The organism is Shumkonia mesophila (assembly GCF_026163695.1).
Lineage (GTDB): Bacteria > Pseudomonadota > Alphaproteobacteria > Rhodospirillales > Shumkoniaceae > Shumkonia > Shumkonia mesophila.
The window spans coordinates 1-55,699 of sequence record NZ_JAOTID010000017.1 but is presented as its reverse complement, the minus strand read 5'-3'; the positions used below and the strand labels follow the sequence as shown (position 1 = coordinate 55,699).

The 55,699-nt window shown below is 68.2% G+C and carries 53 protein-coding genes (1 of these 53 cut by a window edge); 26 read left to right on the top strand and 27 right to left on the bottom strand.

What is annotated here, in order from left to right; all coding sequences use genetic code 11:
• Positions 1-1,035, bottom strand: the 5' portion of a protein-coding gene (purB, locus tag ODR01_RS21595) for an adenylosuccinate lyase (protein WP_316979783.1). It extends 360 nt beyond the left edge of the window; 1,035 of the gene's 1,395 nt are visible here — the first part of the coding sequence; its start codon is at positions 1,033-1,035; the stop codon falls past the left edge of the window.
• A gap of 89 nt (positions 1,036-1,124) precedes the next feature.
• On the opposite strand from purB, the gene ODR01_RS21590 reads away from it, so the two are divergent.
• Positions 1,125-2,132, top strand: coding sequence for a C45 family autoproteolytic acyltransferase/hydolase (locus tag ODR01_RS21590; RefSeq protein ID WP_316979782.1), 1,008 nt, complete (start codon positions 1,125-1,127; stop codon positions 2,130-2,132).
• A gap of 154 nt (positions 2,133-2,286) precedes the next feature.
• On the opposite strand, the gene ODR01_RS21585 is transcribed toward ODR01_RS21590, so the two are convergent.
• Both ODR01_RS21585 and ODR01_RS21580 read right to left on the bottom strand, forming a co-directional pair.
• A complete protein-coding gene (locus ODR01_RS21585; RefSeq protein ID WP_316979781.1) occupies positions 2,287-3,510 on the bottom strand; it encodes an MFS transporter in 1,224 nt (407 codons plus the stop codon).
• 742 nt (positions 3,511-4,252) lie between these two features.
• Positions 4,253-5,104 carry a hypothetical protein gene (locus tag ODR01_RS21580; protein ID WP_316979780.1) on the bottom strand — a complete coding sequence of 284 codons (852 nt, stop codon included), beginning with the start codon at positions 5,102-5,104 and terminating at the stop codon, positions 4,253-4,255.
• 252 nt (positions 5,105-5,356) lie between these two features.
• On the opposite strand from ODR01_RS21580, the gene ODR01_RS21575 reads away from it, so the two are divergent.
• The 3 genes from ODR01_RS21575 (at position 5,357) to ODR01_RS21565 (ending at position 8,526) form a co-directional block, all read left to right on the top strand.
• On the top strand, positions 5,357-6,409 hold the full coding sequence (locus tag ODR01_RS21575) for a S1C family serine protease (RefSeq protein ID WP_316979779.1): 1,053 nt from the start codon (positions 5,357-5,359) through the stop codon (positions 6,407-6,409).
• Positions 6,410-7,145: 736 nt separating this feature from the next.
• Positions 7,146-7,793 (top strand): thermonuclease family protein, encoded by a 648-nt coding sequence (locus ODR01_RS21570; RefSeq protein ID WP_316979778.1) that lies wholly within the window; start codon positions 7,146-7,148, stop codon positions 7,791-7,793.
• Positions 7,794-8,052: 259 nt separating this feature from the next.
• Positions 8,053-8,526 (top strand): VOC family protein, encoded by a 474-nt coding sequence (locus ODR01_RS21565; RefSeq protein WP_316979777.1) that lies wholly within the window; start codon positions 8,053-8,055, stop codon positions 8,524-8,526.
• Positions 8,527-8,736: 210 nt separating this feature from the next.
• Here ODR01_RS21565 and ODR01_RS21560 read toward each other — a convergent pair whose 3' ends face one another.
• Positions 8,737-9,009 carry a hypothetical protein gene (locus tag ODR01_RS21560; RefSeq protein ID WP_316979776.1) on the bottom strand — a complete coding sequence of 91 codons (273 nt, stop codon included), beginning with the start codon at positions 9,007-9,009 and terminating at the stop codon, positions 8,737-8,739.
• 315 nt (positions 9,010-9,324) lie between these two features.
• On the opposite strand from ODR01_RS21560, the gene ODR01_RS21555 reads away from it, so the two are divergent.
• The 4 genes from ODR01_RS21555 to ODR01_RS21540 all read left to right on the top strand — a co-directional run bounded on the left by ODR01_RS21555 (position 9,325) and on the right by ODR01_RS21540 (position 11,415).
• Positions 9,325-9,531: a hypothetical protein gene (locus ODR01_RS21555; RefSeq protein ID WP_316979775.1), complete on the top strand. Its 207-nt coding sequence runs from the start codon at positions 9,325-9,327 to the stop codon at positions 9,529-9,531.
• 66 nt (positions 9,532-9,597) lie between these two features.
• A complete protein-coding gene (locus ODR01_RS21550; RefSeq protein WP_316979774.1) occupies positions 9,598-9,894 on the top strand; it encodes a hypothetical protein in 297 nt (98 codons plus the stop codon).
• Positions 9,895-10,060: 166 nt separating this feature from the next.
• Positions 10,061-11,095, top strand: a complete 1,035-nt coding sequence (mgrA, locus tag ODR01_RS21545) for an L-glyceraldehyde 3-phosphate reductase (RefSeq protein ID WP_316979773.1) — start codon at positions 10,061-10,063, stop codon at positions 11,093-11,095.
• 104 nt (positions 11,096-11,199) lie between these two features.
• A complete protein-coding gene (locus tag ODR01_RS21540; protein WP_316979772.1) occupies positions 11,200-11,415 on the top strand; it encodes a hypothetical protein in 216 nt (71 codons plus the stop codon).
• Positions 11,416-11,437: 22 nt separating this feature from the next.
• Here ODR01_RS21540 and radC read toward each other — a convergent pair whose 3' ends face one another.
• The 4 genes from radC to ODR01_RS21520 form a co-directional block, all read right to left on the bottom strand.
• Positions 11,438-12,118: a RadC family protein gene (gene radC, locus ODR01_RS21535; RefSeq protein ID WP_316979771.1), complete on the bottom strand. Its 681-nt coding sequence runs from the start codon at positions 12,116-12,118 to the stop codon at positions 11,438-11,440.
• A gap of 7 nt (positions 12,119-12,125) precedes the next feature.
• Positions 12,126-12,923 (bottom strand): type I methionyl aminopeptidase, encoded by a 798-nt coding sequence (gene map / locus ODR01_RS21530; protein WP_449441460.1) that lies wholly within the window; start codon positions 12,921-12,923, stop codon positions 12,126-12,128.
• Positions 12,924-12,989: 66 nt separating this feature from the next.
• A complete protein-coding gene (gene sfsA / locus ODR01_RS21525; protein ID WP_316979769.1) occupies positions 12,990-13,700 on the bottom strand; it encodes a DNA/RNA nuclease SfsA in 711 nt (236 codons plus the stop codon).
• A gap of 40 nt (positions 13,701-13,740) precedes the next feature.
• Positions 13,741-14,649, bottom strand: coding sequence for a methyltransferase domain-containing protein (locus ODR01_RS21520; protein WP_316979768.1), 909 nt, complete (start codon positions 14,647-14,649; stop codon positions 13,741-13,743).
• A 91-nt stretch (positions 14,650-14,740) separates the two neighbouring features.
• Here ODR01_RS21520 and ODR01_RS21515 point away from each other — a divergent pair, with 91 nt between their 5' ends.
• Together ODR01_RS21515 and grxC are read left to right on the top strand one after the other, a co-directional pair.
• Positions 14,741-15,523: a ComF family protein gene (locus ODR01_RS21515; protein ID WP_316979767.1), complete on the top strand. Its 783-nt coding sequence runs from the start codon at positions 14,741-14,743 to the stop codon at positions 15,521-15,523.
• A gap of 90 nt (positions 15,524-15,613) precedes the next feature.
• Positions 15,614-15,883: a glutaredoxin 3 gene (grxC, locus tag ODR01_RS21510; RefSeq protein ID WP_316979766.1), complete on the top strand. Its 270-nt coding sequence runs from the start codon at positions 15,614-15,616 to the stop codon at positions 15,881-15,883.
• 369 nt (positions 15,884-16,252) lie between these two features.
• On the opposite strand, the gene ODR01_RS21505 is transcribed toward grxC, so the two are convergent.
• Positions 16,253-16,873 carry a class I SAM-dependent methyltransferase gene (locus tag ODR01_RS21505; RefSeq protein WP_316979765.1) on the bottom strand — a complete coding sequence of 207 codons (621 nt, stop codon included), beginning with the start codon at positions 16,871-16,873 and terminating at the stop codon, positions 16,253-16,255.
• Between the two features lie 58 nt (positions 16,874-16,931).
• On the opposite strand from ODR01_RS21505, the gene ODR01_RS21500 reads away from it, so the two are divergent.
• Positions 16,932-17,357, top strand: coding sequence for a DUF1178 family protein (locus ODR01_RS21500; protein ID WP_316979764.1), 426 nt, complete (start codon positions 16,932-16,934; stop codon positions 17,355-17,357).
• A 398-nt stretch (positions 17,358-17,755) separates the two neighbouring features.
• Here the strand turns inward: ODR01_RS21500 and ubiG are convergent, their stop codons facing one another.
• Entirely contained in the window at positions 17,756-18,514 is a 759-nt protein-coding gene (ubiG, locus tag ODR01_RS21495; protein ID WP_316979763.1) for a bifunctional 2-polyprenyl-6-hydroxyphenol methylase/3-demethylubiquinol 3-O-methyltransferase UbiG, read from the bottom strand.
• A 158-nt stretch (positions 18,515-18,672) separates the two neighbouring features.
• On the opposite strand from ubiG, the gene ODR01_RS21490 reads away from it, so the two are divergent.
• The 10 genes from ODR01_RS21490 (at position 18,673) to ODR01_RS21445 (ending at position 32,008) form a co-directional block, all read left to right on the top strand.
• Complete coding sequence (locus tag ODR01_RS21490) at positions 18,673-19,893, top strand: aspartate kinase (protein WP_316979762.1); 1,221 nt, start codon at positions 18,673-18,675, stop codon at positions 19,891-19,893.
• Between the two features lie 10 nt (positions 19,894-19,903).
• Positions 19,904-20,938 carry an NAD(P)H-dependent flavin oxidoreductase gene (locus tag ODR01_RS21485; protein WP_316979761.1) on the top strand — a complete coding sequence of 345 codons (1,035 nt, stop codon included), beginning with the start codon at positions 19,904-19,906 and terminating at the stop codon, positions 20,936-20,938.
• 1 nt (position 20,939) lies between these two features.
• Complete coding sequence (gene ptsP / locus ODR01_RS21480; RefSeq protein WP_316979760.1) at positions 20,940-23,207, top strand: phosphoenolpyruvate--protein phosphotransferase; 2,268 nt, start codon at positions 20,940-20,942, stop codon at positions 23,205-23,207.
• Positions 23,208-23,402: 195 nt separating this feature from the next.
• Complete coding sequence (locus ODR01_RS21475) at positions 23,403-24,764, top strand: helix-turn-helix domain-containing protein (RefSeq protein ID WP_316979759.1); 1,362 nt, start codon at positions 23,403-23,405, stop codon at positions 24,762-24,764.
• Between the two features lie 147 nt (positions 24,765-24,911).
• Entirely contained in the window at positions 24,912-26,186 is a 1,275-nt protein-coding gene (gene ispG, locus ODR01_RS21470; RefSeq protein WP_316979758.1) for a flavodoxin-dependent (E)-4-hydroxy-3-methylbut-2-enyl-diphosphate synthase, read from the top strand.
• A 17-nt stretch (positions 26,187-26,203) separates the two neighbouring features.
• Positions 26,204-27,448 (top strand): histidine--tRNA ligase, encoded by a 1,245-nt coding sequence (hisS, locus tag ODR01_RS21465; RefSeq protein ID WP_316979757.1) that lies wholly within the window; start codon positions 26,204-26,206, stop codon positions 27,446-27,448.
• Between the two features lie 7 nt (positions 27,449-27,455).
• Positions 27,456-28,802: a glutamyl-tRNA reductase gene (gene hemA / locus ODR01_RS21460; protein WP_316979756.1), complete on the top strand. Its 1,347-nt coding sequence runs from the start codon at positions 27,456-27,458 to the stop codon at positions 28,800-28,802.
• 6 nt (positions 28,803-28,808) lie between these two features.
• Positions 28,809-29,882, top strand: a complete 1,074-nt coding sequence (gene prfA / locus ODR01_RS21455; RefSeq protein WP_316979755.1) for a peptide chain release factor 1 — start codon at positions 28,809-28,811, stop codon at positions 29,880-29,882.
• A complete protein-coding gene (prmC, locus tag ODR01_RS21450; protein ID WP_316979754.1) occupies positions 29,879-30,781 on the top strand; it encodes a peptide chain release factor N(5)-glutamine methyltransferase in 903 nt (300 codons plus the stop codon). Before prfA ends, prmC begins: the two co-directional genes overlap by 4 nt.
• Positions 30,782-30,991: 210 nt before the next feature.
• Positions 30,992-32,008: a DUF4167 domain-containing protein gene (locus ODR01_RS21445; RefSeq protein ID WP_316979753.1), complete on the top strand. Its 1,017-nt coding sequence runs from the start codon at positions 30,992-30,994 to the stop codon at positions 32,006-32,008.
• A gap of 35 nt (positions 32,009-32,043) precedes the next feature.
• Here ODR01_RS21445 and ODR01_RS21440 read toward each other — a convergent pair whose 3' ends face one another.
• Positions 32,044-32,817 carry an MOSC domain-containing protein gene (locus ODR01_RS21440; protein WP_316979752.1) on the bottom strand — a complete coding sequence of 258 codons (774 nt, stop codon included), beginning with the start codon at positions 32,815-32,817 and terminating at the stop codon, positions 32,044-32,046.
• Positions 32,818-32,920: 103 nt separating this feature from the next.
• Between ODR01_RS21440 and ODR01_RS21435 the strand changes: the two genes are divergently transcribed.
• Positions 32,921-33,703 (top strand): DUF1194 domain-containing protein, encoded by a 783-nt coding sequence (locus tag ODR01_RS21435; protein ID WP_316979751.1) that lies wholly within the window; start codon positions 32,921-32,923, stop codon positions 33,701-33,703.
• On the opposite strand, the gene ODR01_RS21430 is transcribed toward ODR01_RS21435, so the two are convergent.
• Positions 33,684-34,307, bottom strand: coding sequence for a DNA-3-methyladenine glycosylase family protein (locus ODR01_RS21430; RefSeq protein WP_316979750.1), 624 nt, complete (start codon positions 34,305-34,307; stop codon positions 33,684-33,686). The genes ODR01_RS21435 and ODR01_RS21430 overlap by 20 nt on opposite strands.
• 603 nt (positions 34,308-34,910) lie before the next feature.
• On the opposite strand from ODR01_RS21430, the gene ODR01_RS21425 reads away from it, so the two are divergent.
• Positions 34,911-35,342, top strand: coding sequence for a YqaA family protein (locus ODR01_RS21425; protein ID WP_316979749.1), 432 nt, complete (start codon positions 34,911-34,913; stop codon positions 35,340-35,342).
• Positions 35,343-35,464: 122 nt separating this feature from the next.
• Positions 35,465-38,068 carry an ATP-dependent chaperone ClpB gene (gene clpB / locus ODR01_RS21420; protein ID WP_316979748.1) on the top strand — a complete coding sequence of 868 codons (2,604 nt, stop codon included), beginning with the start codon at positions 35,465-35,467 and terminating at the stop codon, positions 38,066-38,068.
• A gap of 12 nt (positions 38,069-38,080) precedes the next feature.
• On the opposite strand, the gene ODR01_RS21415 is transcribed toward clpB, so the two are convergent.
• From ODR01_RS21415 to ODR01_RS21355, 13 genes are all read right to left on the bottom strand, one after another.
• Positions 38,081-38,791, bottom strand: coding sequence for a FadR/GntR family transcriptional regulator (locus ODR01_RS21415; RefSeq protein ID WP_316979747.1), 711 nt, complete (start codon positions 38,789-38,791; stop codon positions 38,081-38,083).
• A gap of 20 nt (positions 38,792-38,811) precedes the next feature.
• Positions 38,812-39,792 carry an asparaginase gene (locus tag ODR01_RS21410; protein ID WP_316979746.1) on the bottom strand — a complete coding sequence of 327 codons (981 nt, stop codon included), beginning with the start codon at positions 39,790-39,792 and terminating at the stop codon, positions 38,812-38,814.
• A 36-nt stretch (positions 39,793-39,828) separates the two neighbouring features.
• Positions 39,829-41,118, bottom strand: coding sequence for a TRAP transporter large permease (locus ODR01_RS21405; RefSeq protein WP_316979745.1), 1,290 nt, complete (start codon positions 41,116-41,118; stop codon positions 39,829-39,831).
• Positions 41,093-41,578: a TRAP transporter small permease gene (locus tag ODR01_RS21400; protein ID WP_316979744.1), complete on the bottom strand. Its 486-nt coding sequence runs from the start codon at positions 41,576-41,578 to the stop codon at positions 41,093-41,095. The genes ODR01_RS21405 and ODR01_RS21400 overlap by 26 nt, the downstream gene beginning before the upstream one ends.
• Positions 41,579-41,706: 128 nt before the next feature.
• On the bottom strand, positions 41,707-42,693 hold the full coding sequence (locus ODR01_RS21395) for a TRAP transporter substrate-binding protein (protein WP_316979743.1): 987 nt from the start codon (positions 42,691-42,693) through the stop codon (positions 41,707-41,709).
• 242 nt (positions 42,694-42,935) lie between these two features.
• Complete coding sequence (locus tag ODR01_RS21390; RefSeq protein ID WP_316979742.1) at positions 42,936-43,697, bottom strand: sulfite exporter TauE/SafE family protein; 762 nt, start codon at positions 43,695-43,697, stop codon at positions 42,936-42,938.
• A complete protein-coding gene (locus ODR01_RS21385) occupies positions 43,694-44,458 on the bottom strand; it encodes a rhomboid family intramembrane serine protease (protein ID WP_316979741.1) in 765 nt (254 codons plus the stop codon). Before ODR01_RS21385 ends, ODR01_RS21390 begins: the two co-directional genes overlap by 4 nt.
• Positions 44,459-44,612: 154 nt before the next feature.
• Complete coding sequence (rpiB, locus tag ODR01_RS21380) at positions 44,613-45,086, bottom strand: ribose 5-phosphate isomerase B (RefSeq protein WP_316979740.1); 474 nt, start codon at positions 45,084-45,086, stop codon at positions 44,613-44,615.
• Positions 45,087-45,134: 48 nt separating this feature from the next.
• A complete protein-coding gene (locus tag ODR01_RS21375) occupies positions 45,135-46,412 on the bottom strand; it encodes a TRAP transporter large permease (protein WP_316979739.1) in 1,278 nt (425 codons plus the stop codon).
• A gap of 19 nt (positions 46,413-46,431) precedes the next feature.
• Positions 46,432-46,890, bottom strand: a complete 459-nt coding sequence (locus ODR01_RS21370) for a TRAP transporter small permease (protein ID WP_316979738.1) — start codon at positions 46,888-46,890, stop codon at positions 46,432-46,434.
• 59 nt (positions 46,891-46,949) lie between these two features.
• Positions 46,950-47,948 carry a TRAP transporter substrate-binding protein gene (locus tag ODR01_RS21365; protein ID WP_316979737.1) on the bottom strand — a complete coding sequence of 333 codons (999 nt, stop codon included), beginning with the start codon at positions 47,946-47,948 and terminating at the stop codon, positions 46,950-46,952.
• A gap of 116 nt (positions 47,949-48,064) precedes the next feature.
• The gene (locus ODR01_RS21360) at positions 48,065-48,832 is read right to left on the bottom strand and encodes a FadR/GntR family transcriptional regulator (RefSeq protein WP_316979736.1); all 768 of its coding nucleotides are present in this window, start codon (positions 48,830-48,832) and stop codon (positions 48,065-48,067) included.
• 208 nt (positions 48,833-49,040) lie between these two features.
• A complete protein-coding gene (locus tag ODR01_RS21355; RefSeq protein WP_316979735.1) occupies positions 49,041-50,396 on the bottom strand; it encodes a peptidoglycan DD-metalloendopeptidase family protein in 1,356 nt (451 codons plus the stop codon).
• 273 nt (positions 50,397-50,669) lie between these two features.
• Between ODR01_RS21355 and ODR01_RS21350 the strand changes: the two genes are divergently transcribed.
• Together ODR01_RS21350 and ODR01_RS21345 are read left to right on the top strand one after the other, a co-directional pair.
• Complete coding sequence (locus ODR01_RS21350; RefSeq protein WP_316979734.1) at positions 50,670-51,260, top strand: acyloxyacyl hydrolase; 591 nt, start codon at positions 50,670-50,672, stop codon at positions 51,258-51,260.
• Positions 51,261-51,410: 150 nt separating this feature from the next.
• Positions 51,411-52,676 carry a putative sulfate/molybdate transporter gene (locus ODR01_RS21345; RefSeq protein WP_316979733.1) on the top strand — a complete coding sequence of 422 codons (1,266 nt, stop codon included), beginning with the start codon at positions 51,411-51,413 and terminating at the stop codon, positions 52,674-52,676.
• A 21-nt stretch (positions 52,677-52,697) separates the two neighbouring features.
• Here ODR01_RS21345 and ODR01_RS21340 read toward each other — a convergent pair whose 3' ends face one another.
• Both ODR01_RS21340 and ODR01_RS21335 read right to left on the bottom strand, forming a co-directional pair.
• Positions 52,698-54,158 carry a RimK family protein gene (locus tag ODR01_RS21340; RefSeq protein WP_316979732.1) on the bottom strand — a complete coding sequence of 487 codons (1,461 nt, stop codon included), beginning with the start codon at positions 54,156-54,158 and terminating at the stop codon, positions 52,698-52,700.
• Positions 54,155-55,321 carry a peptidase C39 family protein gene (locus ODR01_RS21335; RefSeq protein WP_316979731.1) on the bottom strand — a complete coding sequence of 389 codons (1,167 nt, stop codon included), beginning with the start codon at positions 55,319-55,321 and terminating at the stop codon, positions 54,155-54,157. The genes ODR01_RS21340 and ODR01_RS21335 overlap by 4 nt, the downstream gene beginning before the upstream one ends.
• Between the last annotated feature and the right edge of the window lie 378 nt (positions 55,322-55,699).

The following is a 55,699-nucleotide window of genomic DNA, read 5'->3' as shown; positions in this document are numbered from 1 at the left end:
GGCGTTGGGATAGACCACCAGCCTGTCGATGACGTTGGCCAGGCGGGCCAGGGCGAAATCCAGCGTGACGGTGGCGTCGGGGCCGATCATGCGTTCGACCGAGGAGTGCGAGATGTCGCGCTCGTGCCACAGGGCCACGTTCTCCAGCGCCGGCACCACCGCCGAGCGGACCACGCGGGCCAGCCCGACCAGGTTCTCCGAAAGAATCGGGTTGCGCTTGTGCGGCATCGCGGACGACCCCTTCTGGCCGGGGGCGAAGTATTCCTGGGCCTCGCGCATCTCGGTGCGCTGCAGATGCCGGATCTCGATGGCGATGCGCTCGACCGAACTGGCGATGACGCCCAAGGTCGCGAAGAAGGCGGCATGCCTGTCGCGCGGGATGACCTGGGTGGCGTGGGTCTCGGGCACCAGGCCCAGCTTGCCGGCGACGTGGGCCTCGACCGAGGGGTCGACGTGGGCATAGGTGCCGACGACGCCGGAGATGGCGCAGGTGGCGATTTCCTTGCGCGCCGTCACCAGCCGTTCGCGGTTGCGCGCGAACTCGGCGTAGAAGCCGGCCAGCTTGAAGCCGAAGGTGACGGGCTCGGCGTGGATGCCGTGGCTGCGGCCCATGCACGGGGTGAGCTTGTATTCGAACGCCCGCTTCTTCAACGCCGCCAGCAGCTTGTCGAGGTCGGCCAGCAGGATGTCGGCGGCCTGGGCCAGCTGCACGGCGAAGCAGGTGTCGAGGACGTCGGACGACGTCATGCCCTGGTGCACGAAACGGGCCTCCTCGCCCACATGCTCGGCCAATTCGGTCAGGAACGCGATGACGTCGTGGCGGGTTTCCGCCTCGATGGCGTCGATGCGCTCGATGCGCTCGGGCGTATAGGGCTTGTCGCCGCGGGCCCACACGGCGGCGGCCGCCGCCTTGGGGATGACGCCCAGCTCGGCCTGCCGGTCGCAGGCGTGGGCCTCGATCAAATACCAGATGCGGAAACGGTTGGCGGCTTCCCAGATGGCAACCATATCGGGACGGGAATAGCGGGGGATCATCGGACGTCTCCGCGGTGTTGTTGGCGATTTGGCGAGGCGCGATTGTACTCAACGGCGGGCGTTTGCCTAGACGTGTTATGATGGGAACGATGGACACGCGATCCCCCGAGAACCCGGCACGGACGCGCGCCATCCCGCTGATCGAGGCGGGCGGGCTGGGCGCGCTGGCCGCCCTCGACGCGGCGCCCGAGCGGCTGGCCGAGCTGGTGGATTCGGCCCGCCGGCATTACGGCCCCATAGCGCTGCGCGCCGCCGACCTGGCCTCGCGCCGCTGGCTGGAGAAGACGGCCAATCCCTATCTCGGCGAGATCGCCGGCATGGCGAGCCGCATCGGCGCGCCCGGCGTCTATATGCTCAACCTCTCCTACGAGTGGTCGTGCACGGCCGGCGTCGGCCCCGATCCCGACCCGGCGGCCGGCGGCAACCGCCTGCTGCGCACGCTCGACTGGCCGCTGGACGGCCTGGGCCGCACGGTGGTGGTCAGCCGCCACGAAACCGCCGCCGGGGGCTACCTCAACGTCACCTGGCCGGGCTTCGCCGGCGTCACCACCGCCATGGCGCCGGGGCGATTCGCCGCCGCCATCAACCAGCCGCCGATGCGCTGGACCTCGCCGCTGATGGCGCTCGACTGGCTGGCCAACCGCCTGGGCATCTGGCGCCAGGGCGGGCTGCCGCCGGTCCACCTGCTGCGCAAGGCGTTCGACGAGTGCCGCACCTATGCCGAGGCCAAGGCGATGCTGGCCGAGACGCCGGTCTGCCTGCCCGCCTTCTTTTCCCTGAGCGGGTTGGCGCCCGGGGAGTGCTGCGCCATCGAGCGGCTGGAGACGCGGGCCGCCGTGCGCGACGGACCGGCCAGCACCGCCAACCACTGGATCTGTTTCCAGGTGCCGGGCCGGGCGCGCGGCAGCGACAGCGTCGGGCGCTACCATCGGATGGAAGGCATTCGGTCGCACGTCTCCTCCGATTTCTCGTGGGTGGCGCCGCCCATCCTCAATGCCGCGACGCGGGTCGCCGTCATCGCCAACGCCGGGGCCGGGCGCCTGGCCGTGCAGGGCTTCGAGGGCGAAAGCCCGGCGACGGCAGTGTTCAGGCTTTAGGCGGCCTCCCCACCTCACCCTGTCCCTCTCCCCCCCGGTGGGGCGGAGAGGGAACGCGCGGCGCCTTCGGACCCTCGCCGCCAGCGGGGCGGAGAGGGTGGCGCGTTAGCGCCGGGTGAGGTGGGGAGGCCGCGGCCGGGCCGCGAGCCGCCGTTCACCCCTTGAGCGGCAGCGGCGCCTTGCGGAAGAGGACCAGCCACAGCATGGCCGCGACCTGCACCGCCAGCACGGCGCCGAAGCCGGCCCGATAGGCCGCCGGGTCGTAGCCGCCGCCGGCCGTCGCCGGCCACAGGCCGATGACGACGCCGACCCCCCACTGGAACAGGAAGCTGGCGACGAAGACCAGCAGGTTGATGCTGGTGTTGACGCGCCCGGCCAGGTGCTTGGGGAAGGTCTGCGACAGCCCGGCATAGACCAGGATGCCGCTGGTGCCGAACAGCGCGAAGGCCGACCAGATGAGCAGCGGCGGCACCGGCAGCCCGAAGACGAGGCCGGCCTGGAGCGCGATCGAGGTGTTCATGGCCACCATGGCGACGGCCACCGGCTTGATGCCCAGCCGCCCCAGGCGCTCGGCGATGCCGCCGGCGAAGATGAAGCCGGCCATCATGGCCAGGGCGATGACCAGCAGGCCGTTGGCCACGCCGGCGCGGTCGTACCCGGCGACGTCGCGCAGCCACGGGCCGGCCCACAGGCTTTGCACGGCCAGGAACGAGGCCTGGGTGGTGAAGGTGGCCGGGGCCACGCGCCAGAAGACCGGGCTGGTCATGACCTGAACGACGCCGCCCACCAGCTGGCGGAACGTGCCGTGCGGGGCGGGGCCGTCGTCCTTCTCGGGGACCATCAGGTAGACCAGGACGGCGGCGGCGACGGTGAGCGCGCCCAGCCCCCAGAAGACACCGCGCCAGTCGGTGACGGTGAGCGCCGCCTCGACCGGCACGGTGGCGGCCAGGGCGCCGATGCCGCCGACCGCCATCTCGAGGCCGTTGATGAGGGGCAGGCGGCCGGCCGGGAACCACTGCACGAAGGCCTTGAAGGCGGCCATCAGGCAGGCCGAGACGCCGACGCCGATGAGGCCGCGCCCGACGACCAGGGTGCCGGCGTTGGGGGCCGCGGCGAACACGAAGGCGCCGGCGGCGGCCACCAGCAGCAGCGCCGCTTCCGTGCGCCGGGGCCCGAAGCGGTCCAAGAGAATGCCGAGCGGCAGCTGGAACGCCGCGAAGGTGAGGAAGTAGGTGCTGGTCAAAAGCCCGAGCGCGCCGGCATCGAGCGCCAGGTCCGCCACCAGGTCGGGGGCGATGACGGCGTTCACCACGCGGAACACGTAGGACAGGAAATAGCCCAGCGCGAAGGGAACGAAGACGCGAAGCGCGACGATCAAGGCGGAAACTCCGGGGCCGGGTGCCATCGGCGGGACGGGGATCATAGCGGGTTTTCGCCGGCGCGGAAGCCGCCAAGAGGGGGGTGGCGGGGCCGGAAATGACGATTATGCGGTTTTGCTAATGTCGGTTAATGAATTGAAAATAAAAAGGAAAGTGCAGAATCACAAAAAATTTTATCGTCATTTATCGTCATTTATCGTCATTTCGGAGTTTTTTTGGTTTGTTTTCAAAGGGTTGGGTGGAGTCGCCAGGAGCCCCCTTGTCGTCATGCTGGCCGCGGCCCGGCGGAGAGCCGGAATCTGGAACCGGCGGTTTTCCGGGTGTCCGGCGTCGCGAAGGTGGCCGCCCTTTTCCAGCGACGGCACATATGCCTATTTACCTTTAAGAGATCTAAAAAAGGAATAATAGCACATTATAGATGGAATGTCAATTCGGTTGGGCGAATACGAGCCCAAGGCGGTGGGCGGCATCTGGGACCGGCAAACCCTGCACGACAGAGGCACAAAGGGAAAGGGGCCGGCCCGCCCACTCTCCCCCGTCATTCCGGGGCGTCCGCAGGACGAACCCGGAATCCAGTCGTTCAGGCGGCACCATCCCGGAACGACGGCAAAGAACTTCCCTCTCCGCCCCAACGGGGCGGAGAGGGAAGGGGAGAGGTGGGGGACATGCCGGTGTCGCCCACCTCACCTCACTTCGATCCGGCTCTGCTGGATGGCCCGGCTTCGCCGCGCCAGCGACAATTCAAACCCAAGGCGCAATGGTCACACTTGGCCACTTTCTGTTTTGCACTTCGCGGATTCGGTTCACGAACGCTTTCAAGGCCCCATTTGGGTCACTCATGGCATTGAGCAGATTGTCTGGGAGTGTGTGAAACGAGGCCAAGAAGAGAAAGCCTTCTGCGTCGTCCTCGGAGAGTTTGACGACTTTGACAAGGTGCTTGATGCATTCAAGCCCGCCAAGGGCAGTGCTAGCGCATATGCCAGCAAACGGAATGTCGGGCTTAGACAGCTTGTCTTGCCCAAAAGCGAGCCTCTCTGCTTCGCAATTCTCAAAGTAGCTAAAGAAGGCAACGAGATTCGTTACGAGTTCGGGCTTCAACAATCCGAGCCGCGAACTGTACTCCGGCAAGAGCAGCGGCTTGATCGCTGGATACTGCCCGAACGGCTTGTGCTTGGCGGGTGCAGCCGCAGCCTTGGCAAGCGAAGTCAGGCGTTGATTCAACCGAATGATTTCAGCCAGTAAGGCGCCACCGAGAGCGCGGCGATCAGCCTCCCAGCGTGCCTCTTCATGCTCAAACTTCAAGCGCTGTTGCTGGGTGCTGTGTTCGAGGGTCTCCCGGTGCCGTTCTGCCTCGCGAGCCCTGGTTTCACTCGCCTGCACTGCGCCGGCGATCAAGCCGGCGAAGCCGAAGATGCCAGCCAGGAAGGTCTGCCAGTCGCGCAGGGCAGCGGCCGGGCCATAGACGCTCGGAGCGAAGAGAACGATGAGCACGGCGGCAACAATAAAGGCGCCAACAGCCACGCCCGCTGCCTTGAACAGCACCCCCCACGGCAGCGTGGCTTGTTCGACTGTCTTCCCGCTCTCTTCCGCCATTCCCATCCTCCCCATGCGCCAAGTCTCCTCCATTCAACCCCCACGGGCAAGAGGTGACCACCATGCCCAAACTGTGGACCCTGGTGTTCTGCGATCCCGAGCCGCTCGCCCCCGGCGCCGCGCGGCGCGACCGGTCGATGGGACGAAGCGGATACGCTGGCTTTATGGGGGGAGGGGGGGGATGGTCTGCTCCGGGATACGCGCGTATGCTGCCAGTCACCTACATCGCCTCAAGAACCGGGAAGAGCACAAATGAGACAGGTGTTAGGGGTATTAGCCGTGGCCCTCGGTCTGGCGGCATGCAGCGTCACGGAGCCGGTGATCGGCCTCGTCGGGAACGCGGGTGAGCGTTACGACGGGACTGCGACCGGGTACATGGATCGCACCGGGACGATCACCATGGCAAACACGACCGGCGGCTTGTGCACCGGCGGATTCCACTACACCGGAGCGAAGATCGGGGTTGGCACCCTTACCTGCAACGACGGGCGGCGCGCCACGATCCAGTTCCAGGCCATCACGAGCTTGTCAGGTTTCGGCTATGGCGTTACCGATGATGGCGAGCCCATTCGCTTCACCTATGGTCTTTCGGAAGAACAAAGCCGGCCGCATCTTGTCGCTCCCGCGAGTGGGCCGCGCGCGCCCGTTGCGGTTTCGCAGGAAGGCGATAGGCCAAGGGCCAGCAGTGGGACCGGCTTCGTGGTTTCCGAAGACGGCAAGGTTTTGACCAATCACCATGTTGCAGGAAACTGCAAACGGGTCACTGTGCGCAGGGTCGGCAGCGAGGAATTTCCGGGTACCGTTGTGGCCTCGGACGCGGCCAACGATCTCGCGCTGTTGATGGTTCGTGGCTTGCCGGGCCCGGCCGCGAAATTCCGCTCGGGCCGGGCGGTGAGAGCGGGAGAGGAGATCGTCGTTTTTGGGTTCCCCTACAGCGGCGCGCTTTCGTCCGGGGGCAGTCTGACCAACGGCAGTATCAGCGCATTGACGGGTCTGCGAGATGACAGCCGCATGTTCCAGATTTCAGCGCCGGTGCAAGCCGGTAATAGCGGGGGGCCCTTGCTCGACAACACCGGCCTGGTTGTGGGTATTATCCGCTCCAAGCTGGACGCCCTGCATGTCGCCGGCATCACCGGCGACATACCGCAGAACGTCAACTTCGCCATCAAGACCTCCACCGTTCAATCGTTCCTTGACGCTAACGGGATCGTCTATGGATTGGCTGCCCCCGGCAAAGCGATGTCGGTCGCCGATGTGGGCGACCAGGCCCGACAGTTCACCGTCTTCATTCGATGCGTTGAATAGGCATCGGCCCCGCGCCTGAGACGGGATTACAGTGACAGCAATCGAAGTCGTGCACTGTTACTGCAATCGATTGACAAGATGCATTGATCGCTTGGAATAACCTCATCCACGCCCGCTGCGAGAAAGGACTTTCCGCAGGACCGGCAAATCGCACAGTCAAGCAAATTTTTTTCGACGTTCTCGTTTCAGTCTTATTGTAGACGACGGTGTCGGGTGAAACACTACATATGCGAACGGCGACTGCCGGGCTTCCAAAACCCTCAATACAGCCGCCGTCCGTTGATCCAACAGAGCCCCCGGAGTCCATATCCGGGGGCTCATCATTTAAGCGCGAACCGGACAGATCTGTCGAGAGCGATCTACATCATTTTACGCTTCAGCTTTCAATATATCCGGTTCCCTCTTGGCACTTAGTGAGGACAATATTCGCAGTGGACCCGACCGCCTTCGCGGTTGAACGGGGTATCGACCGGCAGAGCCACGCGCCCATTGCCCATCACCGTAATTCCCGCCGCCGCCATGCCGCAAGGGCGGTTGCTGTAAGGGTGAGCGGGCGTCGCTCGCGGTGGGGGGCCAGGGCAAGCGACGGAGCGGTGGTCCTGGACTCCCGCTTTCGCGGGAGTGACAAAGAAATCAAGGCGTCATCCCCACGCATATTTCCCCCCCCTGTGACGGCCGTCGCAGCCAGCCTTCCCGAACCGGCCTACAATCCCCCCGTCAACCCAAGGGGGCGATCATGGCGGACACTCGCGAAACCATCGTTCCGCTGTTCGAATCCGGGCGCCGCCGGCGGCGGCCGGGGTGCAGGCGGCCGCGGGGTTGGGAGTGGGGGGGCCTTCTGTTCGTCGGTCTGCTGGCGGGGCTTGCCGTCGTCGGGCTGCGCGACGTCGAGCCGGCCTTCCCCCTGCTGGGCGGCCACGCCTGGACCGTGGCGCGGCCCGAAAGCCTGGCCATCGTCACGCGCTTCGACGGGCCGCCGGCCCAGGTGACCGGCGGCGACACGCTGAAGGTGGAGGGCGAGCGCATCCGCCTGTTCGGCGTCGACGCGCCCGAGAGCGGGCAGGCCTGCACGCGGGCCGATGGCCGAAGCTGGCCCTGCGGGGCGGAGGCCAGCGCGGCCCTCAAGCGCCTGGTGGCCGAGGCCGGCGGCCAGGTCTCCTGCATCATCGAGGTCCGCGATGCCGGCGGCTGGGCGGTCAGCACGTGCGAGGCCGGCGGGCTCGATCTGGGCGCGGCGATGGTGCGCTCCGGCCTGGCGCTCGCCGGCCGGCAGTATTCCGCCCGCTACGCCGCCCTGGAGGCCGAGGCGAAGCACCGCGGCGCCGGCCTGTGGGCCGGCTCCTTCGAGGCGCCGTGGGACTGGCGGCGGGCCAATCCGGAGTAGGGGGGCAAAAGGCTCCGCGCGGCCGTCACCCCCGCACTCTCATTCCCGTCACCCCCGCGCAGGCGGGGGTCCAGGGCCCAGCGCCGCAGCGCGCGGAGAGGCCGGCCTGGATTGACGCTGCGCGTCACCTTCGGACACCCGCCTTCGCGGGAATGACGAGGGGAGAAGGCGCCACTCGGCCGCCTCCCGCCTTGACATCCGCCCGCCCGCGATCACCTCAAGGGGTTTCCCCTGGGCTTCACCGGCGAAAGGAGATGTCATGGCCAAGAACACCGTTTGCCTGTGGTACGACAGGGAGGCCGAGGCGGCCGCCCGCTTCTACGCCTCGGTCTTTCCCAACAGCGCGGTGGGCGCCGTGCACAAGGCGCCCGGCGACTATCCGTCGGGCCATGAAGGCGACGTGCTGATGGTCGAATTCACGGTGGCCGGCATCCCCTGCCTCGGCCTCAATGGCGGCACCGCGTTCACCCAGACCGAGGCGTTCTCGTTTCAGATCTCGACCGAGGACCAGGCCGAGACCGACCGCTACTGGAACGCCATCGTCGGCAACGGCGGGGCGGAAAGCGCCTGCGGCTGGTGCAAGGACAGGTGGGGCGTTTCCTGGCAGATCACGCCGCGCGTCCTGATGGAGGCGATGGCGGCCGGCGGGGCGGAAGCCAAGCGGGCCTTCGCGGCGATGCTGGAGATGAAAAAGATCGACGTCGCCGCCATCGAGAGGGCGCGGCGCGGGTAGGGGGGGCGGGGGTGACGTTTTTTCCTTCGTCATTCCCGCGGAAGCGGGTGTCCGAAGGTGACGCGCAGCGTCAATCCAGGGCCGCCGCTCCCGTCGCTTGCCCTGGACCCCCGCCTGCGCGGGGGTGACGGGAAGGGGAGCAGGCAGGGCCGCGCATCGCAGAGGAGGGGGCTTCCCCCCTCGCTCCCCCGTTTCGCTTGCCCGCGGCCGTCAGCGGGCCGGGGCCCGCTCCGGCGCCATGACCGGGCAGAACGAGATGGAGTAGCCGCCGACGGTCAGCCCGTCGTCGACGTGGCACAACCCACGCATGGTCGGCAAAAGGGCCTGCAGCCCGTCGTCGCCGCAGTAAAGAACGGAGCGCGAGAGGCCGAAGGCGGCCAATCCCTCGTCTTGCCCCGATGCTTCGCGCATGGCGTCGCCGGCGCCGCCGGTGGCCCGCCAGGCGGCCATCAGGCCCGCCTCGTGACGGCTTGTGCTTTCCATGGCCCCTCCCTTTCCTGGTTGTTCGAACCCATCCCCTCCGACGTCGCGGGTCATTTTACGCCGGTTTCCGGCCCGCCCCCGTGACGGCCGTCACAGGGGGCGGCCCGCCTTGCCGCCGTCGCCGGCGGGCTGGAGGCTTCCGCGCGACCGGGGTAATCCGTTCGGGGGCCGGGCGGCGGTCCTTCTGCGCCGCCGTGGCGTCAGCTTGGTCACACGCCGGGCGAGGGCGAGGTCGGTTAGTCTCGCCTTGCTCTTGGCGAGCCGGCGACGTTCCGCGCCTTCGCAGGAGATGCCTTTCGACCGGGGAGACTTCGCGTGACCGACCTCAACCGTCCCCGCCCCGATGTCCGGCCGCTCTCCTCGCGGCCCGCCGCCGTCGCCTCGCCGAAGTTCGACGAACTCTCCCTCGACGACATGTTCGCCGATCCGATCTTCCACCTGCTGCTGCGGCGCGACCGCCTGACCCCGCTCGACGTCCTGGGTGTCATCGCCGATGCCCGCCAACGCCTGCGCTTGGGCTAGGCCGGCCGCTCCGCCTCGTCAACGCCGCTTTGGGTGCGGGCCACAAGGCCCGCTGCGGAGGATGACATGCGCCTTTTCCTTGCCGCCCTGGGAGTGACGATCCTCGCCTGCCCGCCCGGTTTCGGGGCGGCGGCGGAGCCCGCGCGCCCGGCCCCCTTCGAAGCCACCGACGAGGCCGTCCGGCGCGATTCGGCCGGCCGCCTCGATTTCCCCCAGGAGTGGGACCGGCCGCCGCAGGGCGTCTTCCGCGACCGCCCGGGCAATCCGCCACCCTACGGGTTCGGGCCCGCCGACGACGCCTCGCCCAAGCCGCCGGCCCCGGCCATGCCCCTGCGGCGGGAAGCGCCGACCCTCGGGACCTAGAACGGGGGCTTCTCCGCCCCTTCGGGGATTGCCATTCGCCGCCCCAGGCCCCAAATTGCGGCGGGGACGGCCGGTTGCCGGCCGCGCCCTTCCCGCCGCGATCCTTCCCGGCCGCCCCGGCCCGTCGGATCGCACCGTCGCCGTTCCCGCTTCCGATGAGGCCCCCATGCCCTACGTTGCCGCCGCCAACCGCTACGACTCGATGACCTACAACCGCTGCGGGGCCAGCGGGCTCAAGCTGCCGGCGCTTTCGCTGGGCTTATGGAACAGCTTCGGCGGCGCCGATTCCTTCGAGAGGGCGCGCGCCATCCTGCGCGCCGCCTTCGATTGCGGCGTCACCCATTTCGACCTCGCCAACAACTACGGGCCGCCGGCCGGCTCGGCCGAGGAGACCCTGCGCGAAATCCTGCGCAAGGATTTCGCCGGCCATCGCGACGAACTGATCGTCTCGACCAAGGCCGGCTATCCGATGTGGGAGGGGCCCTACGGTCAGTGGGAATCGAAGAAGCACCTGGTGGCCAGCCTCGACCAGAGCCTGGCCCGCCTGGGGCTCGATTACGTCGACATCTTCTATTCGCACCGCTTCGACCCCGAGACGCCGCTGGAGGAGACCATGGCGGCGCTCGACCTCATCGTGCGCCAGGGCAAGGCGCTGTACGTCGGGATTTCCTCCTACTCGGCGGCCAAGACGCGGGAAGCCGCCGACATCCTGCGCGGGCTGGGCACGCCCTGCATCATCCACCAGCCGTCGTATTCGATGTTCAACCGCTGGATCGAGGAGGACGGGTTGCTCGACGTGCTGGAGGGGGAAGGCATGGGCTGCATCGCCTTCTCGCCGCTGGCCCAGGGCATGCTGACCGACAAGTACCTGAAGGGCATCCCCGCCGACTCGCGGGCCGCCAGCGGCAAGCCCTTCATGCCCAAGGACTATATCTCGGACGAGGCCCTGGCCAGGATCCGCGCGCTCAACGACATCGCCAGGCGGCGCGGCCAGACCCTGGCCCAGATGGCGCTGGCCTGGGCGCTGCGCGACAAGCGCGTCACCACGGTGCTGATCGGCGCCAGCCGGCCCGAGCAGATCGTCGAGAACGCGAAGGCGCTCGAAAATCCCGCTTTCGCCGCCGCCGAACTGGCCGAGATCGACCAGTTCGCGGTCAACCTCGGCATCAACCGCTGGGCGGCCTCGAGCAGCCACAAGTAGGAACGACGGGATAGAAAGAAGCCGAGGGGGGCGCCCCGCCCCCATCCTGGCACGGCCCTTGCGCTGTCTTGATCCATACCCCCTTCGCCAGCGAGACAGCGACCATGGATCACGCCATCCTCAAATACATGCATCTGGCCGGAGACGTGTGGATCTACCTGGACAACCACGCCATCCGCAAGGCGACGGGGGCCGAGATCGCGCGCATCATCGATCACGACCCCGAATTCGCTTTGCATTTTGCATCGCAAAACACGCTGGAGCCGCCGATGTTTAGGGCCCGCGTCATTCCGCTGCAGGGCCTCGAACAGCCCAACTGACGGCCCCGCCAAAGGGAAGCCGTTAGAGCAGCCCCAGCGTCTTGAACGAGTTGTGGCCGCGCCGCCCGATGATGACGTGATCGTGCAGCTGGATGCCGAGCTTTTCCCCGGCCTCCTTGACTTCGCGCGTCATGGCGATGTCGGCGGCCGACGGCGTGGGGTCGCCGCTGGGGTGGTTGTGGACCATGATGACGGCGGTGGCGCCCAACTCGAGGGCCCGTTTCACCACTTCGCGCGGGTAGACCGGGGTGTGGTCGACGGTGCCCCTCTGCTGCACCTCGTCGGCGATCAGCTCGTTGCGGCGATTGAGGAAGAGCACGCGGAAATGCTCGTTGGCCTCGTGCGCCATGCTGGCCCGGCAATAGGCCAGGAGCTTGGTCCACGAGCCGATGACCGGGCGCGCCATCACCTCGTCCCGGGCCAGGCGCAGCGCGGCGGCCTGCACCACCTTGAAGGTGGCGATGACGCCGTCTCCGACCCCTTCCACCTCGGCCAGCAGGGCCGGCGGCGCCGCGATCACCCCGGCGAACGAGCCGAAGCGGGCCAGCAGCGTTTTCGCCAGCGGCTTCATGTCGCGCCGCGGCTGGGCGGAAAACAGCACCAGTTCCAGAAGCTCGTAGTCGGGCATGGCGTCGGGCCCCGCCGCCATCAGGCGCTGGCGAAGGCGCCCCCGATGCCCGACGTGGTGCGGCGTCTCGGCCATGGCGTTTCTAAGCGTCGTAGGGCGGCTTGTGCAGGCCGGCCGGGGAGAGCGTGAAGATCTCGCAGCCGGTGGGGGTGACGCCGATGGAATGCTCGAACTGGGCCGACAGCGAGCGGTCCTTGGTGACCGCCGTCCAGCCGTCCTTGAGGATCTTCACGTCGTAGCGCCCGGCGTTGATCATCGGCTCGATGGTGAACAGCATGCCGGCCTCCAGGATCTCGCCCTCGCCGGGGCGGCCGAAGTGCATGACGTTGGGGGCGTCGTGAAACACCCGACCCAGGCCGTGGCCGCAGAAATCGCGCACCACCGAGCAGCGCTCGCCCTCGGCATAGCTTTGGATGGCGTGGCCGATGTCGCCCAGGGTGGCGCCGGGGCGCACCGCGTGGATGCCGCGCCACATCGATTCGAAGGTGACGTCGATCAGGCGGGCCGCCTTGAGGGCCGGCTTGCCGGCCGTGAACATGCGGCTGGTGTCGCCGTACCAGCCATCGAGGATGACGGTGATGTCGATGTTGACGATGTCGCCGTCGCGCAGCCGCTTCTCGCCGGGGATGCCGTGGCAGACCACGTGGTTGATCGAGGTGCAGGTCGACTTGGGGAAGCCGCGGTAGTTGAGGGGGGCGGGAATGGCGCCGTGGGCCACGATGAACTGGTGGCACAGGCGGTCGATTTCCTCGGTGGTCACGCCCGGCCTGACGTGGGGCGCGATCATGTCGAGAGTCTCGGCGGCCAGCCGTCCGGCCCGGCGCATGCCGGCGAAGGCTTCGGGCCCATGGATCTTGATGCTGCGGCGGGCGTTATGCATGGTGTTCGACCGGTAGCGTTCCTGCAGGGGCGGGATCATTCTAGCGCACCCTACCCCGTCGTTGGCCTAGAATTCCAGAGGGATCGGCCGGTCGATGGTGATTTCGAAGGGCGACAGCCGGCAACCGTAACAGAGCGTCTCGACGCCGGCGGCCCGGGCCTTGGCCAGTCCGGCGGCATAGAGCGGGTCGATGTCCCCGGCCACCGCGAAGCGCCGGCAGTCGTCGCGCTGGGCCAGGAACAGCATGACCGCGCGATACCCTTGGGCCTTCATGGCCGCCAGCTCGTCGAGGTGCTTGGCGCCGCGGACGGTGACGGCGTCGGGGAACTCGGCGGCGCCGGCGGCGGTGAGGTCGCGGCGCATGGTCACGTTCTTGACCTCGACGTAGCAGGGCGGGCGGCCGTCCGCTTCCAGCAGCAGGTCGATGCGCGAATTGCGGCCGTACTTCACCTCGCGGCGCACCACGGTATAGCCGGCCAGTTCCGGCAGCAGGTTGGCGGCCACCGCCTCGGCGGCCAGCAGGTTGGGATGCTGGGTGTTGATGCCGACCAGCCCGTCGCCGATGCGGATCATCTCCCAGGTATAGCGCAGCTTGCGCTCGGGGTTGCGGGCGGGGGACACCCACACCTCGGCGCCGGGGGTGTTGACGCTCAGCATCGAGCCGGAATTGGCGCAATGGGCGACGATGGCCTCTCCCGAGTCGAGCAGGACGTCGGCGAGAAACCGCTTGTAACGCCTGACCAGGGTGCCTTTCAGCAGGGGATCTGTGAACTTCATGGCGCAAACATGGGGGGCCGGGGGCGTTTCGGCAACTGCCTCAGCGCGGACGGGCCTTGTCGCCGGCCGGGATCTCGGGGACGCCCAGGGCGTCGGCCAGGCGGGCCTTGGCGCTGCCCGGCCGGGCCGGCTTCTGCTGCGAAGGATGGGGCGCCCAGGCGGTGAGATAGATGACCTCGAAGGTCGCCGGCACGCGGCCGTCGGCGGCGGCGAACAAGGACTGGTAGCGCTTTGCGGCGGCGGCCAGCGTGGCCCGCCGGGTGGGGGTCCGGCGCCGGGCCAGCGCGGCGTTGGCCTCGCCCATGCCGCGCAGGTCGGCCATCAGCTTCAAGGGGTCGGCGTAGGAGACGGTCAGCGTGTCGGAATCCGCCACCGGCAGGGCGAAGCCGGCCCGCTGGAGCAGGTTGCCGGCGTCGCGCACCTCGGCCAGCGGCGACACCCGGGGGCTGAGGCCGCCTTCCTGGGCGATCTCGGCCTCGGCCAGCGCCTGGCGCAGCTCGCGGCAGGTGGCGCCGCCGAACAGCGCGCCGAGGAACAGGCCGTCGGGCCTGAGCGCGCGGCGGATCTGCACCAGGGCGCCCGGCAGGTCGTTGACCCAATGGAGCGAAAGGTTGCTGAGCACGAGGTCGAAGACGCCCTCGGCGAAGGGCAGCCGCTCCTCGTCGGCGGCCAGCGCCAGCGGGCCGGCCCGGCGGGCCATCGCTTCCGACAGGTCGCAGGCCACCAGCGTCTCGATGCCGCCGCGCCCGGCCAGCCGCCCGGCCAGGATGCCGGTATGGCAGCCGAGATCGAGCGCCATGGGGAACCGCCGGGTGACGTCGTCCAGGCGGTCGGCCAGGCGCTCGCCCACCTCGGCGAACAGGAAGTCGAAGCTCTCCAGCCCCTTGGCCGCGCGCTCGCGATGCAGGCGCACGGTCCGGCGGTCGAAGACGGTCATCGGGTCGGCCATGAAGGGGCGTCGCTCCGGGGTCGCTGCGGTTTGCCTAGATATAGTATCATCGGCGCGGGCGCACGCCCGCAATGACGCAAAGGGGCCGGCGGTGGACGCGATTCCTTCGGGGGAGCAGGCGAGGGGCGGGAGGCGGGGCGGCCTGGCCGGCCGCTGGCTGGGATCGCTCGTCGACGTCCTGTTGCCGCATCGCTGCCTGGGCTGCGGGGCCCTGGTCGACGCCGCTGGCGTGCTGTGCGCCGCCTGTTGGGGCGACGTCACCTTCGCCGGCCCGCCCTGCTGCGAGGCCTGCGGCCTGCCCTTCGACTACGACGCCGGCCCCGGCCTGCTGTGCGGGGCATGCACCGCCCATCCGCCGCCGTTCCGCCGGGCGCGGGCGGCCATGATCTACGGGCCGGCCAGCCGGCGCCTGATCCTCGGCTTCAAGCATGGCGACCGCACCGAGGCGGCGCCCGCCTTCGCCCGCTGGATGGTGCGCGCGGGGGCCGATCTGATCGCCGAGGCCGACGTCATCGTGCCGGTGCCGCTGCACTGGACGCGGCTGTTCGCGCGGCGCTTCAACCAGGCCGCCCTGCTGGCCCACGCCATCGGCCGCGAGACCGGCCTGCCGGTGGCCCCCGACGCGCTGGTGCGCCGCCGTCGCACCCCCTCGCAAGGCCATCTCGGGCGCCAGTCGCGGCGACGCAACGTCGCCGGCGCCTTCGCGGTACCGCCCCGCCGGGCCGGCCGCATCGCCGGGCGCCGGGTGCTGCTGGTCGACGACGTGATGACGACGGGCGCCACGCTGGCCGCCTGCGCGCGCGGCCTGATGCGGGCCGGCGCCCAATCGGTCGACGCGCTGACCCTGGCCCGCGTCGGCGCGCCGGGCCTTTAGAAAGACGGAGAGGCGGCCTATATTAGCAAGATCGCAAGCACGCTCGGCCCGGCGATCTTGCCGGCACGGGTGCGTTCAGGAGAAAAAGACGTGGCCGATATCGAGATCTACACCAGCCCCTTCTGCCCGTTCTGTCACCGGGCGAAGGCGCTGCTCAAGACCAAGGGCGTGACCTTCAAGGAAATCGACGTGATGATGAGCCCCGGCAAGCGGGCCGAGATGACCGAGCGCTCGCACGGCCGCGAAACCGTGCCGCAGGTTTTCGTCGACGGCCGGCACATCGGCGACTGCACCGAGATCCACCAAATGGATGCCGCGGGCAAGCTCGACGCCGCGCTGAAGCTGGCCGGCCCGGTCTAGGCGGCGACTGCCTCACCAACACTTCCGCCGTCGTTCCCGCGTTCGCGAGGCGCGTCGGAACGGCCAATGCGGGAATCCAGGGCGACCGCTTCGTCGCTTGTCCTGGACCCGTTTGCGCGGGATGAACGAGGGAAAGGCAGGATGCTCTCCCTTTCGTCATTCCCGCGACCGCGGGAATCCAGGCGGAGCCGGGCCCTGGACTCCCGCCTTCGCGGGAGTGACGGGGAAGAATCGGGAGTGACGGGGAAGAATCGGGAGTGACGGGGAAGAATCGGGAGTGACGGGAAAGAACCGGGGGTGACGAGTAAGGGGCGGAGATTACGGCCGTAAAGGAGGGGGTTGCCGGCTAATCCGGTCCAGGATGTCCGCTCAGTCCGGTCCGGCCTCGACACGGTGGGGGGCGGGTTCGCCGTCGGCGCGGGCGCTGCGCCCGCGGTCGTTGACGGCGCAGATCCGCTGGATGACGCCGGGCAGCGGGCCGCTTTCGATCCGCCCGTGCTCGTAGGCGACGATCTGCAGCCGGCCGCCGACGGCGTCGATCAGTTCGCCGCTCCGCAGCAGGTGGTCGGGATTGCGCGGCCGCGAGAAGGCCTCGTTGCCCCTGGCGAAGGTTTCGTAGATCAGCACGCCGCCCTCGGCCAGGCCGTCCAGCAGGTGGGGGAACAACGGCCGGTAGAGGTAGTTGACGACGACGATGCCGTCGAAGCGCTGGCCGGCCAGGGGCCAGGCGCCGCCGTCCTCGAGATCGGCTTCGATCACCTGGGCCCGCGGCGAGGGGGCGAGGTCGGCGACGGCGGAGACGTCGCGATCCAGCGCCACCGCGAAACAGCCGCGTTCGATCAGGTAGCGGGCATGCCGGCCGTTGCCGCAGGCGAGGTCGAGCACCCGGCCCCCGGCCGGGATCAGCGGCGCGAACCGCTTGACCCATGGCGAGGGCGCGGTGATCTTCAAATGACGATGGCCGATGGGGGTGTCGGGGGAATTAACCATTTTTTCGGCGGAAGGCGCTACACTCGGCGTGGTCATGAAACGGATCTAGCAAACGAAGATGATTCTTTACCAGCTAAAGTGTGGCGCTGGCCACCAGTTCGAAGCGTGGTTCCGCGACGCCGCCGCCTACGACTCGCAAAGCGCCGATGGCGAGATCGGTTGCCCGCTGTGCGGCGACACCGCCATTTCGAAGGCGCCGATGGCGCCCTACGTGGCCAAGGGCGCGGCCAGGACCGGCTCGATGGAAGAGAAGGCCAACGAGGTGGCCCAGCAGATCTTCCAGGCCGCCGAAAGGCTGCGCCGTCATGTCGAGGAGAATTGCGACGACGTCGGCGAGCGCTTCGCCGAGGAGGCCCGGCGCATCCACTATGGCGAGACCGACGAGCGCGGCATTTACGGCACCGCCACCGACGACGAGGCGACGGACCTGACCGACGAAGGCATCGAGTTCCACCGCGTCCGCTGGCCGAAGCGCAACGACTGATCCGTTTTCCCGCTTCCCCCTAATCCGTCCTGCCCCGGCATCAGTTCCTACGGGATTCACGCATCTCGGTTGGTAGCGAAAGCCGCATAAATTCGCCCTCTCCGCCGCACGGCGGGGGAGAGGGAGGGGACCCATCGCGCCAGCGATGGGGAGGGTGAGGTGGAGGTGCCACCGTCGTGTTCGCGGGGGAATGCCCGAAATCCCCACCTCACCTCCCTTGATCCGGCTCCGCTGGACCGACCCTCTCCGCCCCCAGGGGGCGGAGAGGGAGATGAGCACGGTGTCCGAGATGTGTGCATCCCGTAGGGCGTCAGCCCGGGCATCCAGCCTGCCTGCGCCCTATTGGATTGCCCGGGCTTCGCCGGGCAATAACGACGAGGAGGAACGCGAATTTGTGCCTAGGCGCGGACCCCGAAGGCCAGGTAGTTGACGGCGAGGTCCGGGCCGTAGGACCAGCGGTCGGCGAGCGGGTTGTAGATCATTCCCTTCAGATCGGCGATGGCGACGCCGGCGGCGCCGAGGCCGTCGGCCAGTTGCGAGGGCCGCACGAACTTGCGCCAGTCGTGGGTGCCCACCGGCAGCCAGCGCAGCACGTATTCGGCCGCCACCTTGGCCAGCGCCAGCGACTTGAGCGTGCGGTTGACGGTCGAGATGACCATGGCGCCGCCCGGGCGCAACAGCCCGGCGGCCGCCGCCAGGAAGGCATCGAGGTCGGCCACGTGCTCCACCACGTCCATGGCCAGCACCACGTCGTAGCGGGATGGGGCGGTGGCGGCGAAGTCTTCGGGCACGGCGTGGCGATAGTCGATGGCCAACCCCGACTGCTCGGCGTGAACCCTGGCCACGGCGATCGACTTTTCGCCGGCGTCGATGCCGGTGACCCGGGCCCCCAGGCGGGCCATCGGTTCGCTCAAAAGACCGCCGCCGCAGCCGATGTCGAGAAGGGTCAGGCCGTCCAGCGGCCGGTCGGCCAGCGGGTCGCGCCCGAAATGGCCGGCCACCGAATCGCGGATGTAGCCGAGCCGGGTCGGATTGAGGTGGTGCAGCGGCTTGAAGTCGCCGTCGGGGTCCCACCAGGCGTCGGCCAATCCGGAAAACCGAGCGATTTCCTCGGGGGAGGCCGTCGACGCGGCGGAAGGTCGGTATTCGTGAGCCACAGAAAACTCCCGGTCCAGGGCAAGAGGCGCCCTTGCCTCTTCTAGCCATTATGAATATAAAATCGCGCGCTGCGCTACACACGGCTCTGTTGAAATCTTTTGGCCGAAGGGCTGCCGGGCGCGCAAGAACCACTGGTATGCGGCAGGGAGCGTCGTTCATGGCCCGTATCGTCAAGAAATTCGGCGGCACATCGGTCGCCGACGTCGAAAAAATCCAAAATGTGGCCCGGCGCATCAAGAAAGAGGTCGATGCCGGCAACCAGGTTGCCGTGGTCGTGTCGGCCATGGCCGGGGTGACCAACCAGCTGGTCAAATACGTCGACGACATCAACCGCCTGCACGACGCCCGCGAGTACGACGTGGTGGTGGCTTCTGGCGAGCAGGTCACCTCCGGGCTGACCGCGCTGGCGCTCCAGAAACTGGGCGTGCCGGCCCGCTCGTGGCTGGGCTGGCAGCTGCCGGTGCATACCGATGGCGTGCACGGCAAGGCGCGGATCGCCGACATCGACTCGGAGGAAATCATCCGCCGCATGGAGCAGGGCGAAGTGGCGGTGGTCGCCGGCTTCCAGGGGATCGGCCCGGACGGGCGCGTCACCACGCTGGGACGCGGCGGCTCGGACACCAGCGCGGTGGCGCTGGCGGCGGCGATCAAGGCCGACCGCTGCGACATCCACACCGACGTCGACGGCGTCTACACCACCGATCCCCGGATCGTTCCCAAGGCGCGCAAGCTCAACAAGATCACCTACGAGGAAATGCTCGAACTGGCCTCGCTCGGGGCCAAGGTGCTGCAGACCCGCTCGGTCGAGCTGGCCATGAAGTACAACGTCCGCACGCAGGTCGTTTCGAGTTTTACCGATGAACCAGGCACGCTGGTCGTGAATGAGGACGAAATCGTGGAAAAAGAAATCATCAGCGGGATCGCTTACAGCCGGGACGAGGCCAAGATCACCCTGACGGGGGTGGCCGACAGGCCCGGGGTCGCCGCCGGCATTTTCGGCCCGCTCGCCGATGCCAGCATCAACGTCGACATGATCGTCCAGAACGTGTCGCTCGACGGCAAGACGACCGACATGACCTTCACCGTCGGCAAGACCGACCTGGAGCGGGCGCTGCTGACCGTCGAGGCCAAGAAGAAGGACCTCGGCTATTCGCAGGTGACCTCGGACCCCAAGGTGGTCAAGGTGTCGGTGATCGGCGTCGGCATGCGCAGCCACGCCGGCATCGCCCAGACGATGTTTACGGCGCTGGCCGAGAAGGGCATCAACATCCAGGTCATCTCGACCTCGGAGATCAAGGTCAGCGTGCTGATCGCCGAGGAATACCTGGAACTGGCCGTCCGGGCGTTGCACGACGCCTATGGCCTGAGCGGCGAGTGACCGCAAGCGAATGATGTTGCGCCCCCCCCGATCGAGACTGAATACGCTCTGGCGGCGGGGGTGCGACTTTCTGGGTTGCGACGTCGCCATCCTGGGCGGCGCCATGTCGTGGGTGTCGGAACGCCACCTGGTCGCCGCGCTTTCCAACGCCGGGGCGTTCGGCGTCATCGCCTGCGGGGCGATGAACCCCGACCTGCTCAGAACCGAAATCGCCGCCACCCAGGCGCTGACGGCGAAGCCCTTCGGCGTCAACCTGATCACGCTGCATCCCGAGCTGGATGCCCTGATCGAGGTGTGCGTCGAGCGGGGCGTGGGCCACGTGGTGCTGGCCGGCGGCCTGCCGCCGGGGACCGCCATCCGCCGGCTCAAGGAAGCCGGCATCAAGGTCGTTTGTTTCGCGCCGGCGCTGTCGCTGGCCAAGCGGCTGATCCGCAACGGCGTCGACGCCCTGGTCATCGAGGGGTCGGAGGCCGGTGGCCACATCGGCCCGGTGGTGACCAGCGTGCTGGCCCAGGAGATCCTGCCCCATGTGACCGAGGTGCCGGTCTTCGTGGCCGGCGGCATCGGGCGCGGCGAGGCGATCCTCGCCTATCTCGAGATGGGGGCGGCCGGCTGCCAGCTGGGCACGCGCTTCGTCTGCGCCACCGAATCGATCGCGCATCCCAAATTCAAGCAGGCCTTCATTCGCGCCGCGGCCCGCGACGCGCTGCCGACCATGCAACTGGACCCGCGCTTCCCGGTCATTCCGGTGCGCGCGCTGGTGAACGCCGGAACCCAGAAGTTCATGGAGACCCAGCGCGAGCTGATCGGCAAGGTCGACCGCGGCGAATTGGAGCAAAAGGAAGCCCAACTCGCCATCGAGCATTTCTGGGCCGGGGCGTTGCGCCGCGCCATCATCGACGGCGACGTCGAGAACGGCTCGCTGATGGCCGGCCAGAGCGTCGGCATGGTGACGCGGGAACAGCCGGTGGCCGAGATCCTGGCGGAACTGATGGCCCAGGCGGAAGCGGTCCTGGAAACCCGGGAAAAAGCCGGGGCGGCATAGCATGAGCGCGCGGTCGAAAATCACCCCGCGTCAGCTCCTGGCCCGGGCCCGCGATGTTATGGCGGGCGCCGGAAGCGGCCAGGACCGGCTGAACCGCATGGTGTCGCTGATCGCCGGCGGCATGGGGGCCGAGGTGTGCTCGGTCTACATCCGCCGGGCCGGCGACGTGCTGGAACTGTTCGCCACCGAGGGCCTGAAGCAGGCCGCCGTGCACCAGACCCGCCTTCGGGTCGGCGAGGGCCTGGTCGGCGTCATCGCGGCGCGCACGCGGCCGCTGGCGCTGTCCGACGCCCAGCATCACCCGGCGTTCGTGTTCCGGCCGGAAACCGGCGAAGAGATCTATCATTCGCTGATGGGCGTGCCGGTCCTGCGCGGCGGCCGCGTGCTCGGCGTGCTGGTGGTGCAGAACCGCACCCGGCGGCGCTACGTCGCCACCGAAGTCGAGATCCTCCAGACCATCGCCATGGTGCTGGCCGAAATGATCGCCGGCGGCGAACTGGTCGGCGGCGAGGAGTTGGTGCCCACCGACGGCATCGCGGTGGCGCCGCTGCAGATCGCGGCGGCCCGCTTCCACCGGGGCATGGGCATGGGGCTGGCCGTGCTGGCCCGTCCGCACGTGCAGGTCAGCCGCCTGGTCGCCGAGGATATCGAGGAAGAGCACGCCCGGCTGCGCCAGGCCGTCGCCGAGATGCACGGCGCGCTGGACGCCCTGCTCAAGGACGAGACGCTTTCCAACGGCGGCGAGCATCGCGGCATCCTCGAAAGCTATCGCATGATCGCCGAGGATGCCGGCTGGCTGGGGCGCATCGGCGAGGCGATCGACGGCGGGCTGACCGCCGAGGCCGCCGTCATGAAGGTGCAGAACGACATCCGGGCGCGCTTGAGCCAGGTGTCGGACCGCTATCTGCGCGAACGCGTCCACGACCTCGACGACCTGGCGCAGCGGCTGATCAAGCATCTGGTCGGCGATGACGACCTGAATCCGCCGGTGCCGCTGCCCGAGGACGTGGTCCTGATCGCCCGCAACCTGGGGCCGGCCGAGCTGCTGGAATTCGACCGCTCGCGGCTGCGCGCCGTGGTGCTCGAGGAAGGCTCGCCGATGGCCCACGTGGCGATCATCGCGCGCGCGCTCGACATCCCGATGGTCGGCCAGGCCAAGGGCGTGCTGGCGCGCGTCGAGGAGGGCGATCCGCTGATCGTCGACGGCGACCACGGCAGCGTGCTGGTCCGCCCCAGCGAAAGCGTGCGCCAGTCCTATCGCGACAGCATCGTCGAGCGCGACCGCCGCAAGGCCAGCTATGCGGCGGTGCGCGACCTGCCGGCCCAGACCCGCGACGGCGTCAGGATCGAAGTGCACATCAACGCCGGCCTGCGCATCGACATGCCGCAGATCGCCGAAACCGGCGCCGACGGCGTCGGCCTCTATCGGACCGAAATTCCCTTCATGGTCCGCCACGACTTCCCCGACGTCGACACCCAGGCCGCCCTGTACGGCGAGATCCTGGAACAGGCGGACGGCAAGCCGGTGATCTTCCGGACCATCGACGTCGGCGGCGACAAGGTGCTGCCCTACTGGGACAGCTCGGCCGGCGACAACCCGGCCATGGGCTGGCGGGCCATCCGCATCTGCCTCGATCGGCCGTCCATCCTGCGCCATCAGTTGCGGGCGATGATCCTGGCCACCGCCGGGCGCGATCTTCGGATGATGTTTCCGATGATCGCCGAGATCGCCGAATACGACGCCGCGCGCCGCATGCTGGACATGGAACTCGACCGCATGCGCAAGCAGGGCAAGCCGATGCCCAAAAGCGTCCAGGTCGGCGCCATGCTGGAGGTTCCGGCCCTGGTCTTCCAGCTTCCCGGCATGCTGAAAAGGGTGGATTTCCTGTCGGTCGGCAGCAACGATCTGGTGCAATTCCTGTTCGCCAGCGACCGAGGCAACTCGCGCCTCGCCGACCGCTACGACCCCATCTCGCCGGCCGTGCTGAGGGTGCTTGGCGAAATCGTCACCCAGTGCGACGCTGCCGGCGTGCCGGTCAGCCTGTGCGGCGAGATGGCGGGCAATCCGCTGGACGCCATGGCGCTGATCGGGCTGGGTTTCCGGCGGCTGTCGATGGCGCCCTCCTCGGTCGGCCGCGTCAAGGCGATGGTCCGCAGCCTGACCCTCGCTCCCCTGACCGCCTATATGGAGAGAATTTCCGACGCCACCGATCACAGCGTCAGGGACAAGTTGCGCACGTTCGCGCAAGATCATGGAGTGATGATTTAAGTTAATGCCCTTTCTTGCTTGAATTTTCTTAATATTGGGGCAGAATGTGCCCCGGATAACAAGGCGAAACGCTGATCGTCCCAATACTTTCCCGCAGGGAGTTTTTGCAGGGATGCGAACGGGGGTTGGTTCGCGGGGGGCGACATTGTACCAAGGGGCCGAGATTGCAAGAATGCACGCTCGGCAAGGGACATTATGAACGCTGAGATCGGCCAGAATCACGGATACGAGCCCGGCGTCGGGGCGCTGCTTCGGGCTTCGCGATTACGGCGCGGCGAGGAGTTGCAGGATATCTCGGCCCTGCTGCGCATCCGCCATCCGTTCCTGGAGGCCATCGAGGACGGGCGCTATCAGGACCTTCCCGGCTCGGCCTACGCCATCGGCTTCGTGCGCACCTATGCCGAGCATCTGGGCCTCGACAGCGAAGAGGTGGTGCGCCGGTTCAAGGCCGAGGCCGAGAACCTGGAACGCCGCAGCGATCTGGTCTTTCCCTCGCCCATCGCCGAGCGCAGCACGCCGGGCGGCGCCATCATCTTCGTCGGCATCCTGATGGCGGCCGTGGCGTATGGCGCCTGGTATCTGGGAACCTCCAAGCACTCCCTTTTCGACGATCTCGTCTCGCCGCTGCCCGACCGCCTGACCGCGATGATCCGCGGCGACGGCGACGCCCCGGCCACCGCTCCCGCTCCCGCCGCCGTTCCGCCGGACACGGCGAGCGGCGCCGCGACATCGGCCCCGGAAGCGCCGGCGCCCGCCGCTCCGGCGCCGGGGTCGGAGCCGGTCCCGCCGGCTGGCCAGACCGCCGCCCCGCCGGCCGAAACTCCGGCGCCGGCCGTCGCTCCCTCCGAGCCGCCGGCCAAGGCCGCGCCGGCCCCGTCGCCGCAGCCGCAGCCGCAGGTGGCCAGCAAGCCGGTGACGGCTCCTCCGCCCTCGCCGACGCCGGCCGCAGCCCCGGCTCCGGCGTCTCCCGCCGCGCCGACGGCCGCTCCGGCCGAACCGTCGCCGCCGCCGGTGGCGCGGGTCGAGCCGCCGGCAAACGCGCCGAGCGCGCCGGCCGTGCAGCCGGTCCGCCCGACGCCCCCGGCCCCGCCGGCGACGACGCCCCCGGCCGCCTCGGCGCCCGAAACGTCCGTTTCGCCGCCTGCGGCCCCGCCCGCGGCTCCGCCCGCCGCCCCGGCGACGGCGCCGGCCCAGCCGCCGGCGCCCCCGGCAGCGACGGCCGAAGGCCCCGCCGCGGCACAGCCCGCCACCCCGGCCGACGCGCCGGCGCCGGCCGCCATTCCGCCGCGGATCGTGGTCAGGGCCAAGCTGGACAGTTGGATTCAGGTTCGCGACGGCGTCGCCCGGCGGCTTCTGGTGACCCGCCTTCTCAGGGCCGGCGAAACCTATCCGGTGCCCAACCAGCCGAGCCTCAGCCTGCTGACCGGAAACGCCGGCGGGCTGGAAATCCTGGTCGACGGCCAGCCGGTGCCCGCCATCGGCGACGTCGGCACGGTGCGCCGCGACGTGACGCTGGAAGCCGACCGGCTGAAGGCGGGAACGGCCGTCGTCGATTGATCCGCTTCGGGCGGGTTTCCATATCTCCGGGGGACCTCGGCGGAAGGGGAGGGCGACTCCACCGTTGACCGCCGGGGCGCGGATGCGGCATTAAACGGCGGCGGCCTCCCGAGGGAGGCCGGCCATTTTGATGAACGGGCCCTGCGCATGAACGGCTACCAGCGACGGAACAGCGTTTCGGTCACCGTCGGCGGCGTGACCATCGGCGGCAACGCGCCGATCGTCGTGCAGTCGATGACCAACACCGACACCGCGGACGCCGAGGGAACGGCGGCCCAGGTGGCGGCGCTGGCCCGCGCCGGCTCGGAACTGGTGCGCGTCACGGTGGACCGGCCCGAGGCGGCCGCCGCAGTACCGCGCATCCGCGACATCCTCGACGCCCAAGGCGTCGCCGTGCCGCTGATCGGCGACTTCCATTACGTCGGTCACAAGCTGCTCACCGATCATCCGGCCTGCGCCGAGGCCCTGGCCAAGTACCGCATCAACCCCGGCAACGTCGGCTTTCGCGAAAAGCGCGACCGGCAGTTTTCGACGATGATCGAACTGGCGATGCGCTATGGAAAGCCGGTGCGCATCGGCGTCAACTGGGGCAGCCTGGATCAGGAACTGTTGGCCCGCCTGATGGACGAGAACGCCAAGTCGGCGCAACCCAAGCCGGCCGAGGCGGTGATGCGGGAAGCCCTGGTGGTGTCGGCCCTCGACAACGCGGCGCGCGCCGAGGAACTGGGCCTGGGGCGGGATCGCATCGTGCTGTCGTGCAAGGTCAGCAACGTGCAAAGCCTGGTCGCCGTCTATCGCAACCTGGCGGCGCGCGGCGATTACGCCCTGCATCTGGGCCTGACCGAGGCGGGCATGGGCTCGAAGGGCATCGTCGCCTCGACGGCGGCGCTTTCCGTGCTGTTGCAGGAGGGCATCGGCGACACCATCCGGGTATCGCTGACGCCGGAGCCGGGCGGCGCCCGCACCCAGGAAGTGGTGGTCGCCCAGGAGATCCTGCAGACCATGGGCTTCCGCTCGTTCGTGCCGCAGGTGACGTCGTGCCCGGGTTGCGGGCGGACCACCAGCACGGTGTTCCAGGAACTGGCCGACCGCATCCAGACCTTCGTGCGCAAGCGCATGCCCGAGTGGCGGCAACGCTATCCGGGCGTCGAGAGCATGAACCTGGCGGTCATGGGTTGCATCGTCAACGGGCCGGGCGAAAGCAAGCACGCCGACATCGGCATCAGCCTGCCCGGCACCGGCGAGGAGCCGGCGGCCCCGGTTTTCATCGACGGGCGCAAAACGGTGACGCTGCGCGGTGCCGGCATCGCCGACGAATTCCAGAAGATCGTCGAGACCTATATCGAAACGCGCTACGGGGCCGCCGCGGCGGACCCCGGCCAGAACACGGATCGCCGTGCCGATACGGCGGCCTCCCGGTAAACGGACCCAGAAAGCCCATGTCCTCGCTCAAGCCGGTTCGCGGCACCCGCGACATCCTCGCCGACGACATCCTGCGTCATCGCCATGTCGAGGAAACGGCCCGCGCCGTCGCCTCGCGCTATGGCTACGCCGAGATATCGACGCCGATCTTCGAATTCACCGAGGTCTTCGCCCGCACGCTGGGCGATACCTCGGACATCGTGACCAAGGAGATGTACACCTTCGAGGACAAGGGCGGCGATCGCATCACCCTTCGGCCCGAGGGCACGGCGGGGGTGGCGCGCGCCTTCATCTCGGAGGGGCTGGCCCAGAACCTGCCGCTGAAGTTCTTCTACCGTGGCCCGATGTTCCGCTACGAGCGCCCGCAGAAGGGCCGCCTGCGCCAGTTCCACCAGATCGGCGTCGAACTGCTGGGGGTGGTCAGGCCGCTGGCCGACGTCGAGGTCATCGCGCTGGGCGCCCATATCCTCGATGCGCTGGGTTTGGCCGGCAAGGTGGTGTGCGAGCTGAACAGCCTGGGCGACGGCGAAAGCCGCGACGCTTACCGCGCGCGCCTGGTCGACTATCTCAAGGATCACAAGGACCGGCTGTCGGCCGACAGCCGTGACAGGCTGGAGCGCAACCCCCTGCGCATCCTCGATTCCAAGGACGAGACCGACCGCGAAATCGTCGCCGGGGCGCCCCTGATGTCGGACAGCCTGAACGACGAGTCGCGGCGCTTCTTCGACGCCTTGCTCAAAGGTCTCGAAACGGCGGGGGTACCCTACAGGATCAACCCGCGCCTGGTGCGCGGGCTCGACTATTACTGCCACACCGCGTTCGAGTTCACCACCGATGCCCTGGGCGCCCAGGGTACCGTGCTGGCCGGCGGCCGCTACGACGGCCTGATCCGCCAGATGGGCGGGCCGCAGACGCCGGGGATCGGCTGGGCGGCGGGGGTCGAGCGGCTGGCCATGCTGGTCGAGGGGGCGCCGAAGGCGGCGCGCCCGCTGGTGGTGATCCCGATCGGCGAGGAGGCCGAGGAGCGGGCCTTCGCCGTGACCCAGGGGCTGCGCCGAGCCGGCTTTGCCGTCGATCTCGGATTTTCCGGCAATCTGGGCAAGCGGATGAAGCGGGCCAACGCGTTGAACGCCCGGGCCGCCGTCATCCTGGGCGGCGACGAGATGGCGCGCGGCGCGGCGGCCGTCCGCGACATGGATTCCGGCGAACAGGCCGAGGTGCCCTTGACGGTTCTGGAGGAACACCTCGGCCGCTTCCGATAGGGCGGCCATGGCCGAGGGAACACCCACGACGGCGCGGCCGATTGTCGTCGGCGCCAATCACCGGTCGAGTTCGCTGTCCCTGCGCGACCGTCTTTTCGTCGAGGATGCCGAACTTCCGGCCTTCCTGGCCCGCCTGCGCGTCGCCGGCCTCGGCGACGCCATGGTGCTGTCCACCTGCGACCGGGTCGAGGTGGTGGCTTTCCATGCCGATCGCGAGGCGGCCCGCCGCGCGGTGACGGCATTGATGGCCGAACGGGCCGGCATGGACGCCGCCGAACTGGCCGGCCAGCTTTACGTCCATTGGGACGCCGACGCGGTGCGCCACGTCTTCACCGTCACCGCCTCGCTCGACAGCCAGGTGATCGGCGAGCCCCAGGTGCTGGGCCAGGTCAAGGCCGGCCACCGCATCGCCCGGGAGGCGGCGATGACCGGCTCGGGGCTGGAGGCCCTGCTGCAGGCGGCCTATGGCGCCGCCAAGCGGGTGCGCAGCGAGACCGCCATCGGCGAGCGGCCGGTCTCCATCGCCGCCGCCGCCGTGCAACTGGCCCGCGACCTGCACGGCGACCTCCAGCGCTGCGCCGGCCTTTTGATCGGCGCCGGCGAGATGGGCGAACTGGTGGCCGGCGAACTTTTGGCCGGCGGCCTTGGCGACCTGACGGTGATCCACCCCACCGAGACGCGCGCCCAGGCCTCGGCGCGCGCGCTGAACTGCCATTTCGCGCCCTACGACAACCTGGTGTCGCGCCTGGCGGCGGCCGACGTGGTGCTGGCGGGGCTGGGCCGGCGCCAGCACGTGCTCACCGCCGACCTGGTGACGGCCGCCCTGCGCCAGCGCCGCCGCCGGCCGGTATTCATCGTCGACGCCGGCATCCCGGGCGACGTCGAGCCGGCGGTCAATCGCATCGACGCGGCGTTCCTCTATGACCTCAACGACCTCGAACGGGTGGCCATGGAGGGCCGCAGCAATCGCGAGGCCGAGGCCCGCGCCGCCTGGCGGATCGTCGACGCCGAGGTGGCGGCCTTCCTGCACGGCCGCGCCGAGCGCAAGGCGGCGCCGGCCCTGACCCGCCTGCGCGCCCATTTCGAGGCGGTGCGCGCCGGGGCGCTGGAAGACGCCGGTGGCGACGCCGAGCGGGCCACCCGGCTGCTGGTCAACCGCCTGCTGCACGGGCCCTCGCGGTCCCTGCGCGCGCTGGCTGCCAGGCGTCCGGGAGGCGAAGGCGGGGCGGCGCCGTTTGATCTTGCCGAGGCCGCGCGCACGCTGGATCATCTGTTCACGCTCGACGCCGGGGACGACGCGGACGGGGAACGGTCGGCGGCGGCGGACGATGCCGACGACGTCAAGGAAAGGTAGGAAGCCGTGAGTCTCGAAGAAAAGCTCGATCGCGTGGTCGCCCGGCACGAGGAACTGGGCCACCTGCTGGCCACCTCCGGCGCGGCGGGGGCGGCCGAGTTCGCGCGCCTGTCCCGCGAATACGCCGAACTGCGGCCGGTGGTCGAGGGCGTGCGCGAACTGCGCCGCGCCGAGGCCGAACTGGCCGACCTCGACGCGCTCAGCGAGGACGCCGCGGCGGACGCCGAGATGCGGGCCCTGGCCGAGGCCGAACGCCAGACCCTGAAGGAACGCCTGCCCGAACTCGAACATCGGGTCAAGCTGCTGCTGTTGCCCAGGGACGAGGCCGACGCCAAGAACGCCATCCTCGAACTTCGGGCCGGCACCGGCGGCGAGGAGGCGGCGCTGTTCGCCGCCAACCTGTTCCGCATGTACCAGCGCTACGCCGAGCAGCGCGGCTGGAAGTTCGAACTGATGCACCTCAACGAGACCGGCATCGGCGGCTACAAGGAGGCCATCGTCGCGGTGGCCGGGCGCGACGTTTTCGCCCGCCTCAAGTACGAATCGGGCGTGCACCGGGTGCAGCGGGTGCCGGAAACCGAATCCGGCGGACGCATCCACACCTCGGCGGCCACGGTGGCCGTGCTGCCCGAGGCCGAGGAGGTCGACATCCACATCGAGGAGAAGGACCTGCGCATCGACGTCTTCCGGTCCAGCGGGCCGGGCGGCCAGTCGGTCAACACCACCGACAGCGCGGTGCGCGTCACCCACCTGCCGACCGGCATCGTCGTCCAGCAGCAGGACGAGAAATCGCAGCACAAGAACAAGGCCAAGGCGCTGCGCGTGCTGCGCGCCCGGCTTTACGAGCACGAGCGCCAGAAGGTCGACGCCATGCGCTCGGCCAACCGGCGCAACCAGGTCGGTTCCGGCGACCGCTCCGAACGCATCCGCACCTACAACTTTCCGCAGGGCCGCGTCACCGACCATCGCATCAACCTGACGCTGCACAAGCTGGATCGGGTGATGGACGGCGAACTGGACGAGATCATCGACGCGTTGACCGCCGAGGATCAGGCGGCCCGCCTGTCGGAGGTCGATTGAGCAGGGCTCCCACCCGGCCGGGCGTGGTCACCGTCGGGGCTCTCCTCGCCGGTGCGGCAGGCCGCTTGGCCGAAGCGCGCGTGGAATCGGCCCGTCTCGACGCCCGGCTCATCGTCGGCATGGCGCTGGGCCTGGACGCCGCCGCCCTGCTGGCGCGCCGCGACGACGCCGTCGACGCCCTGGCGGCCCAGCGCGTCGCCGAGCTGCTGGGGCGCCGCGAACGCCGCGAACCGATGTCGCACATCCTGGGCGAGCGCGAGTTCTGGAGCCTGCCCTTCCGCGTCACCGCCGCCACCCTGACGCCGCGCCCCGACAGCGAGACCCTGATCGAGGCGGCGCTGGCCTGGGCGGCGGCGCGCGACTATCCCGGCGGCGCCGGGCTGCACGTGCTGGATTTCGGCACCGGCACCGGTTGCCTGCTGCTGGCCCTGCTCAGTGAATGGCCGGCGGCGGCCGGGACCGGGGTCGACATCAGCCCGGCCGCGCTTGCCGTCGCCCGCGACAACGCGCGCGCCCTGGGTCTGGCCGGCCGCGCCCGTTTCCTCGCCGGCGATTGGGGATGCGACCTTGCCGAGCGTTTCCAGGTGATCGTCGCCAACCCGCCCTACATCGCGGACGGAGACCTGGACAGACTCGATCCCGAAGTCGCCCGCTACGAGCCGAGGCTGGCCCTGGCCGGCGGCGCCGACGGGCTGGCTGCCTACCGGGCCCTGGCGCCGCACGTGCGTCGCCTGCTCGCCGACGACGGCGCCGCCTTCCTGGAGATCGGCCAGGGGCAGGCGGTGGAAGTGACGGCCATCCTGGCGGAGACCGGCTTGCGGGTGGTGACGTTCATGGCCGACCTCGGCGGAACCCCGCGTTGCCTGGTCGTTATCCGGCAGCGTCCTGAAAAATATTGAAAAAAAAGGTTGGAATACGCTGCAAACCTGTCTAGGTTGAGCCCCGCGGGCGGCTCCGTGAGCCGCCAAGGCTCGCGCCCCAGGGGCGCCAGCAAAAAACCTAATTCCATCACGCTGCCGTCGACGTTCGGTCGGCCGACAGCCGGCGAGAGTGTGCGGTCCGCGCGTGATTTGGAACACCGGTTCGTAAACCGATAAAACACAGGTGCCATGAAACACACGACAGGCCCCAGACGGGGACGCCCTCGTGGCAACGGAAAGCGATTTTCCCAAGGCGGCGGCGGCAAGAACCAGACCTTCGAAAGTTCGGGTCCGGAAGTCAAGATTCGCGGAACGGCGCAACAGGTCTACGAGAAGTACCTGTCCCTGGCCCGCGACGCGGTGTCGGCGGGCGATCGCATCGCCGCCGAGGGATATTTCCAGTTCGCCGACCACTACTATCGCCTCGTCAATGCCGCCAACGGCAATGGCCAGTCGCGCGGCGACCCGAACAACCGCATTCCGCCGCCGCCCGAATCGGCCGCCGGCCAGTTCGGCGATGACGGCGAATCCTCGGGTGCGTCCGATATGGGCGAGGACGAGGGCGAGGACGAGGACGGAAATTCCGCTTCGGAACGCGACGATCGCCAGGGCGAACCCTATCGCTCCCAGCCGCACCGCCCGGCCGACGAGTTTCGGCCGATGCGCCCGGCCGAGCCGGTGCAGCGCGAGCCGGTACAGCGCCCGGCCGACGAGTTTCGTCCGATGCGTCCGGCCGAGCCGGTGCAGCGCGAGCCGGTGCAGCGCCCGGCCGACGAATTCCGGCCGATGCGTCCGGCCGAGCCGGTGCAGCGGCCCCGTTTTGCCGAGGTGACGGCGGACGCCGCGCCCGCCCGCCAGGCGGCCGAACTGGCCGAGGCCCTGGCCCGCGCCGATGCCGACGAGTCCGTGGAGGCTGCCGAGCCGGCCCCGCAGGACGAGCCGGCGACGGCAAACGGCACCGGGACCGGACATCGCCGCGGCGAGCGTACGCTTGGCCTCGGCGGCCGGCGTACCCTGGCCCAGCGCTCGCAGAGCGGATCGCCCGAGGCGCCGGCCGAACCGGCGGCCGCTTCGGAGCCCGAAACCTCCGCCGCCACCGACACGCCCAGCGCCGAAAGCCGCGAAGGCGGCCTGTTCGGGCCCAAGCCGCTTCGCCGGCGGGTCCGCCGCGCCGCCCCGAAGAAGGAACCGGCCGGCGCGGACTGAACGCCCGCCCGGCCCTTCCCTTCGTAAGACTTCCTCTACAGCAGGCGGATGCCGTTGCCGATGGCGACGGCGCCGCCTGCGGTCACTTCGGCGTAAACGCCGAGATCGGCATGGCCGAAGGCGGCCATCAGGGTACGCGGGATGGTCATATCGCGCGCCCCGCTCGTCGGATCGACGTCGGTCGCCGGACAACGCGGGATGCGCCTGGCGACGCGGAGTTTGGCGCTGCCGACGGCGATCTCGCGGCCCAGCCAGTCGAATTCCGCCCACGCCGGCAGCCCCTCGACGTAGACGTTGCCGCGAAAGCGGATGGGATCGACCGGCCGGCCGACCACCCGTTCGAGGTCGGCCACGCTGGCCAGATTGATCACCGACACCACCTTTTCGCGGGCGTCCGAGAACATGTGGCCGGGCGCCTCGACCAGTTTCGGCTTGCCCAGCGCCTCGGCCTGCATGAAGGCGGCGAAGAAATCCTCGATGACGGCGCGCCCGACCGGGGTGGACAGCGCGCCCCGCGCCACCCGCTTGCCGCCGCGCCAGATTTCCAGCGTCGTCGTGGCGGCGTCGTAGCGGCTTTGCAGAAGGGCGAGGCGTTCGTTTTTCATCAGCATGAGGAACTGGCGCTTGGGCAGCCACTCGGGGTTGGCCGCGTCGAAGCGGGTGCCGGCGTGGGCCAGGGCGAAACGCCGGTCCTCGGGCAGCCCTTCGCCGGCGGCCAGGGTCACGGTTTGCAACGGCTCGGCGCTTAATCCCTTGACGGGGTAGCGGCACAGGCGGGCGATGCGGGGAAGGGGTGTGTCCTCGGTCATGGCGCCACCTTCCGATGGGCCGGCGGCGCTGTCAACGGGATAGGGCGAAGCGGCCCGGCCGTTCCCATATGACGAAGGAATGTCCCCCGCGACGGAGCCGCCGATGACCCGCTGGACCCGCCTCGCCCCGCCCGCCGTCCTGGCGGCTGCCCTCTCCCTTCTCGCTTTTTTCGCGCGCCCGGCCGCCGCCGAGCCAGTCGACCTCGAACTGGTGCTGGCCGCCGACGGCTCGGGGTCCATCGACGAGGACGAGTTCATGCTGCAACGCCGCGGCTATGCCGAGGCCATCGCCAGCCGGGCGGTGCTGGCGGCCATCACCGGCGGCCGCCATGGCGCCATCGCGCTGGCCTTCGTCGAATGGGCGGCGCCCGACAGCGTGCATACCATCGTCGACTGGATGGTCATCCGCGGGCCCGCCGAGGCCGCCGATTTCGCGGCCCGCCTGATGGCGGCGCCGCGCGTGGCCAGGGGCTACAACTCCATCTCCGAGGCCATCGCCCATTCCACCCGCCTGATCGAGACCAACGCCCATCAGGGCGCCCGCAAGGTGATCGACGTCTCGGGCGACGGGCCGCAGATCAACGGCCGCCCGCTGCCCCTGATGCGGGCCGCCGCGCTGAATGCCGGCATCACCATCAACGCGCTGCTGATCCGCCGGGCGGGAGGGGGCGTGCCCGGTCCGCGCGGCGAGGCCCTGGGCGAGCACTATGCCAACGAGGTCATCGGCGGCTTCGGCGCCTTTCTGATGACGGCGGAGGGCGAGGCCAACTTCGCCGAGGCCATCCGCAGGAAGATGATCCAGGAGATCGCCGACGCCGGCCCGACCGGCGCGCCGCCCGGAACGCCTGGGACCGAGACGGCACGCCTCACGGCACGCCGTCGATGATCGCCCACATATAGAGCGCCAGGACCGAGCGCTGGGGCGCGAAGCGCGCCGCCGTTTTGGCCGGCTGGCGGCGGCCGATGTAGCGCGCGAAGGTCCGGATCACCGCGGCGTCGCCTTCCGGCCAGACATCGACGTCGCGGAAGTAAAAGATCGAGGCCATGTCGCAGGTCCACTGGCCGATCCCCCAGATGGTCTGCAACCGGCGGCCCCGCTCGTCGGCGGTCACGGCGCGCAGCGCCTCCTCGGCCAGCCGGCCCGCCATCGCGGCGTCGCGGATGGCGGTCAAGGCCTTCACCTTGTTGCCGGAGACGCCGCACGCCCTCAGGGCCTGGGCGTTGTCCGCCCGGAAGATTCCCAGAACATCCCCGCCGGCGTCGCGGGGCAGGGCCTCGATGCGGTTCCAGATGACGCTGGCCACCCGGGTCGAAAGCTGCTGGCCGACCACGGCGCGGGACAGGAACAGGCCGAGCCCGTCGTCGCGTCGCTCCGGCCACGCCACCGGGCCGATGGCCGCGAGGTCGACCGCCAGCGCCGGCGAAATCGCTTCCGCCACGCCGACGAAGCGGCGATGGGTTTCCCCGGCGTCGAAAAGTGCAACCGTCATCCCGGCCTCCCGCGATGTGCGCCGTGTCGTTCCGGATTAGGCGATGGGGCGGGGCGATTGCAAGCCGGGGCACCGATGGGCGTTGCGCAACAAAAGATCGCGGCCGCCGATGGCGCCGCGAGGATCGGGAGGGGATGAGGCAAGGATCGGGATGGGACTAGGAGGGCGGGCGGGGAGGCGGGGCGCCCATTGGCTCTGATCTGATGGAAAGCGGTCGTAGCGGCCGCTTTCCGCAGCAGGCTGCCTCCGGAGGCGTCAGATGAAGATCAGGCCGACCATGCAGGAAAGGGTGGAGATCTCGAAGAAGGCAACCATCTCGACGATGTAGTTCATAACCGGTCCCTCGGTTCATTCGTTTGGGGCTGGCGAGTTTATGACATAAAATTACCCATACGAGTTATGCGGAGATCGCGGGGCTGCCGTCTGGAAAGCGCAGAACTCACTGTACCGCGCGGTATAGGCCGATCTCAGCCCATCCCACATGGTGGGATAAAATGGCGTTCCACATCGTGGGATAAGCCCGCCAACACCCCCGCGGACGCAACAAACTTGCGGCCGGTCCCGCCGTCGCGTCATATGGGGGCGGGCGTGGAAAGGGGGATCATGGCGGAAGGGTATGTCGGGCTGTTCCTGTCGGCCTTCCTGGCGGCGACGGTGTTGCCGTTCTCCTCGGAGGCGGTGCTGGCCGGCCTGGCGGTCTCGGGGCATTTCTCCACCGGCGGGTTGTTCGCCGTCGCCACCGCCGGCAACGTGCTGGGCTCGGCGGTCAACTGGGGACTCGGGCGGTATTGTCTGGCCTGGCGGGAGCGCCGGTGGTTTCCCGTCAAGGAACCGGCGCTGGCGCGGGCCACGCGCCTGTTCAACCGCTGGGGCGTCCTTTCGCTGCTGTTCGCCTGGGTGCCGGTCATCGGCGATCCGCTGACCTTCCTGGCCGGCGTCCTGCGCACGCCCTTCCTGGTCATGCTGCCGTTGGTCGCCATCGGCAAGGCCGGGCGCTACGCCGTTCTGCTCGGTCTCATCGACGGCCTGGGCTGAAGCCGCCTTGCGCGGCGGCGGGGCTGTGCCATATTTCAGCAGTGGAAAACGGACGGATCGAGGGGCCGGGCGGGCCGCCCACGACGGGGGCCCCGGAGCCCTGTCGGAGAAAGGTCTGAAGCATGAACTTCGAGAAAATGACCGAACGCGTGCGCGGCTTCGTGCAGTCGGCCCAGACGACGGCGATGCGCATGAACCACCAGCAACTCACCCCGCTGCACGTACTCAAGGTCCTGCTGGACGACAAGGAGGGCATGTGCGCCGGGCTGATCGGCAGGGCCGGCGGCGACGCCCGCCGGGCGCTGGCGGCGACCGACGCCGAACTGGCCAAGCTGCCCAAGGTCGAGGGCGCCGGGGCCGGCCAGATGTACATGGCCCAGGACACCGCGCGCCTGTTCGATGCGGCCGAGCAGATCGCCACCAAGGCGGGAGACAGCTTCGTCACCGTCGAGCGCCTGCTGCTGGCGCTGGCCCTGGCCGCCGGCTCCCCGGCCGCCAAGGCGCTGGCCGACGCCGGCGTCACACCGCAAAAGCTCAACACCGCCATCGAGGACCTGCGCAAGGGGCGCACCGCCACCTCGGCCTCGGCCGAGGAGGGTTACGACGCGCTCAAGAAATACGCCCGCGACCTGACGGCGGCGGCCGCCGAAGGCAAGCTCGACCCGGTGGTCGGGCGCGACGAGGAGATCCGGCGCACCATCCAGGTTCTGTCGCGGCGCACCAAGAACAACCCGGTGCTGATCGGCGAGCCGGGGGTCGGCAAAACCGCCATCGTCGAGGGCCTGGCCCAGAGGATCGTGCAGGGCGACGTGCCGGAGCCGCTCAAGGACAAGCGCCTGATGGCGCTCGATCTCGGCGCCCTGGTGGCCGGCGCCAAGTATCGCGGCGAGTTCGAGGAGCGCTTAAAAGCCGTGCTGCAGGAGATCAATGCCGCGGCGGGGCAGGTGATTCTCTTCATCGACGAGATGCACACCATCGTCGGCGCCGGTTCGGCCGAGGGCAGCATGGACGCCTCCAACCTGCTGAAGCCGGCCCTGGCGCGCGGCGATTTGCATTGCGTCGGCGCCACCACGCTGAACGAATACCGCAAGCACGTCGAGAAGGACGCCGCCCTGGCCCGGCGCTTCCAGCCGGTCTTCGTGCCCGAACCGACGGTCGAGGACACGATTTCGATCCTGCGCGGCCTGCGCGAGAAGTACGAGTTGCACCACGGCATCCGCATCCAGGACGCCGCCATCGTATCGGCGGCCACCCTTTCCAACCGCTACATTTCCGACCGCTTCCTGCCCGACAAGGCCATCGACCTGATGGACGAGGCGGCCAGCCGGCTGCGCATGGAGATCGATTCCAAGCCCGAGGCCATCGACGAGCTGGACCGGCGCATCATCCAGCTCAAGATCGAGCGCGAGGCGCTGAAGAAGGAAACCGACGACGCCTCGAAGGAGCGCCTGAAGAAGCTGGAGAAGGAGCTGGCCAAGCTGGAGGAGGATTCCGCCGCCCTGACCGCCCAGTGGCAGGGCGAGAAGGCGGCGCTGGCCGGCGCCACCAAGATCAAGGAGGAGCTGGACCAGGCCCGCATCGCGGTGGAGAAGGCCATGCGCGAGGGCCGCTACGAGGAAGCGGGGCGCCTGCAATACCAGGTCATCCCCGGCCTCGAGAAGCAGTTGGCCGCCGCCGACGGCGCCGACAAGAGCGGGGATTCCGGGATGCTGGAGGAGGCGGTGACGCCCGAGCACATCGCCTCCATCGTCAGCCGCTGGACCGGCATCCCGGTCGACAAGATGCTGGCCGGCGAGCGCGACAAGCTGCTGGCCATGGAGAAGAACCTCGGCCGCCGGGTGGTCGGCCAGGGCGAGGCGCTGGCCGCGGTGTCGAACGCCGTGCGCCGGGCCCGCGCCGGGTTGCAGGACCAGGCGCGCCCCATCGGCTCGTTCCTGTTCCTGGGCCCGACCGGGGTGGGCAAGACCGAGCTTTGCAAGGCCCTGGCCGAGTTCCTGTTCGACGACGAACAGGCGATGGTGCGCATCGACATGTCGGAATACATGGAGAAGCACTCGGTGGCCCGGCTGATCGGGGCGCCTCCCGGCTACGTCGGCTACGACGAGGGCGGCGCGCTGACCGAGGCGGTGCGGCGGCGGCCCTATCAGGTGATCTTGTTCGACGAGGTCGAAAAGGCCCACCCCGACGTCTTCAACGTGCTGTTGCAGGTGCTGGACGACGGTCGTTTGACCGACGGCCAGGGGCGCACGGTGGATTTCCGCAATACGCTGATCGTGCTGACCTCCAACCTCGGCGGCGAGGTGCTGGGCAACCAGCCGGCCGGCCAGGATTCGGCGGCGGTGCGCGGCCCGGTGATGGAAATGGTGCGGGCCGCCTTCAAGCCGGAGTTCCTGAACCGCCTGGACGAGATCATCCTCTTCCATCGGCTCAGCCGCGACCACATGGACGCCATCGTCGACATCCAGCTGGCCCGCCTGCGCAAGCTGCTGGCCGATCGCCAGATCGCTTTGGACCTGGACGGCGCCGCCAAGGCGTGGCTGGCCGACAAGGGCTACGACCCCAACTACGGGGCCAGGCCGTTGAGGCGGGTGATCCAGCAGTATCTGCAAAACGCGCTGGCCGGCCTCATCCTCGAAGGCAAGGTGGCCGAGGGCGAGACGGTCCACGTCTCGGCCGGCGACGGTGGCCTGGTCATCAACGGGGTCAAGGCGGCGGCGGCCGAGTGATCGGCCGTCCCGCTATTCGTTGTAGGTCAGGCAGCGTTCCCAGCTTTTCGAGCTTTCGGCGATGGCGGCCAGCACCGCCGTCGCGTCCTTGGCGCGGAGGGCCTTGAAGATCTGTTTGTGGTCCTTGAGCGCCACCTTCGGCAGCGTGCGCATGGACGTCTCGATGGCCGCCTCGAACATTTCGAGCAGGGTCTCGCCGACGCGGATCACCATCGGATTGCGCGTCGCGTGCAGGATGGCGCGGTGAAAGGCGACATCGTGGCGGGCGCTCTGCACGCGGTCCTGCAACGCCGCCTCCAGGCGGTCGATGGCATCCTGGATGGCCCCATAGTCCTCGTCGGTGGCGCGGTGCATGGCCATGATGGTGTAGGCGGGTTCGAACATCGAGCGGAAGTCGAGGACGTCCTGGGTCACGCCGCGCGCCAGGATCAGCTGGTAGACCAGGGTGTTGAGCGAGTTCTCGCCGGGCTGGTCGCGAATCACCGTCCCCTGGCCGCGCCGGACCTCGACGATGCCCATCGCCTGCAGCATTTTGACCGCCTCGCGGACGCTCGACTTGCCGACTCCCAGGTTGCGGGTTAACTCGGCCTCCGAGGGCAGGAAGTCGCCGGCTTTCAGTTCCCCGCGGATGAGCGCCTGCTTGATGCGCTCCATGACGAGCACGACGACGGAGCCGCGGTTGACCGGCGCGCTCAGGGAACTGCTGCGAAGCGATTTCTGCATGCGCCCCTTCCTCTCCACATTCATGTCGCGAAGGCCCGGCGGATGGCTTCGCGATCCTCGACGCCGGCGGCCAGCATGACGGCCAGCTTGATGCGCGCCTTGCGGCTGCTGTGGTCGCCGCCGCGCACGGCGCCGCGCGCCTCCAGGTCCATGACCCCGCCGACGAAGTCGTAGACGGGATACACCCGTCCCTGCTCGCACCCGGTCGTGATGACGACGTGAACTCCCCGTTCGGCGGCGCGGCTTACGGAAGGCGCACAGCTTGGCGTCACGTGGCCGCGACCGAGCCCTTCTAGAATAATTCCCCGCGCCCCATTGTCCACCGCGCAATCGACGAACAGGCCGTCGGAATCCAACGCCACCTTGACGATGTCGACGCGCGGCGGCAGCCCCGCCGGCAGGAAGACGTCCTCGTCGACCGGCCGCTGGCGGACGCAGACGTCATCGCGGTCGACGTAGCCCAACTGTCCGAAGCCGAATGCCGTAAAGGCATGGGGATTGAAGGAATGGACCTTCCGCACGTGGCGGGCCGCATAGATTCCCTCGTTGAAGACGACCAGGGCGCCCATGCCCCGGCAGGCCGGGGATGCCGCGGCGAGGATGGAGTGGCGGATGTTGGTGAAGGAATCGGTGCCCAGCTCGGTCGGCGTTCGTTGGGAGCCGGTGACGACGACCGGGCGCGGATCGCCGACCGTCAGGCGCAGGAAATAGGCGGTCTCCTCGAGGGTGTCGGTCCCGTGGGTGACGACGATGCCGGCCACCCGTTCGTCGCTAAGGACGTCGAGGATGGCGGCGCGCAGCGACATCAGCCTGGCGAAGGACATGGCGTTGCTCGGCACCTGGAAGACCGAGCGGACGTCGAGGTCGACCGGCACCGCGAGGTCGCACATGCCGAGCAGCGCCTCGCCGGGCAGGGCACCCGAAGAAAACAGTCCCGTCTCGGCGTTCTCGACGCTGGCGATGGTTCCGCCGGTGGTCAAGACGACGATCTTGTTTTTCATTGTGACTCCTTCGTTTCGTCCCGGCGCGCGCCGGCTTCAGTTGAAAAGCATCAGCAAGCCGGGGAACAGGATGAAGATCAGCAGCATGACGATGTAGACGGCGATGTAGGGCAGAGCCTGCGCCGCCACCGGTTCGACGGGCTGCTTGGCGATGTTGGCGGCGATGAACAGGTTGAGGCCGACCGGCGGCGTAATCTGCCCGACCGCCAGGGCAATGATGGTGAAGACGCCGAAATAGATGGGATCGAGGTTCAGCGCGTTGACGATGCCCATCATGGTCGGCACCAGCAGGACCAGCGCCGCCACGTTGTCGAGGAAGGTGCCGACGACCAGCAGCATGGCCAGTACCAGCAGCATGACGACGTACTGGTTGTCGGTGATGCCGAGGACGAAGTTGGCGAAGTTCTGCGGCACCTGCTCGGCGGTGATGATGAAGCCGAACAGGTTGGCGGTGCCCATGAGGAACATGACCACCGCCGCGTTCTCGGCCGTCGTCTTGAGGATGGCGACCAGCGAGCGGACCGTCAGGTTGCGATAGACGGCGAAGCCGACGATCAGGCCGTACAGGCAGGCCACGGCGGCCGACTCGGTGGCGGTGAAGGCGCCGGAATAAATGCCGCCCAGGATGATCAGCGGCATCACCAGGGCGATCAGGCTGTCCTTGACGACGATCCAGGCGTCGCGCGCCGAGATGGGCGGTTCGCAGGCGAAGTTCCGGCGGCGGGCGATGACGTAGTTCATGACCATCAGCGCGACGGCGATAAGGATGCCGGGGATGACGCCGCAGAGGAACATCTTGCCGATGGAGGTGCCGGCCATGACGCCGAAGATGACCATCGTCAGGCTGGGCGGGATGATCAGGCCGAGGGCGCCGGAGGAGGCGACGACGGCCGCCGAATAGGACGGGCTGTAGCCGCGCTTGACCATCGGCGGAATGAGCACCGAGCCGATGGCCGCGGTGGTTGCCGGCGCCGACCCGGAAATCGCCCCGAAGAAGGCCGACGCGCCGGTCGCCATGTGGGCGAGGCCGCCGGGGAAGCGGCCGACCAGGACGGCCGCCAGGCCGACCAGTTTGTCCGAGATTTTCGCTTCCGCCATGATGTTGCCGGCAAGCAGGAACAGCGGGATGGCCATGAACGCGAAATTGTTCATGCCGTTGAAGATCTTCTGGGGGAGGATGAGGAAGGGGATGTCGCTGCCGATGTAGATCGAGGCGAGGGAGGCGATGCCGAGAGAAATGACGATCGGAATCCCGAGCAGGAGAAGCGCGAAGAAGGACGCGAACAGGATGATGACCATGTCACTTGCCCCCGTGGTCGATGTCATGGCCGCGCCGCACGTCGAGGAGCATCTGCTCGACCACGTAGAGGACGGCGATCGCGCTGCAGAGCGGGATCGACAGAACGACCCAGCCCACCGGAATCCCCGAGGACGGCGAGGTTTGGAGCATGGCGCGATCGGTCAGCGTCCAGCCTTCCTTGCAAAGAATGACGAAGAAGCCGATGACCAGGAGGTAGCCGGTCCAGCGGGCCGTCGTCTGCACGGCACCGGGCAGGCGGTCGACGAAGAAATTGACGCCGATGTGGGTGCGGTGCCGGACGGCGATCGTCGCCCCCAGCATGATGACCCAGGCCATGCAATAGATGGCGAGTTCCTGGGTTGCGCCGAGCGGATCGTTCAGCACGTAGCGGAAGAACACCTGGACCAGGACCAGCACGGTCATCACCGCCAGGAAGGCTGCCGACAGGTTTTGGATGGTCCGGTTGAGAAGATCGAGATGCCGCATGTCTGCCTCCTGCGGGGGTGTCGGCGTCCGGCGTTTTTCGTAAAAGGAGGGCCGTGGGACCAGCACGTACCAAGAGGGGATGGCGGTCCCACGGCAGGTGGCCGGGCGCGCCGGCCGTCGCAACCGTCTTATTTTTTCAGGGTCGCGACGATGTCGTCGATGATCTTGCCGTCGAGCTTGCTTTTGAACTTCTCGTAGACCGGCAATACGGCCTGCTGGAAAGGCTTCTTGTCGACGTCGTTGATCTTCATGCCCTTGGCGGCGATCTCTTCCCACTGCTTCTTTTCAAGGTCGTCGACCATCTTGGTGTGCACGGGCCCCATCTCGCGCGCGGTCTTGAGGATCGCCTCGCGGTATTCCTTGGGCATGCCGTCGAGCAGCTTCTTGTTCATGATGAGGGGGGAGGACAGGTGGATGTGCCCGGTCCGCGACACGAACTTCTGCACCTCGTAGAATTTCTGCGTCAGGATGTGGGCCGGCGGATTCTCCTGGCCGTCCACGGTGCCGAGTTGCAGGGCCGAATACAGTTCGCCGAAGGAAATGACCGTCGGACCGGCCCCCAGCGCCTTGAAGGTTTCGACGAAGACCTCGCCTTCGGGAACCCGGATCTTGATGCCCTTGAGGTCGGCCGGGGCCACGATCGGGCGCTTGCTGTTGGTGATGTGGCGCATGCCGTTGTCCCACCAGCCGATGACGACCGCGCCGTGGGATTCCATCTTGGCCGCCAGCTTGGCGCCGATGGGGCCGTCGAGGATGGTCCGGGCGTCGTCCATGGAGGAGAAGATGAACGGCAGGTTGAGGATGCCCATGTCCGGCACCCAGTTGGAAAGCACGGTATCGGACGTGAGCACCATGTCGTGGGTGCCCATCATGGTTCCCTCGACGGATTCGACCTGCTTGCCCAACTGGTCGGCGGGGAATACCGCGATCTCGACGCCGCCCTTGGTCAGGTCTTTGACCTGCTTGGCGAACATCGTGCAGATGTCCTGGTAGTGATGGTTGGGGGCGCCGGTGTGCCCCAGCTTCAGCTTGTAGGCTTTCTCGGCGGACGCCGTGCCCGCCGCGCCGACGGCGAACCCAACGAGCGCGACCGTGGCGATCAGTTTTTTGAACATAGACGTCTCCTTTTGTTACCGAAATCGCATGTCGACGTGATGGCTTTCGGGCGGGGGAGGCCGCAGTTTGCGAGCCGTCGCCAAACGCCCGGCACCTTCCCAGGACGGCAAGTGTGAAGCCATCGGTCATCAGATGTCAAGACATAGGTCAGCAGATGTCTTATGTCAGTCGGCAGTCCGCGGGGTGCGCGCGGCGGGGCCGCCGCGGGAGCGGGTCGGGGTGTGTTTCGGCGTCGGGCCTTTCAGCCCAGGGCGGCGCGGATGAGGCCGGAAGCGGCGAGCGCCACCAGCAGGCCCAGCGCGGTCCGCCGGTAGGTTTCCGGCGCCGCCTTCAGGAAGTGGCGCTCGCCGGCGGCGATGCCCAACGCCATCGGGATGACGAGCAGGCCGGCGCGGACCAGCTCCTGGACTCCGAGCAGGCCCCCCAGGTGGGCCATGGCGGTGCCGTAGACCGACGTCACGATGGCCAGGAAGATCAGCGTGGCCCGGGCCGCCGCCGCGGCGATCGGCGTGGAGAGCAGGAAAAGCGCGGTCAACTGGCCGCCGAAGGACGCCGCCCCGTTGGCCACCCCGGCCAGCAGGCCGAACCCATAGCCCCAGCGGGTGTCGGGCCGGCCCCGGAAACGGAAACCGCCGAACAGCAGCGCAGTGGTGATCAGCACGAAGATCGAGAGCGCGATGCGCATCGGCCCGGCCGGCACGTAGACCAGCAGCGCCACGCCGGCCGGGATTCCCGCCGCGCTGCCGACCAGCAGGCCACGGGCATAGGTCCAGTCGACGTCCTTCCAGGCCCCCGGCAGCATGCGGGCGCTGGCGGCGATCTCCATGAGCAGGGCCATGGGCACCACCTCGGCCGGCGGCAGCGTCATGGAAAGCGCGAGCACGATGACCGCCGACATGCCGAAGCCGGTGAAGCCGCGCACCAGGCCGGCCACGAGGACGGCGGCGACGGCATAGGCGGCGCCGGCCGGATCGGCGGCGAGGCCGCCCAGGAGTTCGCTCATCCCCACGGCCCCCGGCGGCTCCATGGCCCGCGGCGCAGGCGGACGCCGGATGGGGTGATCAGACGCGAGCGGGGCGGCGGCGGCGAGGCTTGCCACGGCCGGCCGCCCATGGCGGCGACAAGCGCGAGGCCGGCCAGGAAACCCGCGATATGGGCCCACCAGGCGATGCCGCCGGCCCCCGAGGCGGCGTCTATTCCCTGCCACACCTGGAGCGCGAACCACACGCCGGTGAAGACGAGGGCCGGCACCGAGAAGATGAAGGGGATGATGACGATGGGGAAAACCAGCGTCACCTTGGCGCCGGGGAAGAGGCGCGCATAGCCGCCGAGCAGCCCGGCGATGGCCCCCGAGGCGCCCAGCGCCGGCACCGTCGATGAGAGGTTGGCGAGCAGGTGGCCGAGGCTTCCGACCAGGCCGCACAGAAGGTAGAAGACGAGAAACCGCAGCGGCCGCATGCGTCCCTCGACCGGCGAGCCGAACAGCCACAGCGTCCACATGTTGAAGATGAGATGCAACCAGCCGCCGTGCATGAAGGTGTTGGTGAGCAGCGGCCAGTAGTTGGTGGGGTCGAGGCCGGCGTGGCGGGCCAGATCGGCGTTGCCGTAGACCGCCGGCACCAGGGCGTAGGTATAGATGAACTGCATCTCGGCCCGCGGCGACAGGTCGATCTGATAGAGGAAGACCGCGGCGTTGGCGAGGATCAGGCCCACCGTAACGACGGGCATGCGGGCGCCGGGCGCGGTGGTGCGGAAGGGAATCATGGAGCCAATCTAGGGGCTCGGCGCCCGATTGTCAGCGGGCGAGTGGGCGGGGAAGCCCGTTTCGGCGCGGGGGATGCGGAAAAAGCGGCAGGGGGTCCGATCGCCCCAGGACCCGCCTGCCGACTTTTCAAATGGAACGGTTCGGCCGGGCCGCTCAGTCCTTGATGCCGAGAAGCTCGCGGGCGGCCTGCTTTTCCATCTCGGCCAGCTTGGCGACGCGGCGCACGAAGGCGGGGTCGGGATCGAAACGGGCGTCCAGGAAATGACGGACCACCTCTTCCGCCGTCTTGATGCCGATGATCCAGGCCCCGACGCACAGCACGTTGGTGTCGTCGTGCTCGACGCACTGGTGCGCGCAATGGACGTCGTGGCAGAGGGCGGCGCGGATACCCGGGATCTTGTTGGCGGCGATGGAGGCGCCGACGCCGGTGCCGCACACCATGATGCCGCGGTCGGCTTCGCCCCGGCGGACCTGGCCGCACACCGCGTGGGCGACGTCGGGGAAGTCGACGGGTTGGGTGTCGAAGGCTCCATGGTCGGTGACCTCGTGGCCCCATTCCTTGAGCATTTCGATGATCGGTCCCTTCAAGGGGAAGCCGCAGTGATCACCACCAATGGAAATCTTCATCGTCTTTTTTCTCCATGCTAGTCACGAATTGAGGAGCGGGCGTGGATCTCAGCGATCCATCAGACTGGGGAGCCACGTGCTGATTTCGGGAACGAGCGTGATCAGAACCAAGGTGATGACCAGCGGAAAGTAGAAGGGAATCATTTCCCTGATCACCTGCCGGATCGTCACGTTCGCGATGTCGCTGATCAGGAACAGCGAAAGGCCCATCGGGGGCGTTACCAAACCAATCATCAGGTTAAAGATGGTGATCAGCCCCAGGTGCACGGGGTCGATGCCCACGGCGACGAGGGGGCCGGCGATGATCGGCACGATCAGCAGGGTCGCCGTCGTGCTGTCGAGGAACATGCCGGCGATCAAGAGGCCGATGTTGACGATCAGGAGCAGCACGTACTTGTTGTCGCTGATCGAGACCATGAACTTGGCCACCGCCTGCGGCACCTGCTCGACCGAAAGAATCCAGCCGAAGATCGATGCGGCCGCCACGATCAGGAGGATCCCCGCCGAGGCGCGCAGGGTGTCGAGTGCGCATTGCAGGACGTGCTGCCAGGTCAGTTCGCGGTAGGCGAGGCTGCTGACCAGGATGATGTAGACGACAACGACGGCGGCGGCTTCGGTGGGCGTGAACAGGCCGCTCAGCATTCCGGTGACCAGGAACACCGGCGCCAAAAGGGCTGGAATGGCGGGCAAGAATGCGGCCAACAGCGCGCGCCAGGTCGGCCAGCGGGGGGCCCGCGGGTAGCCGCGCTTGAGCGAGATGACTGCGGTCATGGTCATCAACATGGCGACGCAGACCAGCGCCGGCCCGATGCCGGCGATCAGCAGCTTGACCGTCGAGACGCTGGTTACGGTGCCGTAAATGATCAGAGGGATGCTGGGCGGAAAGATCGGACCGACAATGGCGGAGGCCGCGGTCACCGCCCCGGAAAAGGCGGGATCGAATCCCTTTTCGCGCATCGCCTTGATCTCGACCTTGCCGAGGCCGCCGACGTCGGCCAGCGCGGCGCCCGAGATCCCGGCGAAGATCAGGCTGCCGAAGATGTTGACCTGGGCCAGTCCACCCGGAATGCGTCCGACCAGGGTATCGGCGAAGCGGAAGATGCGGTCGGTGATGCCAGAAGAGTTCATCAGGTTGCCGGCAAAGATGAACACCGGAACGGCGATCAGCGGAAACGAATCCATCGCATACAGCATGCGCTGCGCGATCATTTCGATCGTCAGGTCTTCGTAGAGGATATAGCCGATCGACGGCAGCACGATCGACAAGGCGACCGGGAAGCCCAGCACGAAGAGGGTGCAGAACACGCTTATCAGCAAGATCGCCATGATCGCGTTTCCCCCGCCCCTAGTCGCGGCCCGTCGTGGTTTCTTTCCTCGGCGCCAACAGGTACTCGAGGGCCATGAACGCCATGCCCAGCACGACTGGGGCGATGAAGATGTAGAACGGGATCGATAGCGTCGATGTCGTGTTCTCGAGATTTTCCAGCATGGTGACAATCGCCGCCACCGCCACGAAGCCGTAGCCGAACACGGCGGCGGCCTTGATGGCGAGGCGAAGGTACCGGCGGAACGAGGCCGGGAACAGCGCCTGGAACTCCTCCATGGCGATGTGGCCGCCATCGACGACGGCCAGGGGAAGCGCAAGGAAGGTGATGACGATCAGCAGGTAGCGGGCCAACTCGTCGGCGCCGTTGACGGGGGCGTCGAAGAAGGCGCGCATGCCGATCTGAAAGTTCGGCACAAGAATGATCGCGAACAGGCCGGCGACGGTCAGAATCTTGTAGATGCTTCTCAGGCAACGCATGATCGCACCGCTTGCGCAAGAGAATCAGGCGGGGGAAATGGGTTCCCCCGCCCTTGCTTCTACTTTATGGCCTGAAGGCGCTCTATGTATCCGGTCCACTCCGGGAAGTCCTGGTTGACCTGCTTCAGGACCACCTTGCGGAACTCGTCGTTCTTCAGGCCGTCCTTCTCTTCGATGAACTTGGTGCCGGCGGCCTTGATCTTTTCCTTGATCTCCGCTTCCGACTTCTGTTCCCAGGCCAGGGACGTGGCCGCCATGTCCACCGCCACGCCCTCGATGATCTTGCGGTCGGCCTCCGGGATCTTCTGCCAAGCCTTTTCGTTGACCCATACCGACAGCACCGACTGCATGTGCGCCGTCATCATGATGTGCGACTGCACTTCATGGAACTTCTGGGCATAGATGTTGCTGAGCGGGTTCTCCTGGCCGACCACCAGGCCGGTGGCCAGCGCGGTCGGCAGTTCGGTGATCTCGACCGGCGTCGGGATGGCGCCCATGCCGGTGATCATCGAGATCCACAGCTTAAGGGGCACGGCGCGGATCTTCTTGCCCTTGACGTCCGCGGGCGAATAGACCGGGAAGTTCGCCGACAGCTGGCGCGCGCCGCGATAGCAGCTGCCGAGGACGCGCAGTCCGCCTTTCTCGATCAGCTGCTTGTTGAGTTCCTGAAGCACGTCCGAAGTCGACGGCTGGGTCGCCTTCACCGCGTGCGCGGCGTCGCGATAGATGTAGGGCGCGTTGAACACGGACATGTCGTTGAGGATCTTGCCGAGCGAGGCGAAGTCGTGATGGGCCATCTGGATCGTGCCCATCTTGGTGCCGTCGACCATCTCGGAGAGATTGCCGAGCTGGGAGTTCGGGAAGACCTGGATCTTGACGCGGCCGGCGGTACGCTCCCCGACCAGCTTGGCGAATTCGGCGGCGTAGCGGGTCTGCGGCTCGCCTTCGACGCCGACGTGGGCGTAACGGAGCGTGACTTCCGCCTTGGCGATGCCGCCGGCCATGAGAAGGCCGGCCGCCGTTGCGGCGGCGAACGGGAGAATTGAGGTCGTTTTCATTTGACACACCTCACCCTGTTGTCTCTCTTTGATTTGAAAACATTTTCGTTTTCCGCCGCTTCTTTGACGGCGTTTGCCGGGGCCGGCGTCGGAAGCGCCGGCCCCGGTGTTCCTCGTCAGTCGGAGGCGCGGACCGGCGCGGGTTGGCGCCCACCGTTCTCGACCAACTCCTCGTAGCCTTGCGGAATCTGGATGTGACGCCGCAGTTCGGCGTCGGCGGCGTCCTCGTCGCCGGCGATCAGGGCGTCGAGCACCAGCTTGTGCGCCAGCGGCATGACGTTCTGCACCTCGGGCCGATCCTTGATGGCCTGGCGACGGACGGCGTGGTCGCGGCGCAGAAGCGGTTGCAGCGCGTCGTAGACGAACAGCATGACGTCGTCGTGGCTGGCCTCGACAAGGGTGCGGTGGAAGGCGAAGTCGGCATCGGCGCCCTTATCGGGATCGGACGCCGTAGCGGTGATGCGGTCGAGGGCGTCGCGAAGGCGTTGAATGTCCTGCGGGCGGGCGGTCCGACAGGCGATGCGGATCGCCTGGCACTCGATGGCCTCGCGGGTGACGAGGGCGCTTTGGTACATGTTCGGCTGCAGCGCCAGCATGACCGAGAAGAATTCGCGCAGCACGGTCGCGTCGGGGTTGCGCACGTAGGTTCCCTGCCCGGGGCGGATGTCGATCAACCCCAGCAGGGCCAGGGCGCGCATGGCCTCGCGCAGGCTCGGCCGGCTGACATCCAGGACCTGCGCCAGTTCGCGTTCCGACAGCAGCCGGTCGCCGGGATGGATGACGCCGTTGGCCAGTTGCCCGGTGAAAAACCGGAAGATGTCCTCGAAGACTTGCGTCTTGGCCTGGGCGACGATGGCTCGTCCGTCCGCGACACAGGATTCCATGGGTGCATTCTCCTTCGACGGGCTTTCGAACGCCTCGGACAGTTCGCGAACTTACTCTGGACAGGTCGTGGTCTGACCACAGTATGGAAACAAGAACGCCGACGAGTCAACCGTCTGCGAAAAAGAGGGAGGGCGGTTTAAGGGGAGCGCCCCGAAAACCGCGCCCCGGGGGGATAAAACCCACCCGGGGCGCGCGTATCGGTGTCAGCTAGTCGGCGGTGGCGATGGCCTTGCTGTCGACCAGCTTGGCGAATGTCCGGTCGACGTCGGCGCGAACCGCCAGAAAGCGCTCCAGCTGCTTGCCGGCCAGTCGTTCGCCAGCCGGCATTTTGACACTGAGCGGGTTGGTGTGGAGGCCGGCGCGCAGGATTTCGTAGTGCAGATGCGGGCCGGTCGAACGGCCGGTGGTCCCGACGTAGCCGATGACCTGACCCTGGCGCACCCGATTGCCGGAGCGCGCGATGGTGGCGAAACGGCTGAGATGGGCGTAGGCCGTGGAGTAGTCGGAGTGGTGGCGGATGCGGATGTAGTTGCCGTAGGCGCCGTTGCGCCCGGCCATCTCGATGCGCCCGTCGCCGGCGGCGTAGATGGGCGTGCCGGGAGGCGCCGCGAAGTCCACGCCCTTGTGCATCTTGGTATAGCCCAGGATGGGGTGGGTGCGTTTGCCGAAGCGCGACGACAGCTTGGCGCCGTCGATGGGCGTGCGCAGCAGGGCCTTGCGCGCGCCCTGGCCCTTCTGGTCGAAATAGGCGACGTCGCCATTGGTGGTCTGGAAGCGATAGATGGCGTGCGGCGTGCCCGAAAGGGTGAGCTTGGCGTAAAGAACGACGCCTTCGTGGACGGCCAGGCCGGCGTCGTTCCAGGTCCGCTGCCACATGACCTCGAAGGTGTCGCCCGGCAGGATGTCGCGCTGGAAGTCGACGTCCCATGAAAAGGCGCGGATGATTTCGAGCAGCACCGGAACCGGCACCCCGGCCCGCTCGCCGTCGACGAACAGGCTATTGTCGATGGTGCCGGTGGCGCGGGCGGGGCCGCGGGTCAGCGCCTTCTCGATCTCGGTGGCCGTAAAGCCGCCATTCTCGGTGCGCGCCACCTCGACCTCGCGGGCGAAATCGGGGGCCATGGTGAAGCCCAGGAAATCGCCCGGACGGTCGTCGCCAAAAGCGCGTTCGAACATCAGCGACACTTCATGGCCGGGGCGGATGCGCCGGGGATCGAAGACCTCGCGCAGCGCGTCGGCGGCGGCGACCGCGTCGCTGCGATCGACGCCCGCCTCGACCAGCAGCCCGGTCAGGGTGTCGCCGCTCTTGGCGCGAATCGGTTGACGGTAGCGGAGCGGGTCGCCGGCGGTGATGGATTCCTGGGGGGTGGCCGGCGGGTGAAGGGTGAGGGCCGCGGCGGCGGCCGGATTGCCCAGCGAAAAGGGGGCGGCGGCGAACATGAACGAGGAAAAACCGTCGGAATCGACGTCATCCATGGTGCCGGTGGGGGGGGACAGCAGGTGCGCCGAAAGCAACGCACAAGACAGCAAGGCCGCGGTGGCTAGGATACCTCTCAAGAGCATCGGGTTCTCAGTTCCGTTGTTTTAGGTGGCGTCTCCCCTGGGGGCCCCGATTTCCGGGCATACAACCTCTAGCGCCTGTAGCCCTTTTCCCGCTGCCCCCAAGATGTCGGGCTTCCATTTTCCTGTCAAGCCGTTTCCTCATGATTCTTCATTTGAAATCAAAGCTATGCGACATACCTTAAAATTCGGTTGACCGTTCGCGCCCGGCCTTCATTTTGTGGCCCCGCCCCGTCGCTTTTCGGGCGGATCGCCCATTCCGCGAGGAGAGGAGGGATGGCTTCCTGGAAAATCCCGGCCGCCGGCCATTTAGCCGCTTTTCTGGCTTTCGCCCTGGTGGGTGGCCTGTCTCCAACGATGGCCGCCGCCGACGGCACCGGGAAAAATCGCCTGGTCGGCGGCTTTTTCATCCATGACCGCGGCCCGGCCGCGGACCGCCACGAAGACGGATTCGACCTCAACCTCGAGGCCCAGTTCGCAGCGCCCGAATGGGACCCGTGGCAATGGATCGGCTCGCCGCGGCCCCATGTCGGCGCGACCCTCAGCCTGAACGGCGAGACCAGTCTTTTGTACACCGGCCTCACCTACGAGGCCGATCTGGCGAGCCGTCTCTTCGCCGCCGCCCACGGCGGGCTGGCGGTGCACGACGGCATGCTGCACCAGGACGATGCCGACCGTTGCGCGGCGGCGAGCGATTGCGGGTTCGGTTCTCGCGTCCTCTTCCGGGGAGGCCTGGAACTGGGGGTCAGGATCTCCGAGAAAGCCTCGGTATCGCTGCTGTGGGACCACGTGTCCCATGGCCAGGTCCTGGCCTCCGAAAACGAGGGAATCGATCACGTCGGCCTGCGCTACGGCATCGGCTTCTAGCCGCCGATGACAGGACGGGAACGCCACTCTAGAATCGCACAGGTCATTATTTCGGGGACACCATACTTAATTCGCCTTTCTTCGCCCTGGGCAGCGACGAAACCTCTTGTGAATTAAGTATGGTGTCCCCGAAATCAGGGGAGGCCTGAGATGTCGACGGAAGCGACCGCCGGGGAGGCGCCGCCCGACCCGCCCCGGGGGGTTCACCCAGCGGGCCAGGCACGGCCGTGGTGGAATCTCTTTCCCGACATTCCGGTGCGTTGCCGCGAACAGGCCCCCGGCGAAGCGCCGCGGTATGCCAGGCGGCGCTTCGGCGGCGACACGCGCGAACTGTCCGGCGCCTTTGGCGACCTCGGCACCTTCATTCCCCACATCGTCGGCGCGATCACCGTGGTCGGCATGGCGCCCACCGGCATGTTCCTGTCGTTCGGCCTGTTCTATCTTTTCAGCGGCGCCTTCTACGGCTTGCCGATCCCGGTGCAGCCGATGAAGGCGGCCTCCGCCGTCGTCCTCACCCAGCACCTGCCGCCGGCGGCGATCGCCGGGGCCGGGCTGACCGTCGGGGCGCTGCTGCTTATTCTCGGCGTCACCGGCATCATCGCCCGCCTGGCCCGCCTGCTGCCGGCCACGGTGGCGGCCGGGTTGCAACTGGGCCTCGGCCTGGCGCTGGCGCTTCTCGGCATCAAGCTGGCGATGGCGACGCCCTGGCTGGGCGGCCTTGTCTGTCTTCTTCTCTTGGCGCTCCTCGGCGCCCGGCGGTGGCCGGGGGCGCTTCTCGCGCTTGCCGCCGGCATCGCGCTGGGCCAGATCGCCGGGGTGTCGCCGCCGCTGCCCGCCCTCACCTTCGGCCTGCATCTGCCCGCCCTGATCATCCCGACCTGGGGCGAGGTGTGGCAGGGGTTCGTCGCCGCCACCATACCCCAGCTGCCCCTGACGCTGACCAACGCGGTGATCGTGACGGCGGCGCTGACCCGCCAGTTGTTCCCCCGCGAGGTGCACCGGGTCAACGAAACCACGCTTTGCCTGACCAGCGGCATCGCCAACCTTCTGGCGGCGCCGTTCGGCGGCTATCCCATGTGCCACGGCGCCGGCGGCCTGGCGGCGCACCACCGCTTCGGGGCGCGCACCGCCACGGCGCCGGCCGTCATCGGCATCGTCATGGTGCTGATCGGCGTCTTTTGCGGCGATCAGGCGCTGGCCCTGGTGCGGGTGGTGCCCGAGGCGGCGTTGGGGGCGCTCCTTTTGTTTTCCGGCATCGACCTCGCCCAGGCGGCGAAGCCGCAGCGGTTCGAACGGGCCGAGCTTTTCGTCGTGCTGTTGATGGCGGCGCTCAGCATTGCCCTCAATCCGGCGGCGGCCTTCGCCCTCGGCCTGCCGTTGGCGGTGCTGGCCCAGAAAGGCCGGCTGAACCTGTAGGCCGACCCGCCGTCGCCGCCCTCAGCGGTGCTCGATGCGTTGGATGAATTCCCCGAGCACGATGCGATAGAGGTCGTCCTTGAGCACCACGTCCTCGACGCCGCGATCGAGGTTGGGGTTGTCGTTGATCTCGATGACGAAGACCCCGTCCTTGGTCTGCTTGAGGTCGACGCCGTAAAGGCCGTCGCCGATCAGCCCGGCCGCGCGCAGCGCCGCCGCGACCACCTCCTTGGGGGCGTCCTCGACCGCCATGGTCTTGAAATCGCCTTCGACGTGGCGGCCGTCGGCGGTGTGGTTGACGATCTGCCAGTGGCGGCGCGACATGAAGTACTGCGAGACGAACAGAGGCTTGCGGTTGAGCACGCCGACCCGCCAGTCGAACTTCGTATACATATATTCTTGGGCGAGGATGAGGTCCGACTTGCGGAACAGCTCCTTGGAGGTGGCCAGCAGTTCCTCGCGGTCGGCCACCCGGTGGACGCCGCGCGAGAACGAACCGTCGGGGATCTTGAGCACCACCGGGTAGCCAAGGCGCGTCTCGCAGTCGAGCACGTTGTTGCGGTTGGTGATCAGCGTCTTGGGGGCCGGCAGGTTGTTGGCGTGCAGCAATTCGGCAAGATAGACCTTGTTGGTGCAGCGCAGGATCGAGGTGACGTCGTCGATGACCGGCATGCCCTCGGCCTCGGCCCGCATGGCGAAGCGGTAGGTGTGGTCCTTGAGCGTCGTCGTCTCGCGGATGAAGAGGGCGTCGAATTCGGCCAGGCGCAGGAAGTCCTTGCGCTGGATCAGCTCGACGCCGATGCCCAGCGCGGCGCCGATCGAGGTGAACTTCTTCAAGGTCGCCTGCGAGGACGGCGGCAGGTGTTCGTGCGGATTGTGCAACACGGCCAGGGTGTAGCGCGGCGAGGTGCGGGCCCGCGGCGGTCGCCAGCCCGAGCGGGTGTAGGCCTCCATGGCGGCCAGGAAGAAGTCGAATTCCTCGGGGCTCAGCTCGCCGGCCGTCGCGATGTCGATCTCGGCGACGTGCCAGTGCGGGTTGGACACCACGCGCACGGTCATCAAGGGCGCGCGGAAGCGGTCGAACACCCGACGGGCGAAGTCGCGGAAGCGCGAATCCCGGGTCTGGCCGAAGATGACGGTCAGCGAGAAGGCGGCGCGCGGCTCCTGCGCCAGCTTCTCCAGCGTCTTGGCCAGGGCGGCGTCGATCTCGGGGAGCGCGCCGGCGTACAGGGCCTTGCGCGACAGCTCAAGGATGGTCTGCACCGTGGGGATCACCCGTTGGCCCCGGGCCTCGGCCAAAAGCGAGCAGTAGTAGCCGGCTTTCATGTATTCGAACTGGCCGCTCAGGTTGACCACCTTGTTGGCCCGCCCCCCGTATTTGGCGGCGCCGGTCACGTACTCCCGCGCGGTCACGGCGGCGCCGGTGGCCTCCGCCCAGCCGCGGTCGGCGGCGCTTTCGACGATGACGATGTGGTGCGTCATCCCGTTTCCTTTTTCTGGCGGATGATGACGGCGGCGCGCAGGCCGGTATTGCCGTAGCGGGCCATGCGGTCGAACTCGGCGTGCGCCACCGGCACGTTGACGGCATCGGTCTCGGTGCCGTGCTCCCCGAAATCGACGTAGGGATCGTGCAGGTAGACGAAATGTTCGTCGTGGCCGGTCAGCACCACCCAGTGGGGCACCTTTTCGCCGTACAGGCGATAGGAACTGATCAGCACCACCGGGACGGCCCCGGCGTCGAGGAACCGCAGCAGGCGGCGGCGGGTCGGCGGCTGGTTGATCATCTTAAGCCCGACCTCGGCGGCCTCGCGCCGGAAGTCCTCGTAGACCAAGCGGATGACGTCGCGCTTCTCGGCGCTGCGTACCGAATCGATGAACAGCGGCCCCGAGCGGCTCAGGTGGACCTCGACGTCGAAGCCGCGCCGCATGGCGGCCAGGCCCAGCCCGACCGGGCCGCAGCCGCCGTGGCCGGCGGCCATGAAGACGGTGGTCGATTCGCGCCACAGCCGAAGCTCGAGGTTGCGGCTGAGCGGGAAGGTGGGATTGAGCGCCTTCATCGCCATCATCAGGGCCGCCGATCCGCAGGTGAATTCCAGGGTCTGGGCATAGTAGGGGACGCGGCTCAGGCCCGGCTGGTCGCCGCCGGCCAGGGTCTTTTCCATGCGCAGCGCGTCGCAGCCGTCCTCGTAGTAGCGAAGGATGCGGCCGATCTCGCGGTAGCCTTCCCGCCGGTAGAGGCCGATCGCCCGGGCGTTGTCGGTGCGCACTTCGAGGCGCATGACGGCCCGCCCATCGGCCAGCGCGCGGGACTCGGCCTCGCGGAGCAGGGCCAGCCCGACGCCAGCGCCCTGGCGGGCGGGATCGACCGCCATGGAATAGACTCGGGCCAGCGAGGTGCGGCCGTGCAGAAGGACGACGACGTTTCCCACCGCCTTGCCGGCCTGCTCGGCCACCAGGAAGATGGCCCGCGCGCGCGTCAATAGATAATGCAGTGTGCGCCGCGAGAAGCGGTCGCTGGCGAAGGCGGCGTACTCGATGCGCACGAGGTCGGGAAGGTCGGAAAGAATGGCCGGCCGGATCGCCGCCGGCAGGGCGCCGGCATCGGACGGCCGGCGGAGAGGGGAGGAAAGGGCGCTTTTGCTCATGATGCCGAGGCCGCCTTTCACCTGCGCGCCCCCAGGGACGCGAAGCTTCTATGTTAGCGCGAAGCGGCCCCGAGGAAAGGCCTGATCGACGGCCTGCGCGGATTCGCCGGCAAGGCCGTCTCAAGGCCGCCCGGCCGGCCTCCGAAGCGGCCCTCTCCGGGGGCGGCGCGGCCGGATTTCCCGGCCTCTCCGGGCCCTGTAAAAAAAGTGCAAGAAAGGTTTGACAGCGTGGGGGCAACTCCGTATAAACCGCCCACCGCGCGAGACGCCGGGCCCGACATCGGGTTCAAAAACCGGCCCTCGCCGTTTCGTTCTTTGACATAGTTGGATATTGAAGGGATACGCGGGCGGCGGTCTTGGGTCTGGCTGTGAGAGGCT

Excerpts from the sequence above, each read along its gene's own strand:
- ODR01_RS21590 (WP_316979782.1), top strand. The coding sequence starts at position 1,125 with ATGGACACGCGATCCCCCGAGAACCCGGCACGGACGCGCGCCATCCCG.
- ODR01_RS21580 (WP_316979780.1), bottom strand. The coding sequence starts at position 5,104 with ATGGCGGAAGAGAGCGGGAAGACAGTCGAACAAGCCACGCTGCCGTGG.
- ODR01_RS21575 (WP_316979779.1), top strand. The coding sequence starts at position 5,357 with ATGAGACAGGTGTTAGGGGTATTAGCCGTGGCCCTCGGTCTGGCGGCA.
- ODR01_RS21570 (WP_316979778.1), top strand. The coding sequence starts at position 7,146 with ATGGCGGACACTCGCGAAACCATCGTTCCGCTGTTCGAATCCGGGCGC.
- ODR01_RS21565 (WP_316979777.1), top strand. The coding sequence starts at position 8,053 with ATGGCCAAGAACACCGTTTGCCTGTGGTACGACAGGGAGGCCGAGGCG.
- ODR01_RS21560 (WP_316979776.1), bottom strand. The coding sequence starts at position 9,009 with ATGGAAAGCACAAGCCGTCACGAGGCGGGCCTGATGGCCGCCTGGCGG.
- ODR01_RS21550 (WP_316979774.1), top strand. The coding sequence starts at position 9,598 with ATGCGCCTTTTCCTTGCCGCCCTGGGAGTGACGATCCTCGCCTGCCCG.
- mgrA (WP_316979773.1), top strand. The coding sequence starts at position 10,061 with ATGCCCTACGTTGCCGCCGCCAACCGCTACGACTCGATGACCTACAAC.
- ODR01_RS21540 (WP_316979772.1), top strand. The coding sequence starts at position 11,200 with ATGGATCACGCCATCCTCAAATACATGCATCTGGCCGGAGACGTGTGG.
- radC (WP_316979771.1), bottom strand. The coding sequence starts at position 12,118 with ATGGCCGAGACGCCGCACCACGTCGGGCATCGGGGGCGCCTTCGCCAG.
- map (WP_449441460.1), bottom strand. The coding sequence starts at position 12,923 with ATGCATAACGCCCGCCGCAGCATCAAGATCCATGGGCCCGAAGCCTTC.
- sfsA (WP_316979769.1), bottom strand. The coding sequence starts at position 13,700 with ATGAAGTTCACAGATCCCCTGCTGAAAGGCACCCTGGTCAGGCGTTAC.
- ODR01_RS21520 (WP_316979768.1), bottom strand. The coding sequence starts at position 14,649 with ATGGCCGACCCGATGACCGTCTTCGACCGCCGGACCGTGCGCCTGCAT.
- ODR01_RS21505 (WP_316979765.1), bottom strand. The coding sequence starts at position 16,873 with ATGGTTAATTCCCCCGACACCCCCATCGGCCATCGTCATTTGAAGATC.
- ODR01_RS21500 (WP_316979764.1), top strand. The coding sequence starts at position 16,932 with ATGATTCTTTACCAGCTAAAGTGTGGCGCTGGCCACCAGTTCGAAGCG.
- ODR01_RS21490 (WP_316979762.1), top strand. The coding sequence starts at position 18,673 with ATGGCCCGTATCGTCAAGAAATTCGGCGGCACATCGGTCGCCGACGTC.
- ODR01_RS21485 (WP_316979761.1), top strand. The coding sequence starts at position 19,904 with ATGATGTTGCGCCCCCCCCGATCGAGACTGAATACGCTCTGGCGGCGG.
- ptsP (WP_316979760.1), top strand. The coding sequence starts at position 20,940 with ATGAGCGCGCGGTCGAAAATCACCCCGCGTCAGCTCCTGGCCCGGGCC.
- ODR01_RS21475 (WP_316979759.1), top strand. The coding sequence starts at position 23,403 with ATGAACGCTGAGATCGGCCAGAATCACGGATACGAGCCCGGCGTCGGG.
- ispG (WP_316979758.1), top strand. The coding sequence starts at position 24,912 with ATGAACGGCTACCAGCGACGGAACAGCGTTTCGGTCACCGTCGGCGGC.
- hisS (WP_316979757.1), top strand. The coding sequence starts at position 26,204 with ATGTCCTCGCTCAAGCCGGTTCGCGGCACCCGCGACATCCTCGCCGAC.
- hemA (WP_316979756.1), top strand. The coding sequence starts at position 27,456 with ATGGCCGAGGGAACACCCACGACGGCGCGGCCGATTGTCGTCGGCGCC.
- ODR01_RS21445 (WP_316979753.1), top strand. The coding sequence starts at position 30,992 with ATGAAACACACGACAGGCCCCAGACGGGGACGCCCTCGTGGCAACGGA.
- ODR01_RS21440 (WP_316979752.1), bottom strand. The coding sequence starts at position 32,817 with ATGACCGAGGACACACCCCTTCCCCGCATCGCCCGCCTGTGCCGCTAC.
- ODR01_RS21435 (WP_316979751.1), top strand. The coding sequence starts at position 32,921 with ATGACCCGCTGGACCCGCCTCGCCCCGCCCGCCGTCCTGGCGGCTGCC.
- ODR01_RS21430 (WP_316979750.1), bottom strand. The coding sequence starts at position 34,307 with ATGACGGTTGCACTTTTCGACGCCGGGGAAACCCATCGCCGCTTCGTC.
- ODR01_RS21425 (WP_316979749.1), top strand. The coding sequence starts at position 34,911 with ATGGCGGAAGGGTATGTCGGGCTGTTCCTGTCGGCCTTCCTGGCGGCG.
- clpB (WP_316979748.1), top strand. The coding sequence starts at position 35,465 with ATGAACTTCGAGAAAATGACCGAACGCGTGCGCGGCTTCGTGCAGTCG.
- ODR01_RS21415 (WP_316979747.1), bottom strand. The coding sequence starts at position 38,791 with ATGCAGAAATCGCTTCGCAGCAGTTCCCTGAGCGCGCCGGTCAACCGC.
- ODR01_RS21410 (WP_316979746.1), bottom strand. The coding sequence starts at position 39,792 with ATGAAAAACAAGATCGTCGTCTTGACCACCGGCGGAACCATCGCCAGC.
- ODR01_RS21405 (WP_316979745.1), bottom strand. The coding sequence starts at position 41,118 with ATGACATCGACCACGGGGGCAAGTGACATGGTCATCATCCTGTTCGCG.
- ODR01_RS21400 (WP_316979744.1), bottom strand. The coding sequence starts at position 41,578 with ATGCGGCATCTCGATCTTCTCAACCGGACCATCCAAAACCTGTCGGCA.
- ODR01_RS21395 (WP_316979743.1), bottom strand. The coding sequence starts at position 42,693 with ATGTTCAAAAAACTGATCGCCACGGTCGCGCTCGTTGGGTTCGCCGTC.
- ODR01_RS21390 (WP_316979742.1), bottom strand. The coding sequence starts at position 43,697 with ATGAGCGAACTCCTGGGCGGCCTCGCCGCCGATCCGGCCGGCGCCGCC.
- ODR01_RS21385 (WP_316979741.1), bottom strand. The coding sequence starts at position 44,458 with ATGATTCCCTTCCGCACCACCGCGCCCGGCGCCCGCATGCCCGTCGTT.
- rpiB (WP_316979740.1), bottom strand. The coding sequence starts at position 45,086 with ATGAAGATTTCCATTGGTGGTGATCACTGCGGCTTCCCCTTGAAGGGA.
- ODR01_RS21375 (WP_316979739.1), bottom strand. The coding sequence starts at position 46,412 with ATGGCGATCTTGCTGATAAGCGTGTTCTGCACCCTCTTCGTGCTGGGC.
- ODR01_RS21370 (WP_316979738.1), bottom strand. The coding sequence starts at position 46,890 with ATGCGTTGCCTGAGAAGCATCTACAAGATTCTGACCGTCGCCGGCCTG.
- ODR01_RS21365 (WP_316979737.1), bottom strand. The coding sequence starts at position 47,948 with ATGAAAACGACCTCAATTCTCCCGTTCGCCGCCGCAACGGCGGCCGGC.
- ODR01_RS21360 (WP_316979736.1), bottom strand. The coding sequence starts at position 48,832 with ATGGAATCCTGTGTCGCGGACGGACGAGCCATCGTCGCCCAGGCCAAG.
- ODR01_RS21355 (WP_316979735.1), bottom strand. The coding sequence starts at position 50,396 with ATGCTCTTGAGAGGTATCCTAGCCACCGCGGCCTTGCTGTCTTGTGCG.
- ODR01_RS21350 (WP_316979734.1), top strand. The coding sequence starts at position 50,670 with ATGGCTTCCTGGAAAATCCCGGCCGCCGGCCATTTAGCCGCTTTTCTG.
- ODR01_RS21345 (WP_316979733.1), top strand. The coding sequence starts at position 51,411 with ATGTCGACGGAAGCGACCGCCGGGGAGGCGCCGCCCGACCCGCCCCGG.
- ODR01_RS21340 (WP_316979732.1), bottom strand. The coding sequence starts at position 54,158 with ATGACGCACCACATCGTCATCGTCGAAAGCGCCGCCGACCGCGGCTGG.
- ODR01_RS21335 (WP_316979731.1), bottom strand. The coding sequence starts at position 55,321 with ATGAGCAAAAGCGCCCTTTCCTCCCCTCTCCGCCGGCCGTCCGATGCC.